At 36.6% G+C, this 57221-nt stretch carries 59 protein-coding genes and 1 tRNA gene (2 of these 60 running past the window's edge); 21 read left to right on the top strand and 39 right to left on the bottom strand.

Translation table 11 applies throughout. The annotated features are described in order from the left end of the window. From glnD to SOI76_RS10405, 5 genes are all read right to left on the bottom strand, one after another. Window positions 1-2581, bottom strand: the 5' portion of a protein-coding gene (glnD, locus tag SOI76_RS10425) for a [protein-PII] uridylyltransferase (protein ID WP_104079487.1). 83 nt of this gene lie to the left of the window's left edge; 2581 of the gene's 2664 nt are visible here — the first part of the coding sequence; its start codon is at window positions 2579-2581; the stop codon falls past the left edge of the window. A 27-nt stretch (window positions 2582-2608) separates the two neighbouring features. After that, window positions 2609-3826 carry a formate-dependent phosphoribosylglycinamide formyltransferase gene (gene purT / locus SOI76_RS10420; protein ID WP_104079488.1) on the bottom strand — a complete coding sequence of 406 codons (1218 nt, stop codon included), beginning with the start codon at window positions 3824-3826 and terminating at the stop codon, window positions 2609-2611. A gap of 101 nt (window positions 3827-3927) precedes the next feature. Next, window positions 3928-4317 (bottom strand): tautomerase family protein, encoded by a 390-nt coding sequence (locus SOI76_RS10415; RefSeq protein ID WP_104079489.1) that lies wholly within the window; start codon window positions 4315-4317, stop codon window positions 3928-3930. Window positions 4318-4448: 131 nt separating this feature from the next. After that, window positions 4449-4790 carry an L-valine transporter subunit YgaH gene (ygaH, locus tag SOI76_RS10410; RefSeq protein WP_032053721.1) on the bottom strand — a complete coding sequence of 114 codons (342 nt, stop codon included), beginning with the start codon at window positions 4788-4790 and terminating at the stop codon, window positions 4449-4451. 1 nt (window position 4791) lies between these two features. After that, a complete protein-coding gene (locus SOI76_RS10405; RefSeq protein WP_068938178.1) occupies window positions 4792-5514 on the bottom strand; it encodes an AzlC family ABC transporter permease in 723 nt (240 codons plus the stop codon). A gap of 121 nt (window positions 5515-5635) precedes the next feature. On the opposite strand from SOI76_RS10405, the gene SOI76_RS10400 reads away from it, so the two are divergent. Continuing rightward, complete coding sequence (locus tag SOI76_RS10400) at window positions 5636-6106, top strand: hypothetical protein (RefSeq protein ID WP_205668401.1); 471 nt, start codon at window positions 5636-5638, stop codon at window positions 6104-6106. A gap of 73 nt (window positions 6107-6179) precedes the next feature. Here the strand turns inward: SOI76_RS10400 and SOI76_RS10395 are convergent, their stop codons facing one another. Beyond that, window positions 6180-6515, bottom strand: a complete 336-nt coding sequence (locus tag SOI76_RS10395) for a hypothetical protein (RefSeq protein WP_104079491.1) — start codon at window positions 6513-6515, stop codon at window positions 6180-6182. A gap of 172 nt (window positions 6516-6687) precedes the next feature. Then, a complete protein-coding gene (ntcA, locus tag SOI76_RS10390) occupies window positions 6688-7395 on the bottom strand; it encodes a Crp/Fnr family transcriptional regulator (protein WP_104079492.1) in 708 nt (235 codons plus the stop codon). Window positions 7396-7487: 92 nt separating this feature from the next. Between ntcA and SOI76_RS10385 the strand changes: the two genes are divergently transcribed. Further along, window positions 7488-8009, top strand: coding sequence for a DUF962 domain-containing protein (locus tag SOI76_RS10385; protein ID WP_104079493.1), 522 nt, complete (start codon window positions 7488-7490; stop codon window positions 8007-8009). Window positions 8010-8056: 47 nt separating this feature from the next. Here the strand turns inward: SOI76_RS10385 and ychF are convergent, their stop codons facing one another. From ychF to SOI76_RS10345, 8 genes are all read right to left on the bottom strand, one after another. Continuing rightward, a complete protein-coding gene (ychF, locus tag SOI76_RS10380; protein ID WP_104079494.1) occupies window positions 8057-9148 on the bottom strand; it encodes a redox-regulated ATPase YchF in 1092 nt (363 codons plus the stop codon). A 93-nt stretch (window positions 9149-9241) separates the two neighbouring features. Continuing rightward, complete coding sequence (gene metI / locus SOI76_RS10375; protein ID WP_104079495.1) at window positions 9242-9901, bottom strand: methionine ABC transporter permease; 660 nt, start codon at window positions 9899-9901, stop codon at window positions 9242-9244. Next, entirely contained in the window at window positions 9882-10958 is a 1077-nt protein-coding gene (locus SOI76_RS10370) for a methionine ABC transporter ATP-binding protein (protein WP_104079496.1), read from the bottom strand. Before SOI76_RS10370 ends, metI begins: the two co-directional genes overlap by 20 nt. Before the next feature lie 5 nt (window positions 10959-10963). After that, window positions 10964-11797: a MetQ/NlpA family ABC transporter substrate-binding protein gene (gene metQ, locus SOI76_RS10365; protein WP_104079497.1), complete on the bottom strand. Its 834-nt coding sequence runs from the start codon at window positions 11795-11797 to the stop codon at window positions 10964-10966. 13 nt (window positions 11798-11810) lie between these two features. After that, window positions 11811-12641 (bottom strand): MetQ/NlpA family ABC transporter substrate-binding protein, encoded by an 831-nt coding sequence (locus SOI76_RS10360; RefSeq protein WP_104079498.1) that lies wholly within the window; start codon window positions 12639-12641, stop codon window positions 11811-11813. A gap of 14 nt (window positions 12642-12655) precedes the next feature. After that, a complete protein-coding gene (soxA, locus tag SOI76_RS10355; protein WP_104079499.1) occupies window positions 12656-14068 on the bottom strand; it encodes an LLM class flavin-dependent oxidoreductase in 1413 nt (470 codons plus the stop codon). Continuing rightward, window positions 14068-15291, bottom strand: coding sequence for an SfnB family sulfur acquisition oxidoreductase (locus SOI76_RS10350; RefSeq protein WP_104079500.1), 1224 nt, complete (start codon window positions 15289-15291; stop codon window positions 14068-14070). Before SOI76_RS10350 ends, soxA begins: the two co-directional genes overlap by 1 nt. Before the next feature lie 12 nt (window positions 15292-15303). Continuing rightward, window positions 15304-16539, bottom strand: coding sequence for an SfnB family sulfur acquisition oxidoreductase (locus SOI76_RS10345; RefSeq protein ID WP_104079501.1), 1236 nt, complete (start codon window positions 16537-16539; stop codon window positions 15304-15306). Window positions 16540-16884: 345 nt separating this feature from the next. Between SOI76_RS10345 and SOI76_RS10340 the strand changes: the two genes are divergently transcribed. The 5 genes from SOI76_RS10340 (at window position 16885) to gltL (ending at window position 21448) form a co-directional block, all read left to right on the top strand. Further along, complete coding sequence (locus tag SOI76_RS10340) at window positions 16885-17649, top strand: glutathione S-transferase family protein (protein ID WP_017386781.1); 765 nt, start codon at window positions 16885-16887, stop codon at window positions 17647-17649. A gap of 531 nt (window positions 17650-18180) precedes the next feature. Further along, entirely contained in the window at window positions 18181-19074 is an 894-nt protein-coding gene (gene gltI / locus SOI76_RS10335; RefSeq protein ID WP_104079502.1) for an amino acid ABC transporter substrate-binding protein, read from the top strand. A 94-nt stretch (window positions 19075-19168) separates the two neighbouring features. Continuing rightward, entirely contained in the window at window positions 19169-20011 is an 843-nt protein-coding gene (gene gltJ, locus SOI76_RS10330; RefSeq protein WP_002114400.1) for an amino acid ABC transporter permease, read from the top strand. 2 nt (window positions 20012-20013) lie between these two features. Further along, on the top strand, window positions 20014-20691 hold the full coding sequence (gene gltK, locus SOI76_RS10325; RefSeq protein WP_016145033.1) for an amino acid ABC transporter permease: 678 nt from the start codon (window positions 20014-20016) through the stop codon (window positions 20689-20691). 13 nt (window positions 20692-20704) lie between these two features. Next, window positions 20705-21448, top strand: coding sequence for an amino acid ABC transporter ATP-binding protein (gltL, locus tag SOI76_RS10320; protein WP_002114298.1), 744 nt, complete (start codon window positions 20705-20707; stop codon window positions 21446-21448). Between the two features lie 52 nt (window positions 21449-21500). Here gltL and SOI76_RS10315 read toward each other — a convergent pair whose 3' ends face one another. After that, the gene (locus tag SOI76_RS10315; RefSeq protein WP_205668402.1) at window positions 21501-22814 is read right to left on the bottom strand and encodes a DcaP family trimeric outer membrane transporter; all 1314 of its coding nucleotides are present in this window, start codon (window positions 22812-22814) and stop codon (window positions 21501-21503) included. 346 nt (window positions 22815-23160) lie between these two features. Between SOI76_RS10315 and SOI76_RS10310 the strand changes: the two genes are divergently transcribed. Then, on the top strand, window positions 23161-23631 hold the full coding sequence (locus SOI76_RS10310) for an Lrp/AsnC family transcriptional regulator (protein WP_002050132.1): 471 nt from the start codon (window positions 23161-23163) through the stop codon (window positions 23629-23631). Between the two features lie 45 nt (window positions 23632-23676). On the opposite strand, the gene SOI76_RS10305 is transcribed toward SOI76_RS10310, so the two are convergent. The 3 genes from SOI76_RS10305 to SOI76_RS10295 all read right to left on the bottom strand — a co-directional run bounded on the left by SOI76_RS10305 (window position 23677) and on the right by SOI76_RS10295 (window position 25893). Then, window positions 23677-24426: a YebC/PmpR family DNA-binding transcriptional regulator gene (locus tag SOI76_RS10305; RefSeq protein ID WP_086375770.1), complete on the bottom strand. Its 750-nt coding sequence runs from the start codon at window positions 24424-24426 to the stop codon at window positions 23677-23679. Window positions 24427-24587: 161 nt separating this feature from the next. Beyond that, on the bottom strand, window positions 24588-25133 hold the full coding sequence (locus SOI76_RS10300) for a 1-acyl-sn-glycerol-3-phosphate acyltransferase (protein WP_104079503.1): 546 nt from the start codon (window positions 25131-25133) through the stop codon (window positions 24588-24590). A gap of 187 nt (window positions 25134-25320) precedes the next feature. Then, window positions 25321-25893: a TetR/AcrR family transcriptional regulator gene (locus SOI76_RS10295; protein WP_104079504.1), complete on the bottom strand. Its 573-nt coding sequence runs from the start codon at window positions 25891-25893 to the stop codon at window positions 25321-25323. A 279-nt stretch (window positions 25894-26172) separates the two neighbouring features. On the opposite strand from SOI76_RS10295, the gene SOI76_RS10290 reads away from it, so the two are divergent. Beyond that, on the top strand, window positions 26173-27036 hold the full coding sequence (locus SOI76_RS10290; protein ID WP_205668403.1) for an iron-containing redox enzyme family protein: 864 nt from the start codon (window positions 26173-26175) through the stop codon (window positions 27034-27036). Window positions 27037-27218: 182 nt separating this feature from the next. Here the strand turns inward: SOI76_RS10290 and SOI76_RS10285 are convergent. Next, window positions 27219-27295, bottom strand: a tRNA-Ile gene (locus SOI76_RS10285). Window positions 27296-28434: 1139 nt separating this feature from the next. Then, complete coding sequence (locus tag SOI76_RS10280) at window positions 28435-29319, bottom strand: LysR family transcriptional regulator (RefSeq protein ID WP_032053743.1); 885 nt, start codon at window positions 29317-29319, stop codon at window positions 28435-28437. An 89-nt stretch (window positions 29320-29408) separates the two neighbouring features. Here SOI76_RS10280 and SOI76_RS10275 point away from each other — a divergent pair, with 89 nt between their 5' ends. Continuing rightward, window positions 29409-29846 (top strand): PACE efflux transporter, encoded by a 438-nt coding sequence (locus SOI76_RS10275; RefSeq protein WP_104079506.1) that lies wholly within the window; start codon window positions 29409-29411, stop codon window positions 29844-29846. Window positions 29847-29906: 60 nt separating this feature from the next. Here SOI76_RS10275 and SOI76_RS10270 read toward each other — a convergent pair whose 3' ends face one another. From SOI76_RS10270 to yyaM, 3 genes are all read right to left on the bottom strand, one after another. Next, entirely contained in the window at window positions 29907-31322 is a 1416-nt protein-coding gene (locus SOI76_RS10270) for a purine-cytosine permease family protein (RefSeq protein ID WP_104079507.1), read from the bottom strand. Between the two features lie 239 nt (window positions 31323-31561). Then, entirely contained in the window at window positions 31562-32026 is a 465-nt protein-coding gene (locus tag SOI76_RS10265; RefSeq protein WP_104079508.1) for a hypothetical protein, read from the bottom strand. A gap of 226 nt (window positions 32027-32252) precedes the next feature. Further along, complete coding sequence (yyaM, locus tag SOI76_RS10260; protein WP_205668404.1) at window positions 32253-33182, bottom strand: DMT family transporter; 930 nt, start codon at window positions 33180-33182, stop codon at window positions 32253-32255. Between the two features lie 94 nt (window positions 33183-33276). Here yyaM and hvrB point away from each other — a divergent pair, with 94 nt between their 5' ends. Next, the gene (hvrB, locus tag SOI76_RS10255) at window positions 33277-34128 is read left to right on the top strand and encodes a LysR family transcriptional regulator (protein ID WP_104079509.1); all 852 of its coding nucleotides are present in this window, start codon (window positions 33277-33279) and stop codon (window positions 34126-34128) included. Window positions 34129-34181: 53 nt separating this feature from the next. Here the strand turns inward: hvrB and SOI76_RS10250 are convergent, their stop codons facing one another. The 5 genes from SOI76_RS10250 to SOI76_RS10230 all read right to left on the bottom strand — a co-directional run bounded on the left by SOI76_RS10250 (window position 34182) and on the right by SOI76_RS10230 (window position 39933). Next, a complete protein-coding gene (locus SOI76_RS10250) occupies window positions 34182-34361 on the bottom strand; it encodes a hypothetical protein (RefSeq protein ID WP_104079510.1) in 180 nt (59 codons plus the stop codon). Window positions 34362-34928: 567 nt separating this feature from the next. Then, entirely contained in the window at window positions 34929-35948 is a 1020-nt protein-coding gene (gene papC, locus SOI76_RS10245; protein ID WP_104079511.1) for a fimbrial protein, read from the bottom strand. Next, window positions 35945-38401 (bottom strand): fimbria/pilus outer membrane usher protein, encoded by a 2457-nt coding sequence (mrkC, locus tag SOI76_RS10240; protein WP_104079669.1) that lies wholly within the window; start codon window positions 38399-38401, stop codon window positions 35945-35947. Before mrkC ends, papC begins: the two co-directional genes overlap by 4 nt. Before the next feature lie 140 nt (window positions 38402-38541). Beyond that, window positions 38542-39288 (bottom strand): molecular chaperone, encoded by a 747-nt coding sequence (gene mrkB, locus SOI76_RS10235; protein WP_104079512.1) that lies wholly within the window; start codon window positions 39286-39288, stop codon window positions 38542-38544. 72 nt (window positions 39289-39360) lie between these two features. Further along, a complete protein-coding gene (locus SOI76_RS10230; RefSeq protein WP_104079513.1) occupies window positions 39361-39933 on the bottom strand; it encodes a fimbrial protein in 573 nt (190 codons plus the stop codon). A gap of 409 nt (window positions 39934-40342) precedes the next feature. Between SOI76_RS10230 and SOI76_RS10225 the strand changes: the two genes are divergently transcribed. Together SOI76_RS10225 and SOI76_RS10220 are read left to right on the top strand one after the other, a co-directional pair. Beyond that, the gene (locus SOI76_RS10225; RefSeq protein WP_032053754.1) at window positions 40343-40693 is read left to right on the top strand and encodes a hypothetical protein; all 351 of its coding nucleotides are present in this window, start codon (window positions 40343-40345) and stop codon (window positions 40691-40693) included. Window positions 40694-40756: 63 nt separating this feature from the next. Further along, on the top strand, window positions 40757-40969 hold the full coding sequence (locus SOI76_RS10220; protein WP_002121471.1) for a hypothetical protein: 213 nt from the start codon (window positions 40757-40759) through the stop codon (window positions 40967-40969). Between the two features lie 48 nt (window positions 40970-41017). Here SOI76_RS10220 and bioB read toward each other — a convergent pair whose 3' ends face one another. Further along, window positions 41018-42007, bottom strand: coding sequence for a biotin synthase BioB (gene bioB / locus SOI76_RS10215; RefSeq protein WP_104079514.1), 990 nt, complete (start codon window positions 42005-42007; stop codon window positions 41018-41020). An 87-nt stretch (window positions 42008-42094) separates the two neighbouring features. Then, window positions 42095-43195 carry a tRNA epoxyqueuosine(34) reductase QueG gene (gene queG / locus SOI76_RS10210; protein ID WP_205668405.1) on the bottom strand — a complete coding sequence of 367 codons (1101 nt, stop codon included), beginning with the start codon at window positions 43193-43195 and terminating at the stop codon, window positions 42095-42097. A gap of 26 nt (window positions 43196-43221) precedes the next feature. On the opposite strand from queG, the gene SOI76_RS10205 reads away from it, so the two are divergent. Beyond that, the gene (locus SOI76_RS10205) at window positions 43222-44682 is read left to right on the top strand and encodes an NAD(P)H-hydrate dehydratase (protein ID WP_104079515.1); all 1461 of its coding nucleotides are present in this window, start codon (window positions 43222-43224) and stop codon (window positions 44680-44682) included. A gap of 4 nt (window positions 44683-44686) precedes the next feature. Here the strand turns inward: SOI76_RS10205 and ruvC are convergent, their stop codons facing one another. Continuing rightward, window positions 44687-45232 (bottom strand): crossover junction endodeoxyribonuclease RuvC, encoded by a 546-nt coding sequence (gene ruvC / locus SOI76_RS10200; protein WP_002121356.1) that lies wholly within the window; start codon window positions 45230-45232, stop codon window positions 44687-44689. A 197-nt stretch (window positions 45233-45429) separates the two neighbouring features. Here ruvC and SOI76_RS10195 point away from each other — a divergent pair, with 197 nt between their 5' ends. Then, window positions 45430-46023 (top strand): helix-turn-helix domain-containing protein, encoded by a 594-nt coding sequence (locus tag SOI76_RS10195; protein ID WP_104079516.1) that lies wholly within the window; start codon window positions 45430-45432, stop codon window positions 46021-46023. After that, window positions 46020-46565, top strand: coding sequence for a GNAT family N-acetyltransferase (gene yncA / locus SOI76_RS10190; protein ID WP_104079517.1), 546 nt, complete (start codon window positions 46020-46022; stop codon window positions 46563-46565). The genes SOI76_RS10195 and yncA overlap by 4 nt, the downstream gene beginning before the upstream one ends. 79 nt (window positions 46566-46644) lie before the next feature. Here yncA and blaOXA read toward each other — a convergent pair whose 3' ends face one another. Then, window positions 46645-47466: an OXA-213 family carbapenem-hydrolyzing class D beta-lactamase gene (blaOXA, locus tag SOI76_RS10185; protein ID WP_104079518.1), complete on the bottom strand. Its 822-nt coding sequence runs from the start codon at window positions 47464-47466 to the stop codon at window positions 46645-46647. A 393-nt stretch (window positions 47467-47859) separates the two neighbouring features. Between blaOXA and fxsA the strand changes: the two genes are divergently transcribed. Beyond that, window positions 47860-48426 carry an FxsA family protein gene (gene fxsA, locus SOI76_RS10180; RefSeq protein WP_104079519.1) on the top strand — a complete coding sequence of 189 codons (567 nt, stop codon included), beginning with the start codon at window positions 47860-47862 and terminating at the stop codon, window positions 48424-48426. Window positions 48427-48492: 66 nt separating this feature from the next. Here fxsA and SOI76_RS10175 read toward each other — a convergent pair whose 3' ends face one another. After that, entirely contained in the window at window positions 48493-48687 is a 195-nt protein-coding gene (locus SOI76_RS10175; RefSeq protein WP_057076111.1) for a hypothetical protein, read from the bottom strand. 259 nt (window positions 48688-48946) lie between these two features. On the opposite strand from SOI76_RS10175, the gene SOI76_RS10170 reads away from it, so the two are divergent. After that, entirely contained in the window at window positions 48947-49195 is a 249-nt protein-coding gene (locus SOI76_RS10170) for a hypothetical protein (protein WP_002121448.1), read from the top strand. Between the two features lie 124 nt (window positions 49196-49319). Here the strand turns inward: SOI76_RS10170 and metK are convergent, their stop codons facing one another. After that, entirely contained in the window at window positions 49320-50486 is a 1167-nt protein-coding gene (gene metK / locus SOI76_RS10165) for a methionine adenosyltransferase (protein WP_032053766.1), read from the bottom strand. Between the two features lie 536 nt (window positions 50487-51022). Here metK and tkt point away from each other — a divergent pair. Beyond that, window positions 51023-53011 (top strand): transketolase, encoded by a 1989-nt coding sequence (gene tkt, locus SOI76_RS10160; RefSeq protein WP_104079520.1) that lies wholly within the window; start codon window positions 51023-51025, stop codon window positions 53009-53011. 57 nt (window positions 53012-53068) lie between these two features. Here the strand turns inward: tkt and SOI76_RS10155 are convergent, their stop codons facing one another. Further along, a complete protein-coding gene (locus SOI76_RS10155; RefSeq protein ID WP_104079521.1) occupies window positions 53069-53476 on the bottom strand; it encodes an OsmC family protein in 408 nt (135 codons plus the stop codon). A 214-nt stretch (window positions 53477-53690) separates the two neighbouring features. Between SOI76_RS10155 and yceI the strand changes: the two genes are divergently transcribed. Beyond that, the gene (gene yceI, locus SOI76_RS10150) at window positions 53691-54281 is read left to right on the top strand and encodes a YceI family protein (protein WP_061875498.1); all 591 of its coding nucleotides are present in this window, start codon (window positions 53691-53693) and stop codon (window positions 54279-54281) included. A gap of 46 nt (window positions 54282-54327) precedes the next feature. Here yceI and SOI76_RS10145 read toward each other — a convergent pair whose 3' ends face one another. Continuing rightward, a complete protein-coding gene (locus SOI76_RS10145) occupies window positions 54328-54918 on the bottom strand; it encodes a lecithin retinol acyltransferase family protein (protein WP_104079522.1) in 591 nt (196 codons plus the stop codon). Between the two features lie 193 nt (window positions 54919-55111). Between SOI76_RS10145 and SOI76_RS10140 the strand changes: the two genes are divergently transcribed. Further along, window positions 55112-55858 (top strand): phosphodiester glycosidase family protein, encoded by a 747-nt coding sequence (locus tag SOI76_RS10140; protein WP_104079523.1) that lies wholly within the window; start codon window positions 55112-55114, stop codon window positions 55856-55858. Between the two features lie 35 nt (window positions 55859-55893). On the opposite strand, the gene SOI76_RS10135 is transcribed toward SOI76_RS10140, so the two are convergent. Together SOI76_RS10135 and trmA are read right to left on the bottom strand one after the other, a co-directional pair. Next, window positions 55894-56124: a hypothetical protein gene (locus SOI76_RS10135; RefSeq protein ID WP_000011679.1), complete on the bottom strand. Its 231-nt coding sequence runs from the start codon at window positions 56122-56124 to the stop codon at window positions 55894-55896. 248 nt (window positions 56125-56372) lie between these two features. Then, window positions 56373-57221, bottom strand: partial view of a tRNA (uridine(54)-C5)-methyltransferase TrmA gene (gene trmA, locus SOI76_RS10130; protein ID WP_104079524.1) — the 3' portion only. It continues 237 nt past the right edge of the window; only the last 849 of its 1086 coding nucleotides appear in the window; its start codon lies beyond the right edge, outside the window; the stop codon is at window positions 56373-56375.

Raw genomic sequence — 57221 nt, 5'->3', positions numbered from 1 at the left:
GCGGTTTACCATCTTTTTTGGTGACAAAGAAAATATCTTCGGCACGTTCACCTAAAGTTGCGATTCGGGCTGAATGGATGTCTAAACCTTGCATCATAAATAAACCACCCACGCGTGCAAGTAGGCCGGGGTGATCGAGTGTTGAAATTTCGACCATATTTTGCTGTAAGGCTTCATTTAATGTTACATCGACTGTATTTTCAATATCGAAGTGACGTAATTGACGCGGAATACGGCGTTGCATGAGTCCCGGATATTGGTCTGGTTGGCTAAGCGCCTTCACTAATGCATTTTTAACGGTTTCTTCACGCGCTGGGTCGGTAAGCAACGTACCGAAACGGTCAAGTACAACATAGGTGTCTAAGCTAAATGCTGTACTTGCCGTGATAATTTTTGCGTCCTGAACGTCTAAGTTCATTCGGTCTAAAACGGCAACAGTCGTGGCAAACAGGTTAGGTTGATCGCGTGTATAAATAAAGATTTGTACTGCATCTTGAGCTGCTTTACGGTGAGCACGCAAGAGCACTAATGGCTCCGGATTATCGCCGTGTTTTAAAATTGCTTGTGTATGCCATGCAATTTCGTCTGCTGACTCTTTGATGAAGTATTCATCACCAAGTTCTTGCCATACTTTTTCGACATCTGCCAATGCGAAGTTATTTACCAGTAATTCACTTGCTGCAAATTTGGTGTCTTCAATTAACATTTGGTAGTCAACAGGACGACCTAAACCTGTACGGATTACATCACGGGCATGCGTATAAAGCTGACGCATAAGCGATGCGCGCCATGTGTTCCAAAGTTTTGGATTTGTGGCGTTAATATCTGCAACTGTTAAAGTGTAGAGATAATCAAGATGCTCCATGTCGCCAAGTTTTTCTGCAAAATCTTTCACGACATCAGGATCAGAAATATCTTTTTTCTGAGCGGTCAAAGACATGAGCAAATGGTTTTGAATGAGCCATGCAATTAATTTGCATTCACGTTCTGTAAAACCGTGTGCACGTCCAAACTCAATTGCATCTTCTGCACCAAGTTCACTATGGTCACCACCGCGACCTTTTGCAATGTCATGGAATAAAGCAGCAATAAAGACAATATCTTGACGAGCAAGACGTTGGAAAACTGAACTTACTACAGGAAATTCTTTGGCAAATTCAGGTTCTCTAAAACGATTTAAATTACGCAGCAATAATAATGTATGAGCATCGACCGTATAGATATGGAATAGGTCATATTGCATAAGGCCCATAATTTGGCCAAAAGCAGGAATATAGTTTCCTAAAACCCCATAACGTTTCATCGCAACCAAGGTATCGTATAAACGATATGGTGAACGAATAATCGACATAAACAGTGCTTGATGCTCTGGATTATCGCGATAACTTTGGTTGATTCGTTTCGCAGCAAGAATAAGTAAGCGTAAAGTCCGAGCGCGGATTCCTTCAATATCTGGTCGATTGGCTAAAATATAGAACAACTCTAAAATCGCGCTTGGATGCTCTGCGAATATTTTGTGATGTTGTACGGCAAGTTTATTGTCGACAATCTTAAAGTGATCGTTAACGACTTCAATTTTGCGTTCATAGTTGGGCAGTCGAGGAGTAATCACTGACTCGCTAAAATACGCAAGCAACATTTCATTGAGTGTTGAAATTTGCTGCGCCGTACGGTAGTAGCGTTTCATGAACTGCTCAACCCCATAATTTACAGGTTGGCCTTCTTGACGCACATATCCAAATTTCGCGGCAATTTCTCTTTGGTGGTCAAAGAGTAAACGGTTTTCATCACGTTTAGCTAAACGGTGTAAATGATGTCGAATTTCCCAAAGAAAACTTTCTGCTTCTTCTAAAACTGCCAATTCAAACTCTGAAATGAAACCTAAATGCACTAAGTCATAAATACGGTTTACGCGAAAGTGACGTTTTGCAATCCAGCCAATTTGGTTAATGTCACGGATACCGCCTGGTGCATTTTTAATGTCGGGTTCTAAATTACTTTCAGTATTGTTGTGTTGGTGATAACGCTTGGCTTGTTCGGCCATTTTTGCGTCATAAAATGTTTTATCTGTCCATGTCTGCGAAACAATACGGCGAGGCCATTTCGCAAGCTGATTATTGCCAGTAATTAACCGCGCCTCAATTAAAGTTGTTGCAACGGTTAAATCGGTAGCGGCCTGTTCAACACAGCTTTGAATGGTGCGAACACTAATGCCGGGTTTGAAATTGCCAACGTCCCATAAAGAAGAAATAAATGTAGAGATACGTTTTTCGTTTTCTTCGTTAATTTCATGCTCCGATAAAATCATGATATCAACGTCAGAATAGGGCAACATCTCACGGCGCCCATAACCGCCTACAGCAAAAAGGCCCAGTTCTGTCTGATCGAGTTCAGCATGTTTCCATAAAAAGATCAGTGCTTCATCTACTAAATCTGAACGGGCTTTAATGATTTCACGAATAGATTGCCCATTTTCATATGAATCTTGCAACTGCTTTTCTACATCCGTTCGCCATTGATTAATGGCTTTAATATCATGATGACTTGAGACATAGTTCAACAATGGCGATATATTGATCATGAAAATGGGTCTACCAATAAGTAAAAATTATGAGTTTGTTTGAACGCTTACTTGATCAGCGGTTTCTTTCGCTAAAGTACGAGCAAGATCAGTATTTTCAGCACGAGCGGTTGCTACACCCATACGACGACGTTTGAAACCTTCTGGTTTGCCAAACAGGCGTAAATCGGTGTCTGGGTGTGTTAAAGCTACATTGAGATTGCTATAACTTAAATTGCTGGCATCAACTCCAGCATAAATTACCGCACTTGCTGCAACACTGTGGCGTGCTGTGTTTACAGGTAAACCTAAAATTGCACGTGCATGCAGTTCAAATTCACTTTGAAACTGAGATGCTAAAGTTACGAGTCCTGTATCGTGTGGGCGAGGTGAGACTTCACTAAACCAAACCTTGTCGCTTTTAATAAACAGTTCTACACCAAAAATACCACAGCCACCAAGTGCAGTTGTCACTTTATTTGCAATACGTTTTGCTTCTTCGAGTGCCGCCGCCGTCATTGGTTGAGGTTGCCAGCTTTCTACATAATCCCCGGCATCTTGGCGGTGACCAATTGGGTCACAGTAATGAGTTTCGATTTCACCAGTTTCAGGGTTTTTAGCGCGAACGGTAAGTAATGTAATTTCAAAATCAAAATCAATTTGAGATTCAATAATGACCGTGCCTTGGTTAACACGGCCACCTTGCATTGCATATTCCCAAGCAGCATCGACTTCATCGAAACTTTTTACACGAGACTGACCTTTACCAGACGAAGACATGACCGGTTTTACAAAGTTTGGATAACCAATGTCATCGCAAGCGGCGCGGAAGCTTTCGAGCGTATCAGCAAAACGATAAGCAGAAGTAGGTAGGCCAAGTTCTTCAGCCGCAAGACGTCGGATGCCTTCACGGTTCATAGTCAGGTTTACAGCTTTAGCAGAAGGGATGACAGTTGCTACTTTGCTCGCTTCAATCTCAAGTAAAACTTCAGTCGCAATTGCTTCAATTTCTGGAACAATTAAATTTGGTTTAATTTTCTCGATGAGTTGTTTTAATTGGGCAGGATCTGCCATGTTTAACACATAAGAAAAATGTGCAACTTGCATTGCTGGTGCGTGATCATAACGGTCGGCTGCATGTACTTCTACACCAAGGCGTTGTAAGGAAATTACAACTTCTTTGCCAAGCTCTCCTGAACCTAACAATAAAACTTTAAATGCAGAAGATTGAAGTGGGGTACCGAGTGTCACGCTCATGCGAATCATCCTGACAAAATTATTTTTTTAAGCATAGCAGAACTTATGGTGGAGTTAAGCCTTATCATGCATAAAAAAGTAATTTTGTCGGACAATTAAAAAAGTGGTTTTTAGATATTAACCTGATAGTTTAAAAGCAATTCATCCGCATTTTTACCACGGATGCCCCAATTTTCTTTAGGTGTTTCAAAAATAGTAATTTCAATGTCTTGTGGAGAAATTCTACATTGTTCTTGAATATTACGAAATAAGGTTTGGATAAGCTGCTTTTTAGTAGCTGCACTGCGGCCTGCAAACATTGAAAGTTCAATAATAATGTAATGCTGGCTTCTGTCAGAAGGGTAAATGAAATTTCCTGGTTTAAGGCTGATAAAACGTTGAAATCTTTTCTCAACAGGATATTTCAATTCTTCAATAACCGCCTGATGGATTGCATGAGAAAGTAATTCTCGGTACTGCATAATGGTTTGTTCATTTGCATAAATTTTAACTTGTGACATTTTTATCTCTATTAAGTAGCTAAGGTTATCTTTTTAATCAATTCAAAAATTAAATTTTCCAAGCCAGAAGTTTCAGTCTTAAACGCCTCTGGCCAGATTTTATTTTATATAAGGAAAATAAGTTTATCTATTTATAAAGGTAAATAAGTATAGATCAGACCATAAACAATTGCGGCAGTTAAAGTTGCTGGTACGATTTTCTTAAATTTAAAATAAAGACCAGCTAGAACTATAAAACCGATAACCATTGCTAAAATCTTATTTGGGGTTTCAAGGAGAGGTGGAAGAGTAGCAACTACAAGCATGGCACTAATTGCAGATATTCCAATACTTCCTAAGGCAATTTTGATCCAGATTGAGCCGCGTCTTTGTTGGTTGCCCTGTAGTTTTTGTATTACGAAAAAAGGTCCAAAGCGTGAAGCAAAATTGGCTATACCCACAATAATGCCGACCAGAATAATTTCTAGGTTCATATTAAGCCTCAACCTCATCATGTTGTTTCAGCACATAATATTTAAATAGACCAGCTAAAATGCCTGAAAAAATACCAATAAAAATAGCAGCTGATAAGTTAATCCAATAACAGGCCAAAGCTGAAACTACTAAAGATACAGCAACAACAAGGCTATGCTTTCGTTCAAATGCCGCTAATAAAAAACTTAAAAATAAAGCAGGTAATAAGAAGTCTAAAGCTGCTTGTAAAAACTTTGGTAAATGAGCAACTTGATCGGCAAATAATCCACCTAACAAAGAGCCACTTGCCCAAGCCATCCAACTAAATAGGCTTAAGCCAAGCATCCAAGACTCGGTCCATTGTTGTCTGCGTTGTGAAAGTTGGATCATTCCACTGGCAAAAACTTCATCCGTTAAGCCCCAAGCCCATACTGCCGTTTTCTTAAGATTTAATTTGTTTGGAATCAGGTTGTATAGAGCAGGTCCATACAGGACATGGCGAATATCTAGTGCAATGACTGTTAATGCTGTTAGCCAGATGGATGAACCGCTAGCCAAAAGAGCGACAACCAAAAATTGGCTAGCGCCAGCATACATTGAACAAGATAGAAAAAAAGCTTCCCATGGTGTAAAACCAAACTGAGATGCAGAAACGCCAAAGGCAAAAGAAACGGGTAAATAGGTGAGTACGATAGCTTGGCTATCTTTGGCGCCTTGCCAAAAAGTTGCTGTTTGGGCAGGCATCAATTGTTGTTCGGACACAATACACCTTGGCAATAAACCAAATGATAAAAATACTTGAAAGATTGAGTATTGTAGCCGAATTTAATAGCATAGTGCCGAAATGTTTAATCGGCAGTTTGATATGTTCAAGGCAAAGATTCGTTTAGTTTATATCGCCATGATAAGTGCAGGTATTTTTACATTGCAGGGCTGTGATAATGGTAATCAGGGTGCAGAAAAAAAAGTAGAAATTAAGCCAGCACCGAAACTAACCAATGATGCAACTGTTTATGCTCAAAAAGCATGGACATTGATTAACACGGTTGAGCATTTAGTTTATGAAAAACAACTCAGCCAAATTGATGACAAAGTTCGTAAACCTTTACGCCAATTGAGTACAGACTGGCGTATCAATGTGAAAATGACAGATTCGGTCACTGAAGGTAAATATGCGCTTTGCCGTAAAGCTTTAACGAGTCTAGATGTATGGGCGCGCGAAACGCTTGAAAATAATAGTTCGGTTGCTCAGAAACAGGCAGATTATGAGCGTGATAAACAACAGTGTAAGGAAGCGATTGAAAACCCGAATTTAGGAAACACATCTCCTAAATAAAGCCTATACATATAAAAAAGCGAGATGATCAATCTCGCTTTTTTGCTTTTAAACGATAATGAGTGAATGTGAATTACGGTTTTGTGGCAGCTTTAGCGGTGTTTGCAGTTTTCACAGCATCTTGTTTCATTTGATGAGTCATTTGCTGTGATTCATGTTGAGCATGAGTTGCACTAGTTATTGCATCATGTTTTTGAGTGCTTAAGTCTTTTTTAACATCCTGTTTAGTTTTAGTTACCTCTTTCTTGGCTTTTTGAGCGGTAGTTTTTCCATGTACAGCTACACATTTTCCACCTTTGTGATTTGGTCCTGTACCGCCTTGTAGTTGAGTTCCTTTAGGACATGCAAATGCCGAAACACTTAACATAGCCAATACGCCTGCTGTAAGAATTGTTGATAATTTTTTCATGTTAATCAGCGCCTTGTTGAGTATTATTGCTCAGCTTGAGTGTAGGATGAAAATATCTGCTTTAACACATTTATTTTGTGGAAATAGAGTTTGAACAATGTTTTGATTTGCAGTGTTATCTAATTTTTTAATTTAATTTTAAGTTTTTATTATTTAGCCTCCTGTGTAAAGATTAGGATTGTGCTTGAGCAACTACTTTCAATTTCTCAATATCTAAAATCTCAATTTTTCTAAAAGCAATTTTAATGATTTTCTGTTTTTCGAGCAGGCTGAGTTCATGATTGATCGTCTGCCTAGATGTGGTCAGCATATTTGCCAACTGTTCTTGAGAAATATGGATGTGATGATCTTGAATAAGAATATGATTCCCATAACCTTCTAAAATGAATAGAAGACGCTGAGCCAGCCTTTGAGAAATACTGCGTGTTTGTATTGCAATCTGTTCTAAGAAAACATACCTGAGTTTTTGGCTCGTTAAACGTGCAAAATAATACCAATAATATGGATTGTCTTTGAGTAGATCATTTAATGGTTTTGCAGGAATATGTAGAACTGTACTTTTTTTCAAAGCAATAGCATCGTGCGAGCGTGGTTCATGATCAATTAAAGATATTTCACCAAACCACATAATCGGCTCAGCAATTGCAGAGAGTGCTTCATTACCATTTACGTCCACATAACCCAAACTAATTGAGCCTTCAAGTACAGTATAAATGCCATCAAATATATCTTGAGCATGGAAAACATAGCTATTTTTTTCAAAGGTGATTTGTTTGCCATGTTCTAAAATAAAATTTTGGAATGTTTCTGGAAGCACACTAAACCAAGTGTTCTCTTTTAGTCGGTTAATATAAATTAGGTCCAATATTCGGTCATCCATGAAAAAATTCATTACTTTGTCAAATAGCTGACAACTTTAAGTTTTCCTTATTCGTACAGTATGACTATATGTAAGTGAATAAGGAATAACTCATGTCAAATCTGGAGCAACAGCTTAGCAAATATGCGGCTTATCATTTAAATCATAAAAATATTTTGACGCACTTTATCGGTATTCCGCTCATCGTGTTTTCAATTTTGTGTTTAACCGCAAGAGCTGGAATCGATATTGGTAGTTTTAAACTGACTTTAGCCATAGTCCTGATTGCAGCTAATACGATCTATTATTTTATTTTAGATAAAGTATTTGGCTTACTCATGCTCGTTCTTTTAGCTGCTGTGTATCCACTAGCGAGCCAAATTGCTCAATTGTCTTTAGGAGAATGGTTAGCAGCAAGTATTGGCTTCTTTGTTGTCGGTTGGGTCTTTCAGTTTGTAGGACATTATTTTGAAAAGAAAAAACCGGCTTTTGTTGATGATGTGATTGGACTTGCGATAGGGCCGTTATTTGTATTGGCAGAATTTATATTTATGCTAGGTTTTAGAAAGCCTTTGCATGCGCGTATTTTACAAGAGGCACGCAGTAAACGAGAGGCGATGGATATTAGTCATTAAATGTAAAAAAAAGCCCCAACATATTGGGGCTTTTTTTGAGCTTTAACTTATACGTTAAAACGGAAGTGCATTACATCGCCGTCTTGAACAACGTAAGTTTTACCTTCTAAACGCCATTTACCAGCTTCTTTAGCGCCGTTTTCACCGTTGTATTGTACAAAGTCATCATATGCAACAACTTCAGCACGGATAAAACCTTTTTCGAAGTCAGTATGAATCACACCAGCTGCTTGAGGAGCGGTTGCGCCAACTTTTACTGTCCATGCACGAACTTCTTGTTCACCAGCAGTGAAATAAGTCTGTAAACCTAAAAGCGCATAACCTGCACGAATAACCACATTTAAGCCTGGTTCTTCCATCCCCATTGCTTCTAAGAACTCAGCACGATCTTCATCTTCTAATAATGAAATTTCAGCTTCGATCTGGTTGCAAAGAGGAACAACAATTGCGTTTTCTTCAGCCGCAAGTTTTTTTACTGCATCTAAATGCGGGTTATTTTCAAAACCATCTTCTGCAACGTTTGCAATATACATGGTTGGTTTTAAAGTCATTAAACCAAAACCACGAACTAATTTACGTTCGTCATCAGACAAATCGGCTGCACGAGCTGGTTTACCTTCGTCAAGTAAAGGTTGGATTTTTTCTAAAACTGCTTTAGTTGCTACAGCCTCTTTGTCGCCGCCTTTAGCAACTTTAGTTAAGCGTAAAATTGCTTTAGCAACAGTTTCAAGATCGGCAAGTGCAAGTTCAGTATTGATGGTTGCGATATCGTCTAACGGATCAATTTTACCATTTACGTGAATTACGTTTTCGTCTTCGAAACAACGTACAACGTGTGCAATTGCATCAGTTTCACGGATGTTAGCAAGGAATTGGTTACCTAAGCCTTCACCTTTTGATGCACCAGCAACAAGACCTGCAATGTCCACAAATTCCATTGTGGTTGGCAAAATACGCTGTGGTTTAACAATCGCAGCAAGTTTGTCTAAACGTGGATCTGGTACAGGAACAATACCTGTGTTTGGTTCAATGGTACAGAAAGGGAAGTTTTCCGCTGCAATCGCTGCTTTCGTTAATGCATTGAAAAGGGTAGATTTCCCTACGTTTGGCAGACCAACAATACCGCAATTAAAACCCATGAAAACCACTCACAAATGTGTAAATTAAAAATTGTCGCTGATTTTACATGAAAGCCATGACAAAGTCATGGCTAGAGCGGGGTTGTATTGCTTTTAAACTTTACGTTTATCAAGTTGCTGGGCTAATGCATCGCCACTTGCTTGTACTAACATGACTAAAACAATGAGCACAAAAATTACAGCCAACATAATTTGCATATCAAAACGTTGATAGCCATAACGATAAGCAATGTCTCCTAAGCCACCTGCACCAATAGCACCAGCAATCGCAGAGGAATTAATCATTGTCACAATAGTCACGGTAAAGCCTGCCACAATACCCGGTAAAGCCTCGGGTAAAAGTACATGCCAAATAATTTGTTTACGGTTACAACCCATGGCCTGTGCAGCTTCAATTAAACCTTGATCGACTTCGCGTAAGCTGACTTCTGCAATACGCGCAAAGAAAGGAATTGCAGCAATAGTCAGCGGAACAACCGCCGCCCATACGCCGTAACTCGTGCCGACAATCCAGCGAGTAAGCGGAATAAGCGCAACCATTAAAATAAGGAAGGGTACAGAGCGAGCGATATTGATGACCCAACCCAAAGCTTGATTAATCTTTTGTGACGGATGAATGCCGTGCTCAGAAGTACTGACTAAAACAACAGCAATCGGTAAGCCAATTAAAAAAGCAATAAATGCAGATGCACCTACCATGAGTAAGGTATCTACAGTTCCAGTAATTAATAAATCAATGAGCTGGTCGTGCATAGCCAAGTACCTCAAATTGTGCAATTGCAGTTGATGCATCTTGTCGTATAGATGAAATATCAATTTCTACGTTAGGAATACCGACTAAAAGTGAACCAATAATATGCCCTTGAATGGTATCGACCTGACTTTGATATAAATTGACGGGCGCTTTAAATTTGGCAAGTAATTCTTGAATATCAGGGACCTGATGTGCTTCAGCCTCATATTTCAGTTTTACAATAATATGAGTCGAATCTTCATCGGGTAGAGGACTGATTTTAAAAGGCAGGGTAATTTGCTCAAGGTTTAACAATTCTTGAGTAATTTGTTGTTCTGGTCGTGAAAATACAGACCAGACTTGTCCAGCCTCTACTATCTCACCTTGATCAATCACCACCACTTGATCACAAATTTCTCGAATGACCTGCATTTCGTGAGTAATTAATACAATAGTAAGACCCAGCTCCTGATTAATCTTTTTAAGTAAAGCCAGAATAGTGGCGGTACTTTCAGGGTCAAGTGCAGAGGTTGCTTCGTCACAGAGTAAAATTTCTGGATGGTGAACAAGTGCACGTGCAATACCGACACGTTGCTTTTGTCCGCCTGAAAGTTGCGATGGATAGTAGCCAGACTTATCAGCAAGGCCTACGAGTGCCAGAACTTCATTTACACGCTCATCGATATCTGCTTTGTTGTAATTGGAAACTTTTAAGGGCAATGCCACATTTTCCCAAACCGTTTTTGCAGACATTAAATTGAAATGTTGAAAAATCATTCCAATTCGTTGACGGGTTTGAATGAGTTCAGCATGACTCAATTCAGCAATGTTTTGTTGATGAATATGAATGCTGCCAGTATTTACTAGTTCTAGGCCATTTAACGTGCGAAGTAAGGAAGATTTTCCTGCACCACTTTTACCAATAATGCCTAAAATCTTACCTTGAGGAATATCAAGGTTAATCTCTTTTAAAGCATGCAGTTTTTGACCTTGTGATTGGTAAAACTTATTTAAACCACGAATTTTGATATGAGGTAGAGAAAAATCAACTTGTGATCCAAAACTCACCATTGCCATTCTCCTTATTTCCAGCCTTGAAACCACATACCTTTACCAAAGTCTTTATCCAGAATGTCTTGTGCTTGTTTTGAGTTCTGGAATGCTTTAACAAAGGTTGCAAGTTTTTGGTTTTTATCTTGGTAATCGCGACGGGTCACAAACAAAATTGCATATTTTTTATCGATTGGATCTAAAAATAATGCGCTATGTGGGTCGGTTACCTTTGCCATTTTTAAGTAGTGAGAGAAGCCGAAAATTAAATCGACATCGTTATATGCATGTGCTGTCTGTGGTCCTTCAACTTCAACGAAGCTCAGCTGTTTAGGATTAGCAATAATGTCTTGAGTGGTTGAAAGCTCATTATTAATGTCTTTAAGCTGAATTAAACCTGCACGATGTAATAAAATTAAAGCACGGGCTAAATTGACTGGATCGTTTGGAATAGCAACACGTGCATTTGAAGGTAAGTCGTCAAGTGATTTATATTTTTTCGAATATAAACCTACATGACTTCCTGAACCCACACCAAATGCATGTAAGTCATAACCCGTTTCTTTTACAGCATTACGTAGAAATACGCTTTGCTGGAAAAAGTTTGCATCAATATCACCGTTTTGTACGGCAACATTGGGTGCTCGCCAATCAGAAAATTCAACGAGTTTGACATGAACGCCTTGCTTTTCTACTTCATTGGCTACGCTTTGTAATAGCTCAGCATAAGGTGGGCTAATCCCAATCGTTAAAACATCATCGGCTTGTTTATTTTTAATATAACGGTAACCGACGAGGCCCAGAACTACGATTAAAACCGTAATTCCGAGTAACCAAGGCTTATGCTGTTTGAACTGAATCGCCATAATCTTTCCGTTATTACTTCCAGCCAGGGAACCAAAGTGTTGGCCCAATCTCGGCATCTAACACAGCTTTAACTTTTGGTGAGTTTTGATAGATCTCAACAAATTTCTTTAATTTGTCGCCCTTATCTTGGTAGTCATCACGCACTACAAACAAAATTGCATAACGTTTATTGGTATTGTCATCAAGTAAAAGTGCACTTTCAGGGGCAGCTGTTTTTGCTAAGCGTAAGTAATGCGGATAGCCAAAAGCCAAGTCAACATCATCAATTGCACGAGCAGTTTGTGGTCCTTCAACCTCTACGAATTGCAAATTTTTAGGGTTTGAAACTACATCTTTAAGTGCAGATAAATGATTATTTGAATCTTTAAGCGTAATTAATTTAGCTTGCTGTAAGAGTAGTAGGGCACGACCTTGATTCACTGGATCATTTGGAATGACTACACGTGCGTTTTGCGGCAATTCATCAAGGCTTTTGTACTTCTTTGAATAAAGTCCCACATGTGATGCTGCACCCACTGCAAATGCCTTTAATTTAAAGCCAGTTTCTTTAATTGCATTATCTAAGAAAGGTTGATGCTGGAAAAAGTTCGCATCAATATCCCCATGATTTAAAGTAATGTTTGGTGTGTTCCAGTCAGAAAATTCGACCAGTTTTACATTTAACCCCTGTTTCTTTGCTTCATCGGCAGCAGCTTGTAAAGTTTTTGCAAATGGGGGACTAATGCCAATCACAAGTTCATTTGAGCCACTTTGACGATGTTTATTCCATAAGAATAAAGCAACAAAAAGGACTACAACGACTAAGCCTACGCCTAGCCATTTTTTTGAGGCTGTTTGAGCCATGTCTATCTCCAAATTTAAGCGGTTATTTCTTCAATTGTTGTTAAGTTTTTGCTGTTGTTATTGGGACTACATCGGAACGCTTGAACAGGGTGTTGTTTTGGTAATTGATCACCCCGATTAAAAATTTTGTTCCGCAGTGAACCCGTTTTATATGCAGTTTTATAGCGACCACGTTGTTGTAGCTCAGGAATGACCAAGCGGATAAAGTCGTGGTGAGACTCAGGTGCAACAGTACGTGTTAAATTAAAGCCATCAATATCTGTCTCATCTAAAAGATGAATTAAGTATTCAGCAACTTCTTCGCCACTACCCACGATGAGGGGATAACGGCCACCTAAAACATGCTGAGCTTTTAAGTCATTTTTTGTGATTTGTTGCTCTTTAAATTTTTCGGTAATCGAAACAATACTGTTACTTTTTTGGTAAGGAATCGCTTCATCGTCGGCAAATTTACTTAAGTCGATACCAGTTGAACTCGCGTAATGCGCTAAGCCTGCTTCAGGACTTGCATACTGACGATATTCATTCAGTTTCTGTACGGCCAGATCATGTGTGTCGGCAACAACAACTGTTATACCGACAAACACTTTAATATCATTCGCTGAGCGTCCTTGCTGTTCGGCAAGAGTACGAATCTTTTTCACTTGTTCGCGAATTTTTTCGGGTTTGTCACCGCCAATAAATACACATTCAGCATGACGTGTTGCAAACTGCATACCTTTAGGTGAAGCACCTGCTTGAAATAGGGTTGGAGTGCGTTGCACAGAAGGAGATACCTGAAACACACCTTCACTCTGGTAATACTTTCCATGGTGGTGAATGGTATGCACCTTAGATGGATCTGTAAAAACACGCCGTGCTTTATCTTTTTTAACTGCGTCGTTTTCCCAAGAACCTTCCCAATATTTGTAGCAAAGTTCTAAAAACTCTTCGGCTTGTTCATAGCGGGCATCGTGGTCTTTTAAACCTTTTTGACCAATTAAGCGTTCGGCACTATCTAGATAACCTGTCACGATATTCCAGCCAATACGACCTTGAGTTAAATGGTCGAGACTCGCAAAGCGGCGTGCAAACTGATATGGATGTTCATAGCTCAAATTCACAGTGACCCCAAAACTTAAGTTTTGAGTGACTGCCGCCATAGCTGAAATGAGTGTAGATGGGTCATGGCTCGGAAGCTGAATGGACTCTTTTAAAGTCAGATCAATACCGTTTTGATAGACGTCATACACACCTGTAATGTCCGCAATAAATAAACTATCAAATAAACCACTTTCTAAGGTCTTGGCTTGTTCTGTCCAATAGCTCAATTCGTTAAAACGATGTGATTCATCACGTGGATGTGTCCATAAGCCATGATTAATATGACCAACGCAGTTCATATCAAAGGCGTTTAATAAAATTTCTTTCGCTTTAAAATCTGTCATTACAATGTCCCCCGACGAGGTGGTAAAACACCGTTAAGAACATAGTTCCCAATAAAGTAATATTTCCATCGCGCAGCATCATGCAATGTATGAACGCGCGCATTACGCCAGAAGCGATCTAGACCATCTTGTGACTGACTACCACGGCTTCCTGCAAGTTCGATCAGCTTAGAAGATGCTTTGAGTGCTGTATTGCTACTATGAGCACGTACTTTGGCAACATCGATGGATGCTTTTGCAATACTTTCAGGTGTGGTTTCAATTTTTGCGGCATCAATTGATTGAGCTGCCTGTTTTAATAACACTTCACTTGCCCGTACATCGACAGCAATACGCCCTAATTCATAAATCGTTAAAGGATCTTGGTTTGCAGTTTCTACATTTGAATCAATCCATGGGCGCGCTTGATGCACTCTTTGCAAGCTTTCTTCAAAGGCTGCACGTGCAATGCCTACCTCAATCGATGCATGCATAATTTGCGCAAAAGGACCGACTAAGGTTGGTTGTAAAAATGCAGTATCAAAAGGAATGACATCATCTGCATCGACAAAAACCTGATCAAACTTGACCGTGCCGCTGCCTGTCGTTTTCTGTCCAAAGCCAGACCAGTCATCAACAAGTTTTAATCCTTGTGAACCACTTTTTACAAAGGCTAGATACTCTCGACCCGCATCGTCTAAAACTAAGGTTGGAATACGGTGAGCAAATAAACTTCCTGTGCAGTAAAACTTTTCACCTTGAATCAAATACCCATTTTCATGCGGACGAATATTGGTTTGTTTGTGAGTTGAAGTTTTAGTTTTAAACTCGGCAAGTGCATTACCAAAACGAGTGCCATTTAACACTTCGCCGTATAAACGTTGTTTCTGAGTTTCTGTACCTGTATTGCGTAACACTTCTAATGCATAGAAGTGGTTTTGTGGAATTTGCCCGATTGAACCATCTGCACCGCTTAAAAGCGCAATTACTTTGGCAACTGTATGGCTTGAAACTTCGGCACCACCATATTGCTTTGGTACTGTAATTGCCCAAAGCCCAGACTGGCTCAATGCATCAATTTCGGTATACGGTAAAATTCGCTTAGCGTCTCGCTCAACTGCGGTTTTTTTAAATTGTTCGGCAAATTGTTCGGCAATTTCTAATGCTTCAGCATCATTTTGAATAATGTGCGCTTGGCCAGATGCCGATGTTTGTTTAGTTTGAACCGATTGATATGAAGTCATGACAATTTCTCCTTAAATCCAAGCATGGCGGGCAGGGAAATGACCATTAAGGTAATAATTGCCAATGGCATGTAATTTCCAGCGAACAGGGTCATGTAAGGTATGTACACGGGCATTTCGCCAATGTTGATCTAAATTATGTTGGCTTAAGCTTGAACGACTACCGCCCAGCTCTAGTAGTTTTTCAGAGATTTGTAGAGCCGCATCATTGGCATAGACTTTCGCTTCGGCCACCAAGATCGAAGCTTTAGCTACTTGTTCATCAGTCACAGTTTGAAGTTGGTCGAGTTCATCTAAATATTCAGCAGCTTCATCAAGCAGTAAAATTGCAGCGTCCAGCAAAATATTTAACTTACCTACCTCTTGCAGGGTGTAATGTTCAAAGCTGGCTTTTTCAACGTTTGCATCAATAATTGGACGCGCTTTGTGTATAGTCGATAAAGTATCTTCAAAAGCGGCTTCTGCAATACCGACATCAATGGCTACTTGTAATAACTGAGAATAAGCACCGCGATAAGTAGGGACCTGTGTTAATAAGCGCTCATCAAAAATAAGTTCTGGATTAACTTCAACTTGATTTAATTTAACTGTACCGCTCGCTGTAGTACGTTGACCAAATCCATTCCAGTCATTAATGACTTCAATGCCTTGGACATCTCGGCTAACAATGACTAAAACCACATGGCCTTCAGGATGAACCGCTTTAATTGCGAGCCAATGTGCAAAACTTGTACCTGTAGAATAAAACTTTTCACCGTTTAAAATATATTTACCATTTTCAATGGTGAGTGTAGTTTTTAAGGTTTTTGAATCATGGGTATTACGTTCTGGCCCACCGTTGGCAAGACGTTTACCTGCTAATATTTCTGAAAAGATAAATTGTTTTTGTTGTTCTGTGCCCATGATTTCGATCAGGTTTAACAGACTAATCTGATTTTGTGGAATCTGACCAACATTTGCATCACCTTTACTTAAAATACGGAAAACTTGTGCCAGTGTTTTATTGGAAACAAAAGCACCACGGTATTTTTTTGAAATGCGAATTCCGCCTAAACCTTTTTGGCTAAAGCTTTCAATTTGCTCATGGGGTAGTAAGCGTTGTTGATCACGTGTATTACGGCCCTCTAAAGCAAAATCAGCTACTTGATAAGCAGCATTAATTGCTTGTTGATCATTTTGAATGATTTGGACGTATGCCGTCGTTTTAGATAGAGAATTAGACATAATGACACCTTGTATTGCTGTCATTACCTTACAAAAGAAATATTTTTCCACTAAACGAGGACTTATGCTCAGCTTATGAATAAAAATGCAAAGCAGTTTTTTTGATTTTTAATAGATAAATAAAGATATAGAAATATATTAAAAATCAATAAATTATAATTTTTATCTGTAAAATGAATAACTAAAAATTTTTTAATATGAAAAAGAGCTATAAGTACGGTAAAAAAAGATATAAAAAATATAGACCTAACTGTCAGTGAAAAATGAGCACAATATCCATTGTTTTCATTAAAAATAGCTTCTAAAGTATCTACTTACCATCGACCATTTTTGTACAAATAGTCAAATAAAAATAAACGTGGAGATTTTATGCGGGTTTTGTATCAGTTTCCTTTGTCCCATTATTGTGAAAAAGCTCGCTGGTTGTTAGACCATAAAGAACTTGATTATGTGGCTCATAACTTAATTCCAGGATTTCATCGTGCTTTTGCACAACTCAAAACAGGCCAAAATTTACTGCCTATTTTGAAAGATGATCATCAATGGATTGCTGAATCGACTAAAATTGCACTTTATCTGGATGATACTTATCCAGAGCATTCACTGTTACGTCGTGATGAACAATTAAGGCAGCAAACATTAAAAATAGATAGCTTGGCTGATGAGCTGGGTATTCATGTCCGTCGTTGGGCTCTAGCTCACACGTTGGCGCAAGGAGACCATGCTTTAGAAATTATGATGGGTGAACAAGGCTATTTACGTCAGTTTGAAAAAATATCGAAACCCTTTCTTAAAACATTGGTAAAGAAGAACTATAAACTTGAAGAAGAGCTAGTCAACCAGTCAAAAGAGCGTATGGATGAACTCATAAATGAACTAAATAACTGCTTAATCGAAAATCAGGCACGTTATATGGTGGGTGATCGCTTAAGTCTTGCTGATATTTCTGTATGTTCTATGCTTGCTCCTTTATTGGAAATAAAGGGTACGCCGTGGGAGCGTGAAGAGGCTGAAGGTGTTTCGGAAGAATGGAATAATTATCAGCAAAATTTACTCGATTTACCCCTCGGTCAGTATGTTTTAAGAATATATCAAACTGAGCGTAATGCACGAGTAGATTGGCGCGGAATTTAAAGTCATAAAATGCCCTGAGAAAATCGGGGTTTTTTTATCTCTGCTAGTTGTTTTATTAATGTAGACATTACTATCAATTTTCTAAATGATTTTTATTAAGCCATTTGTTTATATTATTTTGATGCCAAAATTACTTTTTACAATATAAATTCCATTTTATCTAAATGACTAATAACTTTAATTTTTATAATTTTTTGGAAAATACAATTTTTCTAAATACTATTTTTAGCCAAAGTTAAGCCACTTTATTGTGCATGTGTTTACAATGTAATCAATAATTGCCACATTTAAGTGTAAATAGATGAGCTTAATAATAGACAGAAGATTAAAACATAGATTAAAGTAGAAACATGTGAGCAGTTTTAAAGGTATTAATTCTGCAAAACAGATTGAATAGAATAAGTGAAGCAAATGGATGGGTCCAACTTGGAAAAGTTGGCTCGATAATTGCAATTTAATAAAAAATCACTCTATTGCTCTATATGAATGATTCTATAGATAAATAGAGAGAATGATCATCAAGGAGTTCTTATGAAACGTTCTGCAACCTCTCTCATTATTTCAACAGTTATACTTTGTACGGTTGGCGCTACTTCTCAAATTCAAGCAGCAGATACATTAGCTAAAATTAAAAGTACCGGAAAAATCGTAATTGGTCATCGAGAATCCTCAGATCCAATTTCATATGTTGTTGCAGGTAAACCAGTAGGTTATGCAGTCGATATCTGTAACCAGTTTGCAAATGACATTAAAAAAGAATTGAAAATGCCTGGCTTAAAAGTTGAGTACAAGGCAGTAACTTCATCAACACGTATTCCTGAGCTTTTGGCAGGCAATATCGATATGGAATGTGGTACCACTACAAACTCTAAACAACGTCAGCAACAAGTCGGTTTCTCAACTAACTACTATGCAACAGAAGTGCGCATGGCTGTTAAAGCAAACTCTGGCATTAAGAGTTTGGCGGACTTAAATGGTAAAGCAGTTGTTACTACTCAGGGCACTACATCTGACAAATACATCAAGATGAATGAAAAAGGTCAGGCTGTTAATGTTCAAAATATTTATGGTAAAGATCATGCTGACTCTTTTGCCATGATGGCATCTGGCCGTGCTGCTGCATTTGTAATGGATGATAATATTTTAGCAGGCTTGATTGCTAAGTCTTCTACACCTAAAGCTTTCGCAATTGTAGGTCCGGTACTTTCATCTGAACCTTATGGAATTATGCTTGCTAAAGATGATCCAAAATTTAAAGCGGTTGCAGACCGTACTGTAAATAACTTGTGGAAAACTGGTAAAATGGACGCTTTATATAAGAAGTGGTTCTTATCTCCAATTCCACCAAAAAACACGAATTTGAACATGCAACAAAGTTCATCTTATAAGAAATTAAAAGCTAACCCAACAGATGCAGGAATCTAACTGGATCTTTTTGTCCTAAATTTACTTGTGTAAGTGTAAAGATTCATTTGCACAAGTGGTCTATTTTCTAAAGATATTAATTTAAGGGGCAAACATGTCAGTCGGCTCGCTAAACTGGACTATATTCTGTGCGGAGTCTAATGAATATGGTGTCGATAAAGCCGCATGGGCAGAATCAGTTTGTAAAGCTATTGGTAGCTCAAGCTACAATGCTTATGCTGAGGCACCCACATGGTTACAAATGTTAGGTTCAGGCGTGTTCACTATGGTTTGGACAGCTATTATAGCCTTTCTTATCGCATTTTTATTAGGTTCTCTCCTAGGGGTAATTCGTACATTACCCAACAAACCTCTCGCATTTATCGGCAATTGTTACGTTGAAATTTTCCGTAATATTCCACTTATTGTGCAACTATTCTTCTGGGCTTTTGTTTTTCCCGAGTTTTTACCGGACAGCTTAAGTGCAGGTAGTGGGGATGTAGTTGCTGGTGGTTGGTGGAAAAATATTTTAAATCAGCAACCTGCGGTTATTGGTGTTTTTGCATTAGGTCTCTACACGGCTGCCCGTGTATCTGAGCACATACGTGCCGGAATTAATACCGTGTCTCGTGGACAGAAGTTCGCAGCTTCCGCTATGGGTTTTACTACTGCACAAAGCTATCGTTATGTCATTTTACCGGTTGCATATCGTACCGTATGGCCAACGATTACATCTGAAGCAATGAACGTTTTTAAAAACTCAGCTGTTTTATATGCGTTGAGTGTATTGAATTTCTTTGCTTACACGAAAACCATGCGTGAAGAAACTTCTCAGGACATTATCATTCTTATTCTCTCTACACCTGTTTATTTGATTATCACTTATAGCATTAAGTTTGTGATGGCATGGATTGAGAAACGAATGGCTGTACCTGGCTTAGGTTCAGGAGGGAAGTAATCATGGATTTTTCTTTATTACAAAACCCTGATGTGATCGCGGCACTCAAAGAAGGTTTCATTTTTACGCTTACCGTAACGGTATTAGCAATGATGGGCGGTATCCTAATTGGAACCCCATTGGCAATGATGCGTTTATCTAGCAATGCCATCGCAAGTAATTTTGCAAAATTTTATGTTGATCTGTTTCGTGGTATTCCACTGATTCAGGTGATCTTTATCTTCTACTTTTTGTTGCCGAAAATATTTGAGTTCCAATCTGATACCTATTGGGGTCCGTTGTTTTCGAGCGTTGTAACTTTTGCCATTTTTGAAGCAGCTTTTTTCTCGGAAATTGTACGTTCTGGAATTCAGTCTATTTCAAAAGGTCAGGTACATGCAGGCTATGCGCTAGGTTTTACCTACGGTCAATCAATGCGCTATGTGGTATTACCTCAAGCCTTCCGTAACATGCTCCCAGTATTGTTAACTCAAACAATCATTCTATTTCAGGACATCTCATTAGTTTATGTGATTAGTGCACCAGACTTTTTAGGCCGTGCAGATACATTGGCTAATACATATGGACCTGAAACAAAAGCAACATTCTATTTAATCGTCGCTGTAGTGTATTTCTGTAGCTCGTTTGTGCTGTCGCATTTAGTCAAACGCTTACAGCAAAAAATTGCCATCATTCGCTAATTGGAGATTTTAAATGCCAATGATAGACATCCAACATATCTCTAAATGGTATGGTGATTTTCAGGTTTTAACAGATTGCACGACGAGTATTGAAAAAGGTGATGTCGTTGTTGTTTGCGGACCATCTGGTTCAGGAAAATCAACACTCATCAAAACAGTAAATGCTTTAGAACCATTTCAACAAGGTGACATTATTGTTGATGGAATTTCGCTTAAAGATCCAAAAACAGATCTCGCTAAATTTCGTTCACGAGTGGGAATGGTCTTTCAGCACTTTGAGCTTTTTCCGCACATGACTGTTTTGGAAAATTTGACGATTGCTCAAGTTAAAGTGTTAAAGCGTTCAGTTGCAGATGCTCGTGCAAAAGGTCTGAAATATTTAGAGCGTGTAGGCTTACTTGCTCATAAAGATAAATTTCCGGGGCAGTTGTCGGGTGGTCAGCAGCAACGTGTAGCGATTGCACGTGGTTTGTCTATGGACCCAATCTGTATGTTGTTTGATGAGCCAACTTCTGCACTTGATCCTGAAATGGTCGGTGAGGTTCTTGAAGTTATGGTACAGCTCGCACATGAAGGCATGACCATGATGTGTGTTACGCATGAAATGGGCTTTGCTAAAAGAGTATCTAACCGTTTAATTTTTATGGATGAAGGTAAGATTTTAGAAGACTGCCCAACCCATGAATTCTTTGATAATTTAGAAGCTCGTCATGAGCGTGCTAAACTTTTCTTAGAAAAAATTCAGGCGATGCACTAATAACCCTAATAAAAAAAAGAGCCATTAAAGGCTCTTTTTTTATATCTAATTTTTAGAAGCTATACTTTGCTAGTAGGTTGATACGTGAATAATCACCCTTGTCACCTGCAAAAGTTTCACGTTGACCGTAAGTATATTCTGCTCCTAAATCAATATTTTTAACTGGGTTCCAGATTAAATTGACTAAAGCGTTATAAATTTCTTTGTTATAGCTGGTATTGGTTAAATTGCTATTTGCATAGACGTTATCATCTTTGTATTGAATACCACCTACAGCAAAAGTAGAACGCAGAGTAGGGCTCCATTTACGTTGATATCCAATTACTGCGCTATCGAATTCTCCTAAATTAATATCTTGTGTTGTTGTGTCATAGTTATAAGCCGAATTGCTATAAAGTAAATAACGGCCATCGCCTTTAACATGATAGTAGTTAGCAACTACGCTATCTTGAGGCGTTAAATCATATTTACCACCAACGCCTACACCCCAGCCAAATTTCTCTTCAGAAGTACTATCTTTTGGAGCTACACGGTTTTCATGGGCAAGACCATGTAACTGTAATAGGCCTTTGTTATCCGTAGTTTTGAAATCATATCGTGCTGTTAAAGCAGGAAAACGGCTTCCACCGGCAGCATTACCAGCTTTTTCAACATCGCCACCCTCTAAGGCAACTAATATTTTTTGTTGTGCATTAATTGGTTGGGTGTAACGGACCTGTACTGTACGTGTAGTACCTGTACCGATAGCGCCATTAAAATCTACTGTTTCTGGTGATGTATCTGTGTTTACAAAAGGTGAGGTCGTTTGACCAGCTAACCATTTTCCTAAAGACATATAGGCATGACGAACACGGAAAGTACCATGGCCATTATCTCCATTGCCACCCATGAAATCGGCTTCAATTTTACCTGTTAAATCTCCATATTGAGTTGGACGAGTAATATCTAAGCCAATTCGTGAAGTTGCTGCAGATACATTGAGTGAGTCTTGTTTTGGATCATCTTTATTCAGTGGATAATTGGCACCATTTGAAATACTGCCATTTGAACCTTTAAAGTCATAGGTTGCATCTGCGCGAACACTACCATAAAGCTTGACTTGAGTTTGCCCATCGGCCATAGCCATCCAACCTGGTTTTGATGCAGGGGGTGTAGGGGTGGCAGGTACTGCGGGAATTGTTGCTGGAGCAGTGACAGTTAAAGCTGTTTTTTGTTGATCAGATAGTTTCTGAACGAGTAGTTTTAACTCCTTTACCTCATCACGTAAGGCGTTAACTTCAGCATCTGTAGCGGCATGCACAGACATCGTCACGCTCATTGCACCTAAAGAACTCATTGCTAACACTAGTGTTTTGATTTTATTCACAGGAACTCCCCCGACATGGATAAAAATTTTCCTGCAAATACATAACAAAAATGATGCCAACTTTGCGAAGATTAAAAAATAGTCAAATTTTGATGATTAATTCCTTTTTAGCCTCAAATGGTAGTGAGAATAAGGATTCTGAATAGATAAACCAGATTTAAGCATAAAACTGACTCTCTAAAATGAACCGCCTCTGACACTACTTGCACGTTTAAAAGGCATAATCGAAATAAACTCTATAAAAGAAATAGAGTTTTGCTGTCCATAAACCTTTGTATTTTCAATGCAGAGGTGATGGTATAGGGTTATACTGTCTTTACTGTGAAATTCTGGTTGGAGATTAAGAGTGGAGTTAGATCGTTTTGATAAACAAATTCTAGAAATTTTGTCTCATGAAGACTTAAATTTGAATGAACTTTCAGAACGGATCAATCTGTCAGTCAGTTCTGTGCATCGCCGTATTAAGCACCTGATTGAAGCCAACATTATGGGACAGCTCAAAAGGGAAATTAATTTTAGTAAGCTTGGTTTTACTTTACATATTTTATTGCAAGTTTCACTGAGTAAACATGATAGTGAAACATTTGATAAGTTTCTGTCTGAAATAGAAGCAATTCCAGAAGTAACTAATGCATTCTTGGTAACGGGTCAGAGTGCTGATTTTATTTTAGAGCTTGTAGCACGCAACATGGATGACTACAGTGAAATTTTATTAAGACGTATTGGAAAAATCGACAATGTAGTTGCTTTGCATTCTAGCTTTGTCATTAAAGAATATAATGTGTTTAATTGCTATAACTTGCTCAACAAACTATAAAAAAACGCACCATTTGGTGCGTTTTCTTTGATTCAAATGTTTGATTTAAGCATCAAGTTGAGCCAAAACCTCATCCGAGAATTCAACGTTAGTATAAACGTTTTGTACATCGTCAAGATCTTCAAACATATCAATCATTTTAAGAATTTGTTTTGCTTGGTCAACATCTGTAATTTCAGCTTTTGTAGATGGACTCATCACAACTTCTGCGTTATCAGATTTTAAACCAGCAGCAGTAAGGGCATCTTGTACTTCACCAAAAGTTTCTGGTGAAGTGATTACCAAAATTTCGTCTTCTGAAACTTCAATATCTTCAGCGCCAGCTTCTAAAGCAACTTCCATGATTTTATCTTCTAAAGAAACATCTTCAAAAGTAATCTCACCACGTTTAGTAAATAGATAAGATACAGAACCCGCAGTTCCTAAGTTACCATTTGTTTTACTAAAACAGTGACGTACGTCTGGTACTGTACGGTTTAAGTTATCTGTCATTGTTTCAACAAGAACAGCAACCCCGCCAACCCCATAACCTTCATAAGTTACTTCTTTTAAATCATCATTATCTTCACCACCAGCACCACGTTGGATAGCACGGTTAATGGTGTCACGTGTCATATTAACTGAGAGAGCTTTTTCAACTACTGCACGCAGACGAGGGTTGCTAGCAGCATCTCCACCACCAAGTTTGGCAGCAGTCACAATTTCACGAATATATTTAGTAAAAACCTTACCGCGACTTGCATCTTGTTTAGCTTTACGATGCTTAATATTGGCCCATTTAGAATGACCCGCCATGGACGTGAACTCCAAAAAAAGAAAATGCAAAAGTGCTGGAATATTAGCATAGGCTTGGTTTTGTTGAAAACTGTTGCCCTGCGTTTTGTTAGCCAATTGAATAAGAACAATAAGCTTAAGACCTAATGAGTGAGATTAGGTCAGATCAAGTCCAATTTGATTTAGTTAATTTTTACATCTATGTCAAATTGAGTATATAACTCTTTAATTGTTTCCAAATCTTTTTGTAAATCTGTTGGATAAATTTTACCTAAAATCCCACCTTGTTTACTTCGAGCATTGGCATACATTAAAACGATTGGAACATTGGCTGCTTTAGCAATATGCCAAAAACCGGTACGGATTGGTTTGCGTTCCGAACCATCTTTAGCACGAGTAGCTTCAGGAGCAATCACTAAGTTAAAAGTTTCATGCGTTTGAAATTGTTCAACCATCTGAGAAACAATATCTTTACTCGCTTTTCGATCAACTGGAATACCTCCTAGCTTTTCTAAAAGTGGTTTAAGCGGGCCTTTAAACAGTTCCTTTTTTATTAAAGTATGAATTTTAATATCTAAAATTTGGAAGAGGGCAATCGATAACACTGCATCTAGATTTGAGGTATGTTCAAAGCCAATAATAACTTGTTTTTTCTCAAGAATTTGAGGGTCTACATTGTAGGTCCAACCAACGGCTTTAAAGATAGAATTACCTAGAAATTTTTTCATAGATCAGTGCAAGGTGATAAATTTTCAGGATTCTAATATGAGTTTGTAGAAAAGCCTAGAGAAATTATGAAAGCTAAAGTACGGCACTAAAATTAAGGATTAAGTAAGCTATAAATTGTTTGAAAATTTATTTTTTATTTTTCTCTCAAACTTTTTATGAAAATAATAAACCTAAGGAATATTAAAACTATGAGGCTTGCTGAGGAATCTCCTCATTAATTAAATATTCAATATATTTCCAGATTTTTTCAGGATTAATAAGAGTTTTATCTGTTGTACCATCAATAATCATCCCATCAATAATCGAGATAATGATCTGAACGAGGGGAGTCGGGTTTTTTATACCTAATTGAGAAAGCTTTTCATGCAATAAGTTAGTTAGCCATTTGGTATATTCATAAAATGGTTCACGAATTGAAGTGTACTGTTTAGATACTTCAATGAATGCTTTTTTAAACAAACATCCATTAAATGTTTCGCTGTTGATCCATTCAATATACCAATTGAAAATAATATGAATTTTTTCAAGAGGACTAGCATCTTGATGTAAACTTAATTGCTCATTGATTGAGTTTTGAATATTTATATTCCGATGTTGCAAACACTCCATAATTAAATTTTCCTTTGAAGGAAAATATTTATAAAAAGTCATTTTTGCAACATTTGATTCAGCAATAATACGGTCAACACCAGTAGCATTGTACCCGATCTGATTAAATAAATTTAAAGCAGTATTTATAATATCTTCTTTTTTTGACATTACTATTCCATATAGTTAAAACTAATTATAACTTAATCTAAAATATTAAATTTTTAATACAAATTATGATAATAAAAAACTGAAATTGATTCAAGTTTATATTGTGATAATGATTATCATTTAATTAGATTTTTTTTAAATTTTCTATTTGATTTCGTATGATTTTACTTCTAATATTAATTAATAATGGAACATGTTTAAATATTGATTTAAGTCATTGTTTTTATAATAAAATATGTAAAAATCGGACCGACTTTAATAAATTTAATGAGAGTGGATATGCCTAAGAAATTTGAGAATTTTAATAATCCTAGAAAGAAAGCACTCGCAGGGATGAAGCAAAGTATTTCAGCCGAATTGTGGGAAAAAAATTCAAACTTTTTGATCCGCTTGAGGGCAAAAATTGCTGAACATCCTGTATCTCATCATTCTGCAATTGATATTTTAAATAATGGAAAAATTAATAAAGAAGATTTAAAAAAAATTCATTTAGAGTACCGTCACGCAATTGTTCAAACTTTCACCGATGCTTTGCTCATGGCACAATTTCAAACAAAACAATTAGAGCCAAGATTACATGCAGGTGCAAAAATGTATCCGCGCTTTCTTTTGAGTTTAAATATTTTTGATGAGTTTGGATTTCGTCCAGGTTTAGATAAAGACGGTTACTATCAGGGTAATCCTGAATATGCTCACTATCCGCTATTTGAAGATATATTGAATGATTTTGGTATTACAGAACAAGATCGTCTAACGTATCAACCTACTGAAATTGCAAAGCAAGTTAGAGTATTTTTAGAAAATGCTTATGATGACTATAAGGCTGTTTCAGCGTTACTAGCAGTTGCAGAGGAAGAAGTTATTCTTTATAGCCCTCCGTTACGTAAAGCGACTAAAGCAGTAGGCCTGGACGTGGATGGTGGGGGGTATTACCATGTACATGGGATATCTGATGATGAAAGTGCAGAAGCTGCAGATGATGACCATGAAGAAGACTTATGGTATGTCTTGATGCAAGCTTGTACAGAAGAAGATTATAACTATATTGAAAAGTTATGCTTAGAGTATTGTGATTTGTGGGAAAAGTTTTGGGATGCTCAATTAGAACATATAGAGCTTATGCGGAAGCAAATTTTAGCTTAATAGGAGAAATAGGCATATTCAATTTAGACGAAAGGTATTTAAAAGCAATTAAAATTTTAAGATAAAATAAATTTTACAATTTGATAATTAAGTTTTGAATATTGTTTATAACGTCAAAAACCATTCTATTTAGATAATTATTAAAAAACCCCATAAACTTTTTAGTTTATGAGGTTCGAATTTGGTGGGCCCACACAGACTTGAACTGTGGACCAACGGATTATGAGTCCGCTGCTCTAACCAACTGAGCTATAGGCCCTATAAGTCAGAAAAGCTTTTAATCTCAAGGCTTTTCAGTGCGTGCAATACTAATCAATTTTTTAATTAAACACAAGTCATTTTCTGAAGTAGACGTAAACTAAACTCAAAAAATATTGTGATTTATTGGTTAAATATTACAAGCGTTAGCGATTCTAGCGTATGTTTACTTCATGAGTAAAGTGAACTTAGTTATTTATCGATCAATTAGAACTTATTTCAGCAGTTTGTCATGTTAGTGATATAAATATTCTTTCAATTTGCATGATTAACTTATATAGAATGTTTTTGTTTAAAAAGTGACCATTTTTGTAATTTATTTGTTTGTAATAAAGAATGATATTTTAGATAAACTTAGTTAAAAAAGCTAAATATAAAAAATATAAATTTTATGTGTATTAAAATTAAATTCTAAAATATAAAAAGTATTATTTTAAAAATCATATTTATTGAAAAGTATTGCCTATAACTTTAATTTATAGAATTCTAATGAAGTAGTTGCAAATGAATAATATTAAAAAATTATTCGGTTAAAATAACTTAAATGAGGTTTTAGTACTAATTTTTAGAGAAAATATAAAATTAGTACTTTAGAATAAATTCATGTTAAATTATATTGTTAAAAAGTTTAATCGAGGTAGTAAGACAATTACTTTGAAATATAGAAGTAATGAGTAAACGTATTTACAATATTTTAGATATAAGGATTTAGTTAATTTAAAAATATAATATTTATTCTTTATTTTTCGATCGTTTTTTACTAAAAACGGATAAGCTTTTAAGAGAAGAGAATGGAAGTTTTTATCATTGAAATAACCTTCTTTTTTCTAAAATATTTTCCATAACAGACTTCAAGAACGGTTGTCATGACACCAATGTAATTCTTTGTATCTTATCAATTTTATTCTTGACTAAAACACTTGGGTTTAATAAAGTATAATTGTATTTTTTACAAAATAAAATATTATTGCTTAATCCTGAAATACAGTAAGCAGCCTACTTTTTGAGTAGGCTTTTTGCTTTTAACAATAGTGGTAAAAATAGTACACAGCAATAAATTCAAACTTTAAAGAAAATAGATTTAGCAAGAATTGATATCATAAAAATATCTATAAGTTTTTATGATTAATATATAAAAATTTATAAATTTTCTTGAATAATTTGAATTAGCTCGCGAGCTGCTTTAGGTAAAGGGCGATCTTGAAGCCAAATTAAATAGATTGATAGGGGTAAATGATTTTTTGTATTTTTGAAATCTAAAAGTACTAAATGACCTTGATCAATTTTTTCTTGTACTAAAGATAAAGGAAAATTTCCCCAGCCAAGTCCTGCTTCAACCATATTAATTGCTGTTTGTAGACTATTCGTTTTCCAATACATTGCACCAATAATTGAACGGGGATCTGTCATTTCATGCTCACTACTCGCCACAACAATTTGTCTAATATTGATTAACTCTTCAATAGAAAATTGCTTTGATTTTTCTTGTAGAAGAGTATGGCTAGACGAAATAGTAGCCACTACTGTTTCAGTCATTACCAATTGTAGATTCTCACGCATTTTTATATTGAGGTCTGAACCTGCTAAGCAAAGACTAATTTGCTCTGTATAAAGTAAATTAACAATGTCGTCTTGGGGAGCAGTAATAACTTCTATGTTCAGTAAGGGGAATTTATCGGCTAATTTCTTTATTGAATGGAATAATAATTTTGTATTTACATCTGAGACCACACCAATCCGCAATTTACTTTCAAGTCCTAAAGAAAGTTCATGGGCATGGGTACTAAATAGCCTAAGTTGTTCAGAAATAATCCGTGCTTGAGGTTCCAAAGCTAGTGCTGTGGCGGTTGGAATGACCTTGCGAGGAGTACGCTCAAATAAGGTGTAACCCAATTCTGCCTCTAAATTAGCTACGGCCATACTTACTGCTGAGGGTACCCGATTTAGTTTACGGGCGGCTGCAGAGAAAGAACCTGTATCGAGTACGGTGATGAATAGTTCAATATTTTCACTATTAAAATTCATTTTGATATCAATTGAACTGAAAGCTATTAACTTTATATATGATTTTGACTGAAATTAAAATATAAAAAATTAAGCAGAGTTTGTGGGTTATGCAAGGTATAAAACGTCGAATTGTATATGTATCTTCTTACGAAATAATCGGAATGATTATTTCATCAGTAGGGTTAGCGATTTTGGCAGGTGATAGTGTTGAACATACAGGGCCACTATCTGTCATGATTACAACCATCGCTGTGACTTGGAATTTTATCTACAATATTTTATATGAGAAATGGGAAGCTAAACAAACCAGTAATGTCCGTACAGTTAAGCGTAGAGTGGGGCATGCTATTGGTTTCCAACTTACCTTAGTCTTGTTTTTGATTCCTCTTATTTCGTGGTGGATGGATATTTCTCTGGTTGCTGCTTTTTGGTTAGATGTGGCCTTTATTATCATTATTCCTATCTATACTTTTATATTCAATTGGAGCTTTGATAAGTTATTTGGATTGCCTATTTCGGCACAGGCTAAAGCTCTACAAGAATAGTCACCAAATCATATTAATAAGCTATCAAGGTGATCAACTTTGATAGCTTATTAAGTTCAATTATTTGATTTGATCAATCACTAATTGTTTTGAAAACTTGAGTTGAGCTTTCTTGGCGAAAATATAGTAAATCAATGCTGTAGAGATAAGGCCTACAAGCCACGATAAATCGATTCCTCCTAACATTGCTGAAATTTGACCTGTATAGAATTTACTATCAATAAATGGTAGTTGAATCAAAATACCTAGAAAGTAGCAGGTAATTCCAATTCGATTCCAACGACCATACTTGCCATTGGGATCATAGAGTGCATCTACATCACATTCTTCTTTAGAGATGAAGTAGTAATCAACAAGATTAATGGCACTCCATGGAATAAAAAAGGTAAGTAAAAACAAAATAAATGCTTTAAAAGCACTTAAAAAAGTATGCTCACCTATAATTGCAATAAAGGTTGAGACTACAACCATTGCAAGGACAATCAATAATCTTGTTATTTTTGAGATTTGATTTGTCGATTTGAAACTATTCCAAATCGTAGCAATACACATAAAACTACCATAGGCGTTTAAAGTCGTCAGAGTAACTTTTCCAAAAGCGATACTAAAATATAGAAAGGTTACGACAAGGGCAATTGGGTTCATACCAACAACATATTGAACTTCATTTCCAACAAAATTGCCGTTTGCAACCTGAGCGATTAAAACGCCTAAGGTCATAGAAATTTGTGAGCCAATTAAAGAACCTAAGCCGACTGCCCAAAAAACACGAGATGAAGATGTTTTAGTTGGAAGATATCGAGAATAATCTGCAACATATGGTCCGAAAGAGATTTGCCAAGAAGCAGAAAGGGAAACTGCTAACAAGAATGAAGACCAGCTGAAATGACGTATTGCTAAGAGTTCAGAAAAATCAGAAAGTGCTAAGATCTGAGTCAAAATAATCACAAAAGCAATCAAACCAATAATACTGGCTACTTTGCCTACCAAATGGATTAAACGGTATCCAATCGTTGCGAATAAAATGATTAAACTTGCATAAATTAAGATACCAGTTGTATTGCTGACATGTGCCAAATGTGCAATTGCTTTACCCGCTAATACCTCTCCAGTTGCGGTAAAACCAATATACATAAGGCAAACGAGTATGATTGGAATACAAGCGCCATAAACCCCAAATTGCACACGGCTTGAAATCATTTGAGGGAGACCAAGTTTAGGACCTTGGGCAGCATGCAGTGCCATGACGGCAGCACCAAAACATTGTCCTACTAATAAGCCGATAATAGACCAAAAAACATCTCCACCTAACACAACTGCTAGCGCGCCTGTCACAATGGCTGTGATTTGTAAGTTGGCACCGAACCAAAGGGTGAATTGAGCAAACACACCTCCGTGTCTTTCATTTTCAGGAATAAAATCAATGCTTCGGTTTTCTATAAAACTACTATTAGGTTTCCCAGCCGATGAGTCCATTTCACTCTCCTTATCCTTTAAGAGCCATCCTATTCTTATTTATTCATATTTGTATAATCAAATATGAACATGTATATACAAGTAATTTTAAGAAGAATCAAATATTTTTGAAGTACTGGACGTTAAACTTGAGTTAAATAATTCATAAATAAATAGAAAAAGTATTTGACTGATTTTATTTTTAAAAGTTAAATGATAAAAAATAATATATGAAAAAGCCCTCTGCAGAGGGCTCGATTTTATGCATTTGCGTCTAAAACAAGTTGGAAATAAGTGGGAAGTTCAGAAAATTGTACCAGTTGGGTCTTATCCTCTTGCTTAAAATAATACTGATAATTTGGAGTGTCTAAATGGTTATCTAGATATTGGGTTGCATCTGTAAACTGTGCTTTTGCAATCGGCTTATCTTTCTTGCATTTAATAATAACAGGATTTACGGAGTTTAATTTTACAGGAACGCCATTTTCAAATTTAGCAGTTTCAATCAATAAGGAAATTTTGAAATCACCGAAGGTTACACAGAAGTGGCCTCCATTTTCTGTCTTAATTTCTCTGTCAGAGAAAAGATCTTTAAATAAATTCTTAAGGGATTCTCTGTGTTTATCTAAAGCAACTTGAAATTCATGGTCTCGTTGCTCAATCTTTTCTTGCTCTTCTTGTAGCAATCTGGCTTGCTTTTCAATTGTTGTAAAATCCAGCTTCATTTTAATATCTCCTTTGGTTGTTTTAAAACTATATATGGCAATCATTTATTAAATTTTAAAGAAACATACAGTATTTGTTACAACGGAATAATTAAGATGAGCTTTTGTATAAACCATCACAAATGTAAAAAATTTTTTTGAAAATATAAGAATTTAAAGAAATAATTTATATATTTGAAATGCTGCTACATATTAAGCATAGATTTTTAATGTAGCAGCATATTTCTTATTTTGTACAATGTTTTGCCATAAGTGGAGTGCTTTTAATTTTAAAAAATCCTCCGCTACTCATTACACCAAGCATCACTAAAACTGTTCCTACTAACTGCCAGATATTGAGGGTTTGTCCAGTAAGTAGAGCAATTATCATACTGAACACTGGCACAAAGTTAAAAAAGACAGAAGCACGACCAGCACCTAACTTTTGTATGCCATTAAACCAGAATAGATAAGCAATCATGGTAGAGCAGATAACAACATATCCCATGGCTAAGTGCGCATTAATCGGGGCAGATGTAATCGCTGTAAGAGGATCTTCAAATATCACACTCAACAAACCAAGTGTTATTGCCCCGAACAGCATAGAAAAAGTTGTTGTTTCTAAGGGAGTAGCATTTTTTACATAACGGCGAGACAGTACATTTGCAAGACAAAATCCAAATGCGCCCAATAATATAAATAGATCTCCAATGTCTATTTTGAGGTGCAGCAAAGTCGTTATATGTCCCTGACTAATCACCAGTAACACACCACTTAAGCCAAATAAAACGCCTAAGAATTTATTAGTGGTAAGTTTTTCACCATCTAAAAGGATTGTCATTAATAGAGTCATTAATGGCGTGGTTGCCATAATTAAAGCACCGTTAACAGCTGATGTGGTTTGAAGTCCATAAAAACAGCCGATGTTGAATCCCGCAATTCCGATAATACCAATAATCAGATAGATAGCTAGATTCTGTCTTAAGGCTGTCCATCTAAGCTGGCCTGTTATTGAAAAGATTAAGAGTAAGCCTAGACTTGCAATAAAAAAACGTTCAGACGCAGCAGATAACGGGGGCATATGTTGAATAATATAAGACATTGCATTAAATGCTGATCCCCAAAAAAACATCGTTAAGACAACACCAGCATAGGCATAAGCCACCGTTCTGTTCATGGACAGGCTCCCATTAAGAAAGGTTTTATTCTCGACAAATCTATAAAGGTGTACAATTCCATATTAATACACTTCTAATGTGAAAATTTGCACAATGATTGATTGGGAAAATTTGCATTACTTTTCAGTTTTTACAGAAGAAAAGTCACTTTCTGCTGCTGCCAGAAAATTGGGTGTAGACCATGCAACAGTATCTAGAAGAATTGCTCAGCTAGAACAAAACTTAAAACTTAAATTAGTTGATCGTAGGCCACGCACATACATTCTAACTCCTGATGGGGAACGTCTTGCACAAGTAGTTGCTCGTATGATGGAAGAAACTTTTTCTATCGAGCGTTTAACTCAAGCAGGTCAGCAAGAAGTAATGGGAAGTGTCTCTATTAGTATGCCTCCCTTAACTGCTGCACATCTCATCATGCCTCATTTGGGTAAATTTTATCGCCATTATCCGCAGTTAAAATTACGGGTGCTCGGTGATGTTCATTATGTTTCTTTACAGCATAGTGAGGCTGATATAGCGGTAAGGTTTGGACGTCCTAAAGATGAAAATTTAGTTGCACGCAAAGTAGGTGAAATACCTTTTGGAATATATGCGGGTCCAAATTATTTGGCTTCAACAAAGCCTGAAAATTATGAATGGATTAGTGTAGAAGTAGGAGGAGTACATGGTCAAAAACAGCAGAAGCTAAAGGAAAGATTAAACTATAAAGATCCAATAATGGTTACTAATCATCCTGAGCTGCAGTGGAGAGCTGCATGCGGAGAAATTGGTTTAGCGGTCTTACCAGATTTTTTAGGTGCATTTAGCAATTTGGTTAGATTAGAAGATGACTATCCAATGAGTGCTGAAATCTGGTTAGTTACACACGAAGATTTACGACATAGTCCTGCTATACGAGTGGTGATGGACTTTCTTGTAAGCTGCTTCGAACCTTTCAAAATATAAATTTTCTTTAATAAACACGGTAGATATAGATAGTAACAGCAAAGTGGTTTTATCTAGTTATCAGAAAAAAAGCCTGCATCTTCCCATGCTTGTTTTAAAGCTAATATAAAAGATAACAATAAAAGTAGACCTATTAAAAATAGAAAAAAATCAATTTTACTAATTGCACACCCTATGCTGAAGGCTCCTAGACTTAATAAAATAATACATAATATTTTCCAAAAAATGAGCATGTTACGTTCTAGTGAAAAGCCTAAGATCTTGTTTGTAATTGAAGGGGATTTCTAAATTTATTTATGTTTTTTTTCTTATAAATTATGTAATTCTTTATAATTGTTATAATCATTAATTTTTAATATTTAGATTTAAGTTTTTGAAATTACATTAAATATTTTTAATCCACTTAAAAGCGGTCCTTTTAGATTTTCTTAAAATTAAGTTTTTATTAATTAATAGAATGATAATTCTTTAGAAACGCTATAGAATAGTTGTTTTGAAATTAAATATACTTTTTAAATTTATTTAAAACAATGACTTACTTTATTTTTTTAACTTTTTAATAAAAAAAAGACTTGATTTTCGAGTTAGATTTTGGAATTATAGTCAAGCAAATTGTGATCTATTTCCCACAATTTGTATTTCAGGTTAAGTGGTTATCACTAATGCTCATTTGCTATTTTCGCTTATGAGCATTTTTTTATGGAATTTTTTAATATAACTACAAAGTTTAAAAAAGTTCAAAATTTAAGTTTTTAGCAACATCTAATTTTTTATTTTTAATAAATGGTACAGGGGATGAATTAATCATATTGAATAGTCACCGTTGCTGTTGCGGTAACTATACCTGCGCTTACATTAGTTGCTGTTTGATAGTAGCGAGCAGTTAAGGGAATATCATATTCTATAATTTGGTTGGAATTGATTGTACCTATATTTTGTTTGGCTGTTTTTTGAATGGGGCTGTTAGCGCCATTCATATTCCATAGCAGTTCTACACCAACACCATTGGCTTTGTTTGAATTTGCAGCACTATTATTAATGACCTGATTATTGGTGGGGTCAGAGTTATAATCAAAACTTAAGCTGATCGTGTTGCTCGTAGCTATACCAGAGTTATTCTCGCCGCCATTACATACAATCGATAGGTTAAAACTCTGTTCACCTTGTGTTGAACCAATCGCTTTAAAACCTGACTTCATAACATTAGGAAGTTGCACAGGAGTATCTATTCCATTTTGAATTTCACATGATGAGGACGCGATTAGAATAGGGGCATTACTTAATACGGTAGTGGTTAGAAATGGGCGATTCTGTTGCCCTGATACATAATAAGTACTATAACGGCCTGCTACTAAGGCGCCTGAACCTGTTGTCATCGCAGTTTTAATCACTTCCATAACAAAATACCCTGAAGAAAGCGTATAGGCTGTATTGGGCGTTAATGTACGTCTATATGGATAATATCCAGAAAAATCTGAAGCATCTGCAGCTTCACGATAAAGACGAATACCAATACCGGGAATATTGGTTGCATAGACATTATTACCTATTGGACTAATTGGATAGTTTAAGGGAAGAGCTGCAATAATTTGATCACTCGCACGGCTACATGTTGCACTTGAGTTATTTGGAGAGATCGAAAAAGTATTCCTTTGTAATATGGTTCCTATAGGATCTGTCGGTTTTACAACGATTTTACCAATATTCATTGGAATATCGACAGTGGTAAATCCTTTACTTAAAGTACAGTTTGCATTTGTATGGTTATAAGCAAATAGACTTACACCTAAAAATCCAATTTTTTTAAAAATATTATTCATTTACAGACTGCCTTTGTCATAATAATTGGTTGGTTGTTATGCTTTATTTGATCGGTTATATCGTATTCTAGTTCGCATTTTTCTGTACTCTTATCTCCCCATTTCACATATAAACGGTCATGGCTTAAGGGTGTTCTTAAATAAATACGACTGCCTTGCGCAACAATACCTATGACCTCGTTATTTAGGTTGTACACTTGCGCTGCAAAAGGTAAATGTGAGCCATCTAAACTGGTTGTATTAATAAAAAGTGCATAACCTTTTTTTGTTGTGAATTGAACTTTAGTGATTGAACCTGCATAGGGTGCGATACGTAAGCTACTTTCAGCTAGCTCAACTTGCGTAGACATATTTTGCGGGTCAAGGCTAATATCATTCATACGGTAGGGTGTAACATACGGAATCACGGCATACCCCTTTTTGTTAATGCTTAGCCCTGGCGTATTCCCGACTTGTGCTCCTGTCGCATCTGGCGCGTAAACTAATACCATTGTTTGAGCTTGGTCTGGACCAAATAGAAGTCCTTGGGAGTGTGCAACGATATTGCCACTTAAGTTAAGCATTTCTTGTTGATAGGAATCGGCATAACTTATTGAAGCGCCAATGGTTGTGTAGTTTGTTTTATAGTTACTATTAATATTGAGGTTAGTTTGACCCTGACCTTGATTAGAAATTGATGCGCCGTAGTTCAAACGACTTCCTGTAAACCCGCTTAAGCTTAAAATTTGGCTATCTTTACTTAGAATACTATTCAAATTTAAAGAAGTTTTCTTAAAATCTAATGGAAAGGATAGAGAGGCTAGGTATTGAGTATCTTGGCCAGCCCGCCCATCAGCTTGGGTAATTTCACTATTAATTGCAGATAAACTATAAGTTAAATCTTTAAATTGATTGCTATAACCTAATTGGAACTGCTTATTAGGAGTAGTTTGATTCCAATAGTTTGTCCACGAGCCTACTAAATAGAAATTTCCCCACTGGTTTGGGAGGGCTTGATTTAAAGTAAGTTGGAATTCACTTTTTTGTTTGCCTACTGAAAAACTATCAATATTTTGTTGTTGTAAGTCTCGAATTAAAATTGCATCACGCAATTTGAGATAGTTTTCTGTTGAATAACGATAAGTTGCTAATGTTAAATTGGTATGCGTTGGAGAAAATAGCTTACTGTAACTTAAACGATAACTTTGCCCTGCCATTTTAGGCTGTTGAGCAAATTCGGCATTTGAGTGAGTGACATCAAAAGAAATAGCTCCAATTGGTGTTGAAAAAGCTGTACCTAATAATACAGAGAAATATTGTTGCGTCCCTTGAGCTGCACTATAAGTCGTGAGGTAATTATTAATTCCTCGTTGATATTTACCTTGGATTAACCATGGAGTTAATTTAACATTTGAATCGCGGAATTGTCCTAAAGTGAGTGAATATCGACTCATTTGTGGGCGCAGCATTTCAATGACAGAAGCATAGGGAATAGAGAATTTTTGAATTGCTCCATTAGATTCAATTACTGAAACTTGTAATTCACCTCCAAATCCCGTTGGATAGAGGTCATTAATTTCAAAGTTTCCAGGTGGTACGGTGGTCTGATAGATTAAATTACCTTGTTGTCTCACCTCGACTTTTGCATTGGTTTTGGCATAACCTCGGACTCTTGGAGCATAACCCACCATACTATTTGGAAGCATTCGGTCATCACTTGAAATGTTTACGCCGCGATAGGGTAAAGAATCGATAAAATCGCTATTAGTAAAATAATCTCCTAAGGTCACAACACCATGAATCTGGGGAAAGGCCTTTTGTACATATGTATTTGTTGAGGTATAAGAAGAATTATTGGATTGATAGCCAGACTGGCTTTGCCATTTCCATTGTCCATTATGGCGAAACTGCCAACTTGCTAAATTTGCTCCGAGATTGGTTCCCATAAAAGCATATGTATTTTCATGCTGTTCATTCACTATTCGATATGCCGTTGCGTTATAGGTTAAAAAAGCCGCATTAATACCGCGATCCCACAAATGTGGATCGATATAGCCCTGCGCATTTTTTTCTAAGACGACTTGTGGAATTGAAATATCAATTCTTAAACGGGAACTATCAAATACATAAAAAGCATTATCTATCCATGAAGCGAGAGCTTTACATGAAAGAGATGAAGTAGAGTCATGTTGACTTAGAACATCAGCTTTTACACCATATTCAAGCAACATGGCTTCTGTAAAACATGTTTCAGCATTTGTGTTGGGAATTAGGGCATTAAATTGCATGCGCCGCTTACCTAGCCATTGACCATTCACATAGACATCTAAGCTATATTCACCAGGTAAGATCGGGTTTCCATATTTGAATCGAGCTATATCAATTTTTTGTGCGTTACCGACTAAGAAATTACTATCAAATTCGGCTCTTGAGAAATGTGAAACATCAGTATTATTTTTAGCATATGCAGCCACAGACATGAATAGCGTAATACTTGATACGACGTAACAAGTAAAAGGGCTTTTTAAACATATATAAGGTATAAACCATTTAGACATAGTTTTAGAGCCTATTCATGATAGGTAGTTAAATTTTCTTAAGTAATACAGTGAGGTTAGAACTTTATTAGATGCTCAACTCGTCCACCGTAATCATTGATATATACAAAGCTCATATCTGCTAAGTTTTTATTTTTTAGTTTTATTTTATCCTCTGAAAAAGGGGCAATCATTAGACCTTGCTGTAATAAGTCTGTTTTATGACCTTCACTTGTTTGAAAAATTGAAGTAATAGTGAGGAAAAACGGCGTAGGATTTTTTATTGCTATATATTGATCATTTATCTTCCATTCGACTTTGTCACTGAGTTGACCAACATTTTCTTTTAGGTCTGTAGGGCGATAAAAGAATTTAATTCTTGAGCGAACAGCGAGTTGCAAAAAATTATTAGAGGTAGAAGTGACTTGGTCTTTTTGTTGAGTTTTCCCTTCTGGTTTAGGAGGTATATCTAAAACATTAAGCCAAAAAATCGATTCTTGTTGCTGGCTAAGTTGAGATGAGGTTGGTAAAGCTGTAATTCTTAAGGTTTGTCCCTTAGTTGCCTCTACCCGCGAAATCGGTGGTGTAATAATGAAGGGGACGTTTGCTTCATCTGGTGTTGACTTAGCATTTCCATCATCAATCCACGCTTGCACAAGAGACGGGGCAGTACCGTTATTACTCAGTTGTAATGTGATTTCACGTGCATTTGAAGGATAAATGACACGTGTACCGTGTAAAACAATTTCAGCATGACCCGTAGCAGTTAGTACTGCCTGTAGGCAAACTAATCCCCAAAAAAATTTACGACCACGAAAAAGCATGAGTCATATTCTCAATAATAAATAATAGTAGGAGATAGCTTCTATTCATGAATAGAAGCTTCAATTTTAATTTTATTGATAAATAATCGTGTATTTTACTTGCGATGTTACCGTACCGGCAGTAGAAGCGCCTGTAGCATAATATTCAGCATAATAGTTAAGGTCAGCACTACCACCTGCTGAAACATTTACCCATTGTGAATTCGTTTGAGTTTCATTGGTGCTTGTAGCAAGTACAGGAATTACAGTGTTATTGCTGCCAAGTAATTGAATATTCACATTTGTTGCTGCACCAGAAGTGGCTTGGTTTAATAAACGGCCCGTATTAAAGTCAACGGTAGCACCTGGTTCAAAATAAGTTGCAACTTTACCAGCAGCGGCACAGTTCGTTAAGTTAATTTGAAAAGGCGTACGACCAGCCACATCACCTGCATTCTTTAAGGTTTGAGATGAAACTGTAGGTAAATTGATTGTTAAATTTTTATCTCCAGTATCAATAGTACAAGTATTATCCGTGACAAGACCATTAATAGTAATTGTGCCATCTGCAGCTTGTGCATTTGCTATATTTAAGAGAGAAACAGCCGCCATAAAAATAAATTTTTTCATAAAATCCCCAGAATAGCCTTTTAAAATAAAATCCATTACTTTTCAGTAAGTTTATTCTGATTAAGTAAGGCGATGGAAATATATCACTTTTCAAACAAAAAACAAGAAAAACATTATATTTATATATATTTTGATCAATTTATTTTTATTAAGAATGAGTGGGCAAGATATTTTTTATCATTTGGTAAAATAATTAACTATTATGTCATTAAAATAAAATTAAAAACTTAAAATATTTAAGTGTTTGTATTTTATTAAATTAATTTAAATTTAAAATAGTTTTTATTATAAAATTGTTGAATATGGCATTAAGTTGTTGTTTTATAATATTAAATGTGTTTTTCATTTAACTTGTGAAATAATTTATTTTTTTAAGAATTTTTTAAGATTCAATTCCTACTGTTTTAGTTGTAATTTAATAAAAGATAATCTGGAGTTCAGTTCCATGAATAGTATGAAGTATAGCTATAAACCTAATTACTTTTTCTTTGCTCATAAATTAGTTTTATTTTTAAAGGATTATCTCATTAAGCATCCGACGGAACAGCAAACAACCTTTAACTTGCAAACTATTTATGACATCTTTAGCCATGATCTTGCTTCGAGTACGACAAATCTTGAAGGTATCTTAAATATTGCAGATGAATATGTCTTTGAAACAGAAGATGGCTTACTTCCATTAATTAGTAAGCATTCAGTCAATCTCAAAAACCATGTACTTTCTTTAGAATTTACACCTCAAGCCTTGGCAAGTCTATTGTCAGGTCGTTCGTTGGTAAATCCTAAAGCAGCTTAGATTTTCTTTTAAGGTAGAATGAACTCATATAAAATTCATAAAATTTATTTTTAAGAGTTATTTATGAGTAAAGACTTTAAGGCCTTAACTTATATTGCGGATGAGAATGTAGCAGATACAGTGACTTGGCTTTTACACCATCAAGATGTTTTTGATTCTTTTAATTTTGATGTGTTGAGCCAAGAGTTCACAGTAACGCATGCAGCAGGTAAGGATATTATTCGAGTCGGAACCTTTCTAAATGCCACTTACGGAATATTAGTAACTTCTATATAAATGAAAAAAGCCCTGAATAATCAGGGCTTTTAAATTTTTGAACTTGAGTTAAGCACTCATTGCATCTACTGATAAATCAGAAACTGTTGGCTTTGGTTTTTCAGCCGTTAAACCTAGTTTATTAAATAAAGCTTGGTCTTTACCTTCACCGGCATTTGGTGTGGTCAGTAATTTATCGCCAGAGAATAATGAGTTTGCACCTGCCATAAATGCTAAGGCTTGATCTGAATCACTTAATGATTCGCGACCAGCAGATAAACGAATATAGCTATGCGGCATGATAATACGCGCCACAGCAATAGTACGAATCCACTCAATTACATCAAGCTTTTCAACATCAGCTAAAGGTGTTCCTTCAATAGGAACAAGCATATTGATTGGCACAGATTCAGGATGAATTGGTAGGGTAGCTAGTTCATGTAATAAACCAATTCGGTCTTCACGACTTTCGCCTAAACCCACAATACCGCCACTACAAACTTTCATACCAGCTTGACGAACATAATCAAGTGTATTTAAACGGTCATCAAAAGTACGAGTACTAATGATGTGAGAATAATACTCACGAGATGTATCTAAATTGTGGTTGTAGTAATCTAAACCAGCAACTTTTAGGCGTTCTGCTTGAGATTGGTTAAGCATGCCTAAAGTCATACAGGTTTCCATACCTAATGCTTTAACTTCACGTACCATTTCTAAAACATAAGGCATATCGCGCTCATGTGGGTTACGCCAAGCAGCACCCATACAAAAACGTGAAGAACCTGAATCTTTTGCAGCTTTCGCTTCACTAATCACTTTTTCAACAGCAATACGTTTTTCTGCTTCTAGTTTTGATTCGTAATGTGCCGATTGTGAGCAGTATTTGCAATCTTCAGGACATTTACCCGTTTTAATAGATAAAAGGGTACTGACCTGAATCGAATTGGCAGTGAAGTGCTCACGATGTACTTGCTGAGCCTTGAAAACTAAATCCAAAAAAGGTTGTTCATATAAAGCTTGGATTTCTTCACGATTCCAATCATTACGTAGAGTCATTGTCATATCCATGATGATGGCATTAATTCACTACACATAATCATACAGAATTCGCATTAAAGCTATAGGGCAAAAAACATCATTTTTTTAATTTGATGACTGAAGTTGATTAAGTTGCTGTTCAATTGCCCAATCAATATGCACATTGACGATTTCGTCATGTAAATTTTTGCCATTTTGTAGTTGATCTACAATTTCTTTTGAATAAGGTGCGTTGCCTAAACCGATGGCAATATTACGTTTAAATGATTGATAACCTGTCCGGCGAATAGGGCTACCTTCTGTATTGGCTAAAAAAGTGGCTTCATCCCACTGCCAGATATCAAGCAGACTAATATTATCTAATCCATGCCTAGGGTTGAAATCGGTAATAGAAGCTTTTTTTGCAAAGCTGTTCCATGGACAGATTAACTGACAGTCATCACAACCAAAAATTCGATTACCAATACCTGCACGTAATTCTTCAGCAATAATTCCTTTATATTCGATAGTTAAATAAGCAATACAACGTCTTGCATCTAACATATAAGGCTCGACAATTGCTTGCGTCGGACAAATATCAATACAAGCGCTACAAGAACCACAATGTGCTGTTGCAGGCTCGTCGAAAGGTAGGTCGAGTGATGTAAATAGCTCACCTAAAACAAAAAAAGAACCTGATTTTTTATGAATGAGCAAAGTATGTTTGCCTGTCCAACCCATTCCAGCACTTTCTGCTAATGATTTTTCAAAAATAGGTGCCGAATCTGCAAAAGGACGAGATTCAAAGTCACCAACTTTTTCACGAATTCGTGTTGCTAAGGTTTTCAATCTACCACGCATGACTTTATGGTAGTCACGGCCACGTGCATAACGGGCGATAATGGCAGAGTTTGGTTCGAAAGGTACATATCTGGGTTTTGGAGATTCCACAAGATAATTCATACGGACACAAATAATACTTTTGGTGCCAGGAACTAATAATGTTGGATTAGCTCGCTTTTCTAGATTTTCTTCTAAATAGGTCATGTCCGCATGATAACCACGTTCTAGATACTCTAAAAAACGTGGCATTTGCTCTTGAGCATCTGGTTTTGCAATGACACAATCAGCAAAACCCAAGTCTAATGCTTGAGCTTTGATCCATGCTTTTAATTCATGTGGATCAATTTGTTGCACTGCAATGCGTGATGTGTCGGAAGATGTCATAAACCAAAATGCAAGAGGATAATAATATGCAGGCAGTAGTTTACCATAGCGATGATATTCGAGCATGGGAGCGGCGCTGGTTTGCTGCGCAAAACTCCTCGTTAGGTTTAATGCAGCAAGCGGCTTGGTCAATTGTCCAGCAACTTATTGAGCTTTTTAAAGATCGGGCTGTCAAGAATATTGCTGTTTGGTGCGGACAGGGGAATAACGCAGGTGATGGTTACTTTATAGCAGGTTACCTGAAACAAGCTGGATTTCAGATTGAAATATTTGCGGCTCAATTGGGCGAGTCAAATGATTTACATTGTGCAGCGCAATTCGCTAAAGAAATGAAACTCCAAATTCATTCAAATTTCGATATTAAAAGAACATTTGATTGTCATATTGATGCTTTATTTGGCATAGGCTTAAATCGTGAATTAAATACTAATTGGCAACAGCCTATTCAACAATTTAATGAACAATCTGGTCTAAAAATTTCGATTGATATACCGAGTGGCTTGCATGCAAATACAGGTTGTGTTTTACCTTGTGCAATACGAGCTGATCATACCTTTACTGTTTTAGGACTTAAAGCTGGATTATTTACAGGACAAGGAAAAGAATATGCGGGACAAATTCATTTAGTTAATTTAATTCCAATAGATGAAGAGCTGAAATCATTAGCTTATTTGTCACCCACAAATATTAAACTTCCTCAGCGTATGGCATTTGGGCATAAGGGAAGCTACGGGCATGTTTTAGTGGTGGGTGGGCATGAACAAATGGGTGGAGCAGTCATTATGGCTGCTGAAGCTGCTTTTCATGCAGGTGCAGGTAAAGTGACGGTGGTTTGTCATCGTAATCATCATCAAGCTATTTTGTCGCGGGCACCTAATATTATGCTCCGTGATATTAATGCTTTAGATGAAGAAAATATTAGAGTGATTTTATCTCAAGTTGATGCAGTATGTTTTGGAATGGGGCTAGGGCGTGATGAGTGGGCTAAGCAAATCTATCAGCAATGGTTTAATTTATTAAATCAGAGTACCCACCTAGAAACTGTTTTAGATGCAGATGCTTTATGGTTTTTAGCAAAGCAACCTGAAAAATTGGGTACACATATTTATGCGACGCCTCATCCGGGAGAAGCTGCTACCTTACTTGGTTCTTCTACAGCGCAAATTGAAAATGACCGAATTGCTGCAATTTATGCATTACAACAAAAATATGAAGGCCAGTGGGTACTTAAAGGAGCGGGTAGCTTAATTTTAGAGAAAAACTTGTATATTTGTACACAAGGTAATGCTGGAATGGGAACGGGTGGAATGGGTGATGTGTTAGCAGGAATGATTGCAAGCTTGAAAGCCCAATTCCACAAAGATATTGCGTTACATGAGATTGTTACCCTTCATGCACAAGCAGGAGACCTTTTAGCTAAAAATGGTATGCGTGGCTTGCAGGCTTTTGAGATGAATCAGGCAATTACTCGAGTCGTAAATCAATAAATTTTTAACGTCTGCGACTGCTAGAGCGACTTCGCCCACGTGCCATACCACCTAAAGCATTTAAAACAGACAGTTTGCTCATGCTTCCCGATGCATGAGCATGGCAAATGGCAGCAGCAAGAGCATCGGCTGCATCGGATTGAGGCTTAATCGTCAAATTAAGTAATCGCATGACCATCATTTGAACTTGTTCTTTATCGGCAGCGCCATAACCAACCACAGATTGTTTAATTTGACGGGCAGTATATTCTGCAACTTGTAAATCTAAATTAACTAATGCGGCTATGGCAGCACCACGGGCTTGCCCCAGTTTTAAGGCAGAGTCTGGGTTTTGAGCCATAAAGACTTGCTCAACTGCAGCTTCAGTAGGGCCATGAAATTTCACTATGCGCTCAACGCCAGCAAAAATACGTTTTAAGCGCTCTGGCATTTCCTGAGTTTCAGTTCGGATTGTACCGGCATCAACAAAACGCAGTTTGCTACCATCTTTTTCAATGATTCCATAACCTGTTAAGCGTGAACCTGGGTCAATTCCAATAATCAATGCCATGTGAAGACTTATATAAGTAATTTAGAGAGTATTGTTACATAGCCAAAACGGTTATGCATGAGTAATTTAAAGAAAGCCGTGACGAATGGTTATTTTTCGGTTTTTATCTTACCCATCGATATTGTTTAAAATCATTTGATGTAATTCTATTTTAATGGAATACTTATCTATAATTTTGGAATTTACGTCTGTAGCAGATGGAAGATATTAATATACGCATTGCGCAGCAAGTACGTGAACTACGTCTATCACGTGGATATACTCTAGATGTTCTTGCTAGTCGATGTCAGGTAAGCCGTTCTGCAATTTCACTCATTGAAAGAGGTGAGGCAAGTCCAACGGCGGTTGTCCTTGAAAAGCTGGCAAATGGTTTAGGGGTTCCTTTAACTCAACTATTCGCCACTTCACAAAATAATCAATCACCACAACCTATAGTTCGACGTATTCAACAATCCGAATGGAAAGACCCTGAAACAGGATATATTCGCCGTCAAGTCTCTCCTCCAAATTGGAAGTCTCCATTTCAAATTGTTGAAATTGAATTTCCGGCTCATGCTCGAATTACTTATGAAATTAATGAAACCTCTAATGTTGTACAGCAACAACTTTGGGTAGTTGAAGGGCAAATTGATATTCAATTAGGTGAAGCTTGTTATGCTTTAAGCAAAGGAGATTGCTTAGCAATGCAACTCAACCAACCTGTTATATACACTAATAATTCAGCTCAAGTCGCTCGCTATATCTTAGTCGTCTCTAGTCAACTCGTATCTGCCGTTAAGGAATCGTTATGATCTATTCCCTCAATTCTAATTTTCGCTTAATTGATTGTAATGAAGCAGAACATGCAGCGGCTATATTAGAGATACTGAATGAGGCAATTATTAATTCTACAGCACTGTATGATTATGTACCGCGCTCAATTGATTCAATGAAAACATGGTTTTCAGTCAAAAGAGAACAAGGTTTTCCAGTGATTGGTATTGTGGATGAGACAAACAAATTATTGGGTTTTGCGAGCTGGGGAACCTTTAGGGCTTTTCCTGCCTATAAATATACGGTCGAACATAGTATTTATATTCATCATGAACATCGTGGCAGTGGATTAAGCAAAATTCTAATGCAAGAATTGATTAAGCGCGCTCAAGAGGCAGATCTACATGTATTGATAGGTTGTATCGATGCAACCAACCAAGCGAGTATCGGTTTACATGAAAAAATGGGCTTTATCCATGCAGGTACTTTTAAGCAAGTTGGTTTTAAGTTTGGGCAATGGTTAGATGCTGCTTTCTATCAGTTAAATTTAAATACGCCACAGCAGCCAGTTGACGGATAAATAATAAGGTTTTCAAATTTCAAGTTTTAAAATAACCCAGTTTATAAGGATGAATATAAGCTGGGCTATAAAGTTCAAATTATAAAATACCTAGCTGCTCTAATCCTTTATAAGCAATTTCTTTTCGAATAGAACTAGGTGTTCCTTTTTTCATTTCTAAATTGAGCGAGAATGCCACAATTTCACCTTGTGGTTGAACGACCCAGCCTGTTAACCAGCCTACTTGAGGATCCACATCCCATCCCCAACCGCTTTTAGCGTAAATTTTACGTCCGTTTTTTTCTTCTACGAACACCATAGATTGAACTTGTTCTTGTACATTTTTGCTAAAGGGAAGAGTTTTATGTGCTAATTCATAAGCAAATTGGGTTTCTTGCTGAGGTGTAATTTTAAGGGGACCGACAAGCCAAAAATTATCTACTTTTGAACCAATATCAGCATTACCGAAACTAATACGCTTGACCTCTTTGGACATAAGATCAAGGCCAATTCTTCGCGCTAGTTCTTGATAGACAGGAATAGCAGAAGCTTTCATGGCCTCACCCAGAGTCATATCCTTTTCCCAATCAGGAAATAAACGCTTTTGTCCATCCCATTTGAACATTTCAGTTGTCGTTGCTTTATGATGTTCAAGTCCAATTAAAGCATTTAGCATTTTAAATGTAGAGGCGGGAACATATTCGGTTGATGCTCTTTTAAGATCATTGCCATAAATTTCTACGGTTTGCCCACGCTTAATCACTAAAACTCCCGTGGTCTGTGCCTGATCAAACAGTGATTTAATTTCTTCTGAATTTTTATGAGTAGAAATAGCGTGTATTTGGTGCTGTTGTACTGTATTGAAAGAACATGCTGACAAAAATATGGTACTAATAGCAAAGAAAAGAGCTTTTTTAGTCATAAGGCTATGTAGGTTTAAAAATATTATTCTTTAATTTAACTTGAATAGCTGTGCTTTTAGATAGAGAAAATGTAAGCTATTTGCGTGAGCCGTCACTTAAATATCATTTTTTAATCCTTTAAAAGCCATACATATTCAAAAAAGTTAAGACTTTTTATTTGACTAAAAACTGCTGGTGAGAGAGCTATACTGTCTAAATAGAGTAAAAAAATTAAAATCTGATAAAAGTCGCACTTGATAAACCAGATAGAGCACTCATTAATAATAAAGCATGTTTGTTTTTATCGAGTTAAAATCAAATGTACTCTAGTATTGCAGACTCTGGCTGATTCGATAGGGTTGGGGCAAATAAAACTGCAATGAATTTTCTTTTTGAGATAGATAAAGTTTTACATGAATTTACTTCTTATTGTAGTTCTGGGCGCGATTGTTGAAATTGCCGTATGGATTGGCGTAGCACAGTTCATCAGTGGATGGTATGTGTTCTTTTGGTTCATTTTTGCTTTCTTTATTGGTTTGGGGCTTATTCGCAGAAGTACTGCTGGTATTATGCCTCAATTACAACAAATGCAGATGACAGGTCAGCTTGGTAATGATCCGGCAGTAACTAAAAAACTTGCTTACGCTTTTGCCGGTTTCTTATTAATGTTGCCAGGTCTTGTTTCTGATGTGTTAGCTGTTTTAATTCTGATCCCTGGTGTTCAAACTGCTTTCCGTAATATAGCAATGAAAACTCTTGCAAAGCGCCAACAAGCTATGATGGAAAAAATGATGGGTGGTATGGGCGGTAATATGGGCGGACAAAACCCATTTGCTGATTTAATGCGCCAAATGCAAGATATGCAGAATCAACAAGGTGGCAATAGTCAAGATCAATACCGTGATTCAAGCATTATTGATGGTGAAGCTAGAGAAGTTACTCCAGATCATAAGAAAATTGAACATAAAAATAAGGATTAATAGTTACCTTATTTAAAGGCCTAAACCTCCAGAGTTTAGGCCTTTTTTATTTTAAATAGATATACCTTATTTAGTTAGAGATTCTTCAGTATCAGTCAGATCTTTTTGAGCCAATTCAGTTTGGTCTTCTTGTGGTTTTGTTTGAGGTTGATATTTGTTGGAAGGTAAGGCAGTTTGCTTATTTTCAGATTGTTGATAACCTCGGCTTCGGTTGGCTCTTTCGCGAAAGCCACCTTTATTAATGAGCTTTGTATGTGACATGCATTTGCCTCAAATGTGAGATTATTCGCTTATTTTAACAAATTAGACAAAATATCAAAATAAGAAAAATAGTCCTATAAAAATAATATTTAACTTATGTTTTTGTTTTTAGAGAATATTTTTTAATTGACTCAATTGTTCATCTAGATTGAATTATCTTTTCATTTCACATAGGATAAATATAAAGGATGTATAAATTAAAAAATGTAGCAAACCTATTAAAACAACAACGGTTGAAATGAGGGAAGGAGGGTTACCTATGCTATATCAATACCATTGTGCGTGTTGCGACAAAGTTGTGGCATCAACAGATAAATCATGCCCATACTGTGGCTCACAACATATTCGAAGTCCTTATGGCTTATGGATGTTTTGTGTGATGGCTTGTCTAGCGGTTGTCGTTGTATTTAAAGTTGTCCATATCTATATCCAGAACCATCAAGATACTCCTACGCAGTCAACATTACTTGATGTATTAAATCAGGATGATAAAACGACAAGACAATAGACTTTGATTACAGCTATAAATGATATGGCGTCAAGGATGATTGCTAGAAGACTAAACCCTACATACCATAGAGTTTTAAGTATAAAAAAGCCCGCTCAATCGCGGGCTTTTTTATGACAGCATATTAGAGGCCAGCAGCATCTTTAAGGGCATCAACTTTATCAGTTTTTTCCCAAGTAAATGCAGAGTCTGAACCTTCACGACCAAAGTGGCCATAAGCCGCAGTTTGTTTGTACATTGGTTGAATAAGGTCCAACATACGAGTAATACCAAATGGTCTTAAATCGAAGTGGTCACGTACAAGTTGAATAATCAACTCATCAGAAACTTTTGCTGTACCAAAGGTATTAATTGAAATTGAAGTAGGTTCTGCTACACCAATGGCATAACTCACTTGAATCTCACATTTGTCAGCAAGACCGGCAGCTACAATATTTTTTGCAACATAACGACCTGCATAAGCAGCAGAACGGTCAACTTTAGATGGGTCTTTACCAGAGAAAGCACCACCGCCGTGACGAGCCATACCGCCGTATGTATCAACAATAATTTTACGACCTGTTAAACCACAGTCACCTACAGGTCCGCCAATTACGAACATACCTGTTGGGTTAATATGGAATTTAGTAGCTGCATGGAACATTTCAGCAGGGATGATCGGTTTGATAATTTCTTCAATAACTGCTTCTTTAAGCTGGCTTTGAGTAATTTCAGGATCGTGCTGAGTAGATAAAACAACAGCATCTAAACGTACAGGCTTACCATTTTCATATGCAAAAGTAACTTGGCTTTTTGCATCTGGGCGTAACCATGGAAGGGCACCTGAACGACGAAGTTCAGCTTGACGCTCCATTAAGCGATGAGCATAAGAAATCGGCGCAGGCATAAGCACGTCTGTTTCACGACTTGCATAACCGAACATTAGACCTTGGTCACCAGCACCTTGATCTTCTGGTTTTTGACGATCTACACCTTGAGCAATTTCAGGTGATTGTTTACCGATCATATTGATTACAGCACACGTTGATCCATCAAAGCCAAGATCAGAGTGGTGGTAACCAATACCGTTAACAGTATTACGAACAACAGCTTCAACATCAATATTAGCAGTCGTTGTTACTTCACCAGCAAGTACAACAGCGCCTGTTTTTACCAGTGTTTCACAAGCAACACGTGCGTATGGGTCTTCTTTTAAGATTGCATCCAAAATAGCGTCGCTAATTTGGTCGGCCATTTTATCGGGATGACCTTCGCTTACAGATTCCGAGGTAAAAACAGCGTACTCGCGCATGAAAGTCCTATCTTGGTTATTTCAAAAGACATAATATGTTACATCGACTTGAGCTTGAGGACCAGTTCATACTGACTAAAAAGCATGAATTTATTTCATTTATAGTGTGTTTTAATTGATAAGTGTATTAGTAAAATTGATATAGAGAGTTATAATTTAAAGTATTTATATTTTAACAACTTGTTGCTCGTGTGTTTTTTAGACATATAAACTAATAAAAAGATTTTATCTAAAAATTTGGACTTTAAAGAAAACTAATACGATCAGCTTATGCAAGATGAGGGAAATATTTTAACTATATATCAAAAACTAACAGGGGAAATACTTTGAAATTTGAGCAGTCTGCAGAGAAATAAGCATTGTTTTATATAACTTAAAGATTCAAATGTTTTTTGTGTAACCAAGAAATGGTTAAAAATAAAGAAATATACCGTGTTGGGGTTTACCCTCAGCCTTTTTTTTAAGACAATATAGCGGCATTGAATGGTTATTCATCTTCTTCTTTTCATCAATCTATTAAAATTGGATTCTGATCTATGACGACCCCTTTAAACGAACGTCGTATTGCAAATGCAATTCGTGTATTGGCAATGGATGCTGTGCAACAGGCAAACTCAGGGCATCCAGGTGCTCCAATGGGGATGGCAGATATTGCTGACGTCGTCTGGCGTGAGTTTTTAAATCACAACCCAACAAATCCACAATGGGCAAACCGTGACCGTTTCGTTTTATCAAATGGCCATGGATCAATGTTGCAATACGCTTTGCTTCATTTAACAGGTTATGATCTTTCAATTGAAGATTTAAAACAGTTCCGTCAATTGCATTCTAGAACTCCTGGTCACCCTGAATATGGCTATGCACCGGGTGTAGAGACGACAACTGGTCCTTTAGGTCAAGGTATTGCTAATGCTGTTGGTTTTGCTTTAGCAGAAAAAACATTAGCTGCTCAATTTAATAAAGATGATTTAAAAGTTGTTGACCATTTCACTTACTGTTTCTTAGGTGATGGCTGTTTAATGGAAGGTATTTCTCATGAAGTATGTTCTTTAGCTGGCACATTACAACTTGGTAAATTGATTGCTTATTATGATGATAATGGTATTTCAATTGATGGTGAAGTAGAAGGCTGGTTCAGTGATGATACAGAAGAGCGTTTCAAAGCCTATGGTTGGCAAGTTCTTCGTGTAGATGGTCATGACGCTGATGCGATTCGTCAAGCGACAATCGAAGCAAAAGCTGAAACTCAAAAACCAACAATCATTATGTGTAAAACGATTATTGGTTTAGGTTCACCAAATAAGCAGGGTAAAGAAGACTGTCATGGTGCGCCATTAGGTAAAGATGAGATTACTTTAACTCGTGAAGCATTAGGCTGGAACGAAGAAGCATTTGTTATTCCTGCTGATGTATATGCTGCATGGGATGCAAAAGCAAAAGGTAGTGAGTCTGAAGCAGCTTGGAATGCGGTATTTGCACAATATCAAGCAAAATATCCAACTGAAGCAGCTGAGTTACTTCGTCGTATTAGTGGTGATTTACCAGCAGAATTTGCAGCACAAGCAGATGCTTTCATTCGTGAAACAAATGCGAAAGGCGAGACAATTGCAACACGTAAAGCAAGCCAAAATACATTACAAGCATTTGGTCCTTTATTACCTGAATTGTTAGGTGGTTCTGCTGACTTAGCGGGTTCTAACCTAACACTTTGGAAAGGTTGCCAAGGTATTCAAGAAAACCCAGCGGGTAACTATGTATACTATGGCGTACGTGAATTTGGTATGACTGCAATCGCTAATGGCGTTGCATTGCATGGCGGTTTCGTTCCTTACGTTGCAACATTCTTAATGTTTATGGAATATGCACGTAATGCAGTACGTATGTCTGCATTAATGAAACAACGTGTAATTCATGTTTATACACATGACTCAATTGGTCTAGGTGAAGATGGTCCAACTCACCAACCGATTGAACAAATTGCTTCATTACGTGGTACACCTAACTTAAATACATGGCGTCCTGCAGATACTGTAGAAACTGCAATTGCTTGGAAATCTGCTTTAGAACGCAAAGACGGTCCTACAGCTCTTATTTTCTCTCGTCAAAACTTACCATTCCAAACACGTTCTGAAGAGCAAATTCAAAACGCTGCAAAAGGTGGTTATGTTCTTGCTCAAGAAAAAGGCGAATTAAAAGCAATTATTATTGCAACTGGTTCTGAAATTTCTTTAGCAATGGAAGCTTATGCACAACTTGAAGGTGTACGTGTAGTTTCTATGCCATGTGCAGAAGAATTTATGAAGCAAGATGCTGTATATAGAGAAGCAGTTTTACCAGCTCATATTCGTGCACGTGTGGCAGTTGAAGCAGCTCATGTTGACTACTGGTGGAAGTTTGTTGGTCTTGATGGCAAAGTAATTGGTATGACAACTTATGGTGAGTCTGCACCAGCAAAAGATTTGTTCCAATTCTTTGGTATTACGACTGAAGCTGTTGTTGCAGCAGTAAAAGAATTAACTGCTTAAATATTAAAGTAGTGTAAAAAAAGCGCTCCTAGTGGAGCGCTTTTTTTATTTAAAATTTTAAATGCTAAGTTCTGTTTGGATACTAATCTGAGAGGTCAATAACTTATGAATAGGGCAGTTCTCGGCAACTTTTAATAAACGCTTGTGTTGGTCTTCAGTAAACTCGCCTTTGAGTGTGATTTTCCGTTCAATATTATTTTGGCCTTTCTCAGGTTCGCCGTTGGGGTTTAATGCTAAATCCACTTGAACATGCTCAAGCTTAATACCTTTAAGATTCGCATACATTTCTAAAGTAATGGTGGTACAAGCTCCTAAAGCGGATAATAAAAGCTGAACCGGGTTCGGAGCTGTATCTTGTCCACCTTTATCAGTCGGTTCATCTGCAAACCATTGATGACCTGAAGGATCGGTAAGAGTTACTCGATATGGGGTAGAAGTACTTTGTGCTTGGGCTGTATTAACCATGTTTTACCTTGTTATTCATCAATAAATTTGAAGTAAAAACGAAATCTTAGAATTCGGACACGGATGATAGTACCGATACTTTATAATATGGGTTTTAAATAATAACTGTAACGCTTTTATTGTTGCATGGATGAAACATATCGTTTTATAAAGAATGGTGAATTAAATTACTTGATGTATACACTAACGACTATATCAATAAAGGATACGAAAAATGCATCTTAAAACATTAAGCTTCGGTTTGGCAGTAGCATTGGCTAGTTCAGTTACTTTAGCTGCGCCAGTAGACTACAAAATTGACCCAACACATACAGCTACTGTTTTCTCATGGAATCACTTTGGTTTTTCTACTCCAAGCGCTAACTTCTCGGATATCCAAGGCGTAATTAAAGTTGATAATGCTAAACCAGCAAACTCATCTGTCAATGTGACGATTCCTCTAAGCAGCGTAAATACAAATGTACCTGCTTTAGATAAAGAGTTCCAAGAAGAAGCTTGGTTTAATGCTGCTAAATATCCAAATATTACGTTTAAAAGTACTAAAGTTGAAACCAAAGACAAAAAGCACTTTAAAATTACTGGTGACTTAACTGTCAAAGGTGTAACTAAACCTGTTGTACTTGACGCTGTTTTAAACAAGCAAGGCGAGCATCCAATGGCTAAAGTGCCAGCGATTGGTTTTAATGCTACAACTTCATTCAAGCGTTCTGACTTTGGTTTAGGTAACTATGTGCCGAACGTTGGTGATAAGATCACTGTAAACATTACGACTGAAGCAACTGCCGCTAATGCAGCTAAAAAATAAGTTATAAGCTTTCTAAAAAAGTCCTCAAAAATGAGGGCTTTTTTATTTAGACAGGCTCTTTTTTATCTGGATCTATAAATACTAGAGGTGCTGAAGGATCGATATTTCTTTTCTGAGATTTTTCTCTTAGGAACTGGTAAGTAGGGACTTTTCTTTTGGCCTGATCGCGCAGTTTCTTTTTAATATAAAGAACCAGAGCAAAACATGTGGTTGCAACAGTGAGCATCATACCATTCATATAGCTCATGATTGAGCTTAGATAACCAATGGTCGTTAAGCGGTGCATCATACGTTCAACTTGGGTGCTACTTTCAATACCAGTAATTGCCCAACTACATAGATGTTCGCAATTATTAATAATCAAATGATAGTGATTTTCATGCATACGTGAGCGCATTCGGCGAACGACAATCTTTCCTTTATAACGAGGTCTGTCATAAGAACGAACGTGTATTTTTTTTCCATGTGAGAACGCATCTATTGAGGTGATTTCAATCGGGCGTTTTTTGACGAAATGAGCTAAGCCGGAATAATGGATAACTCGACCTCTCCCTGCATATATACCATGATGGCTATAGCCGAGATGCTTTACGATGAGGTGAGCCCCTAAAGGGTAGTGTTTATTCGGTTGTTGCATGCTTACGCTGATCCAATAAAGTATAAATGGCTTTTATTGAAAAGCTGCTAAACATTATAACCAATATCAGCAATTTGGAGTGTATTGATTACGTCGGATGAATGAGTTTGATGCATATCCAATCTATTCATATTTCTTGTATATAATTTAAGAATTTAAAATGAAGGAAAAATGTCATGTCAGGTGATATTCAATGAAATGGGTTTTCGGGTGCTTAGCTTTGTATTGGTTTTTGTTCCAGTCTGCATATGCTATAGAACATCAGCAAGTTAAAACAGTAGAAGGTGATCAATACGATGTGGTCTCTATTAGCGATTTTAAAGCATTGCGCCTGTTTTTAAGAAATCCTCATAATCAACAATATTACAAAAGTTTTAACAATGTTCAGGAGCAATTAAAGCAGTGCGAGCAACTTAACTTTGCAATGAATGCAGGGATATTTCATATAGGATTTTCTCCCGTAGGGCTATATGTTGAAAAGGCTAAGATAATTCAACCCTTAAATGAGCATAAAGGATTGGGAAATTTCTTTTTACAGCCGAATGGTGTATTAGCTTGGAATAAAAAACAGGCCTTTGTTTTAACTACGCAACAATATAGCCGACAAAATTTGAAAGTTGATTATGCAACCCAATCTGGGCCAATGTTAGTTATTGATGGAAAGATAAATTCCCTTTTTTTACCAGACTCTCAATCAAAGAAAATTCGTAATGGAGTTGGTATTCGAGATAATAAACTTTACTTTGTAATATCGAAAAATAGGGTGAATTTCTATAATTTTGCCGAGTTTTTTCAAAGAAACCTTAAAGTAGAGCAAGCTTTATATCTCGATGGTTCTATTTCTAGTTTATATCTGCAAAAGAACAGACGGAATGATCAGCAATTTCAAATTGGACCAATGGTCGGTTGGGTAGGCGAGTCCAGTTGTGCATTAAAGTGAAATATAAAAAAGCCAGTACAAGACTGGCTTTTTAATTAATGAATAGATGGTTTTTGAGTGAGTTCATTTAACTCTTTTCGGCTATAACCACGGGAAATAAGAACTTTTTTAATTCCCTTAATGACATCTTCATCTGTTGCTTGTGCAAGTGCACTTAGAAGTTGTTCATTAGTTTTACATGAGCAGTCATTTTCAACACAAGCAGTTTGGTTTTTATGCTCGTTATGCTGTTGATCTGCCAAGAACAGCTTTTGCCAAAAACTCATAGAGCCTTCATATACAACCTAACATAGCTCGAAATATAGCCAATTTAAAATAAAATACAAGACTCTATAAGTGATAAATCCACCAATTGAACTCGAGAATTTTCGATGGGAATGCTTGAGTTAAACGAAATTATGACGAATAGATGACTTGATATTTTTTGAAAATTTAAATACTTAACTAATAAAACGTTAAAAAATAAGGAGGTATGTAGCCTCCTTATTTAAAACTTTACAATGAAAGATTTTGTTTAAATCTTCTCAAGTAAAACACCAGACTCGACATGATGCGTATAAGGGAACTGATCAAATAAGGCGAATTTAGTCACTCGATGAGTTTGACTGAGCGTTTTTAAATTTTCATATAACGTGTCAGGGTTACATGAAATGTAGATAATACGTTCAAAACCTTGTAAAAGTTTTAAAGTCTCATCATCAATTCCTGCACGTGGTGGATCTACAAATACCGTATCAAAGTCATAACTGTGAATATCAATATTTGCTTCTTGTAGACGACGGAATTCTCGTTCACCTTGATAAGCCTGAGTAAACTCTTCAGCCGATAAACGTGCTACTTGAATATTATCAATTTGGTTTTGTTCTATGTTCCATTGAGCTGCATAAACAGATGATTTTGCAAGCTCGGTAGCCAATACTCGTTCGAACTTTAAAGAGAGTGGAAGTGTAAAATTACCATTACCACAATAAAGTTCTAATAAGTGTTTCTTTGATCCTTCTGCCGCATCACATGCCCATTGCAGCATTTTTTTGCAAACTTGTGCATTAGGTTGGGTAAAGCTACTTTCGATTTGCTTGTATTTAAATGAACGATTTAAAAGTTCGAATTCTTCAATGACGAAATCATCGCCAATAACAATTTTCTGGCCACGACTACGGCCCATAATCTTAATATCTAATTTATCGGCAAGCGCTTTAGCGGCTTGTTCCCATTCTTGATCCAGTTTACGATGATAAATTAGGGTAACCAATATTTCTCCGCTAAGTGTTGCGAGGAAATCAGCTTCAAATAAACGATTAGAAAGCTTGGGTTCCGCTTTGAGTTCTTCCAAAAGTTTTGGCATTAAATCATTGATGCTTTG

It is taken from the genome of Acinetobacter pittii (genome assembly GCF_034064985.1).
Taxonomy (GTDB): Bacteria; Pseudomonadota; Gammaproteobacteria; order Pseudomonadales; family Moraxellaceae; genus Acinetobacter; species Acinetobacter pittii_H.
The sequence above is the reverse complement of the archived record's forward strand: the minus strand, read 5'-3'. Positions and strand labels throughout refer to the sequence as shown.

What these genes read in the sequence shown, in the direction of transcription:
- purT (WP_104079488.1), bottom strand. Translation starts at nt 3,826, where the DNA reads ATGATTCGCATGAGCGTGACACTCGGTACCCCACTTCAATCTTCTGCA.
- SOI76_RS10415 (WP_104079489.1), bottom strand. Translation starts at nt 4,317, where the DNA reads ATGTCACAAGTTAAAATTTATGCAAATGAACAAACCATTATGCAGTAC.
- ygaH (WP_032053721.1), bottom strand. Translation starts at nt 4,790, where the DNA reads ATGAACCTAGAAATTATTCTGGTCGGCATTATTGTGGGTATAGCCAAT.
- SOI76_RS10405 (WP_068938178.1), bottom strand. Translation starts at nt 5,514, where the DNA reads ATGCCTGCCCAAACAGCAACTTTTTGGCAAGGCGCCAAAGATAGCCAA.
- SOI76_RS10400 (WP_205668401.1), top strand. Translation starts at nt 5,636, where the DNA reads ATGTTCAAGGCAAAGATTCGTTTAGTTTATATCGCCATGATAAGTGCA.
- SOI76_RS10395 (WP_104079491.1), bottom strand. Translation starts at nt 6,515, where the DNA reads ATGAAAAAATTATCAACAATTCTTACAGCAGGCGTATTGGCTATGTTA.
- ntcA (WP_104079492.1), bottom strand. Translation starts at nt 7,395, where the DNA reads ATGGATGACCGAATATTGGACCTAATTTATATTAACCGACTAAAAGAG.
- SOI76_RS10385 (WP_104079493.1), top strand. Translation starts at nt 7,488, where the DNA reads ATGTCAAATCTGGAGCAACAGCTTAGCAAATATGCGGCTTATCATTTA.
- ychF (WP_104079494.1), bottom strand. Translation starts at nt 9,148, where the DNA reads ATGGGTTTTAATTGCGGTATTGTTGGTCTGCCAAACGTAGGGAAATCT.
- metI (WP_104079495.1), bottom strand. Translation starts at nt 9,901, where the DNA reads ATGCACGACCAGCTCATTGATTTATTAATTACTGGAACTGTAGATACC.
- SOI76_RS10370 (WP_104079496.1), bottom strand. Translation starts at nt 10,958, where the DNA reads ATGGCAATGGTGAGTTTTGGATCACAAGTTGATTTTTCTCTACCTCAT.
- metQ (WP_104079497.1), bottom strand. Translation starts at nt 11,797, where the DNA reads ATGGCGATTCAGTTCAAACAGCATAAGCCTTGGTTACTCGGAATTACG.
- SOI76_RS10360 (WP_104079498.1), bottom strand. Translation starts at nt 12,641, where the DNA reads ATGGCTCAAACAGCCTCAAAAAAATGGCTAGGCGTAGGCTTAGTCGTT.
- soxA (WP_104079499.1), bottom strand. Translation starts at nt 14,068, where the DNA reads ATGACAGATTTTAAAGCGAAAGAAATTTTATTAAACGCCTTTGATATG.
- SOI76_RS10350 (WP_104079500.1), bottom strand. Translation starts at nt 15,291, where the DNA reads ATGACTTCATATCAATCGGTTCAAACTAAACAAACATCGGCATCTGGC.
- SOI76_RS10345 (WP_104079501.1), bottom strand. Translation starts at nt 16,539, where the DNA reads ATGACAGCAATACAAGGTGTCATTATGTCTAATTCTCTATCTAAAACG.
- SOI76_RS10340 (WP_017386781.1), top strand. Translation starts at nt 16,885, where the DNA reads ATGCGGGTTTTGTATCAGTTTCCTTTGTCCCATTATTGTGAAAAAGCT.
- gltI (WP_104079502.1), top strand. Translation starts at nt 18,181, where the DNA reads ATGAAACGTTCTGCAACCTCTCTCATTATTTCAACAGTTATACTTTGT.
- gltJ (WP_002114400.1), top strand. Translation starts at nt 19,169, where the DNA reads ATGTCAGTCGGCTCGCTAAACTGGACTATATTCTGTGCGGAGTCTAAT.
- gltK (WP_016145033.1), top strand. Translation starts at nt 20,014, where the DNA reads ATGGATTTTTCTTTATTACAAAACCCTGATGTGATCGCGGCACTCAAA.
- gltL (WP_002114298.1), top strand. Translation starts at nt 20,705, where the DNA reads ATGCCAATGATAGACATCCAACATATCTCTAAATGGTATGGTGATTTT.
- SOI76_RS10305 (WP_086375770.1), bottom strand. Translation starts at nt 24,426, where the DNA reads ATGGCGGGTCATTCTAAATGGGCCAATATTAAGCATCGTAAAGCTAAA.
- SOI76_RS10300 (WP_104079503.1), bottom strand. Translation starts at nt 25,133, where the DNA reads ATGAAAAAATTTCTAGGTAATTCTATCTTTAAAGCCGTTGGTTGGACC.
- SOI76_RS10295 (WP_104079504.1), bottom strand. Translation starts at nt 25,893, where the DNA reads ATGTCAAAAAAAGAAGATATTATAAATACTGCTTTAAATTTATTTAAT.
- SOI76_RS10290 (WP_205668403.1), top strand. Translation starts at nt 26,173, where the DNA reads ATGCCTAAGAAATTTGAGAATTTTAATAATCCTAGAAAGAAAGCACTC.
- SOI76_RS10280 (WP_032053743.1), bottom strand. Translation starts at nt 29,319, where the DNA reads ATGAATTTTAATAGTGAAAATATTGAACTATTCATCACCGTACTCGAT.
- SOI76_RS10275 (WP_104079506.1), top strand. Translation starts at nt 29,409, where the DNA reads ATGCAAGGTATAAAACGTCGAATTGTATATGTATCTTCTTACGAAATA.
- SOI76_RS10270 (WP_104079507.1), bottom strand. Translation starts at nt 31,322, where the DNA reads ATGGACTCATCGGCTGGGAAACCTAATAGTAGTTTTATAGAAAACCGA.
- SOI76_RS10265 (WP_104079508.1), bottom strand. Translation starts at nt 32,026, where the DNA reads ATGAAGCTGGATTTTACAACAATTGAAAAGCAAGCCAGATTGCTACAA.
- yyaM (WP_205668404.1), bottom strand. Translation starts at nt 33,182, where the DNA reads ATGAACAGAACGGTGGCTTATGCCTATGCTGGTGTTGTCTTAACGATG.
- hvrB (WP_104079509.1), top strand. Translation starts at nt 33,277, where the DNA reads ATGATTGATTGGGAAAATTTGCATTACTTTTCAGTTTTTACAGAAGAA.
- SOI76_RS10250 (WP_104079510.1), bottom strand. Translation starts at nt 34,361, where the DNA reads ATGCTCATTTTTTGGAAAATATTATGTATTATTTTATTAAGTCTAGGA.
- papC (WP_104079511.1), bottom strand. Translation starts at nt 35,948, where the DNA reads ATGAATAATATTTTTAAAAAAATTGGATTTTTAGGTGTAAGTCTATTT.
- mrkB (WP_104079512.1), bottom strand. Translation starts at nt 39,288, where the DNA reads ATGCTTTTTCGTGGTCGTAAATTTTTTTGGGGATTAGTTTGCCTACAG.
- SOI76_RS10230 (WP_104079513.1), bottom strand. Translation starts at nt 39,933, where the DNA reads ATGGATTTTATTTTAAAAGGCTATTCTGGGGATTTTATGAAAAAATTT.
- SOI76_RS10225 (WP_032053754.1), top strand. Translation starts at nt 40,343, where the DNA reads ATGAATAGTATGAAGTATAGCTATAAACCTAATTACTTTTTCTTTGCT.
- SOI76_RS10220 (WP_002121471.1), top strand. Translation starts at nt 40,757, where the DNA reads ATGAGTAAAGACTTTAAGGCCTTAACTTATATTGCGGATGAGAATGTA.
- bioB (WP_104079514.1), bottom strand. Translation starts at nt 42,007, where the DNA reads ATGACTCTACGTAATGATTGGAATCGTGAAGAAATCCAAGCTTTATAT.
- queG (WP_205668405.1), bottom strand. Translation starts at nt 43,195, where the DNA reads ATGACATCTTCCGACACATCACGCATTGCAGTGCAACAAATTGATCCA.
- SOI76_RS10205 (WP_104079515.1), top strand. Translation starts at nt 43,222, where the DNA reads ATGCAGGCAGTAGTTTACCATAGCGATGATATTCGAGCATGGGAGCGG.
- ruvC (WP_002121356.1), bottom strand. Translation starts at nt 45,232, where the DNA reads ATGGCATTGATTATTGGAATTGACCCAGGTTCACGCTTAACAGGTTAT.
- SOI76_RS10195 (WP_104079516.1), top strand. Translation starts at nt 45,430, where the DNA reads ATGGAAGATATTAATATACGCATTGCGCAGCAAGTACGTGAACTACGT.
- yncA (WP_104079517.1), top strand. Translation starts at nt 46,020, where the DNA reads ATGATCTATTCCCTCAATTCTAATTTTCGCTTAATTGATTGTAATGAA.
- blaOXA (WP_104079518.1), bottom strand. Translation starts at nt 47,466, where the DNA reads ATGACTAAAAAAGCTCTTTTCTTTGCTATTAGTACCATATTTTTGTCA.
- fxsA (WP_104079519.1), top strand. Translation starts at nt 47,860, where the DNA reads ATGAATTTACTTCTTATTGTAGTTCTGGGCGCGATTGTTGAAATTGCC.
- SOI76_RS10175 (WP_057076111.1), bottom strand. Translation starts at nt 48,687, where the DNA reads ATGTCACATACAAAGCTCATTAATAAAGGTGGCTTTCGCGAAAGAGCC.
- SOI76_RS10170 (WP_002121448.1), top strand. Translation starts at nt 48,947, where the DNA reads ATGCTATATCAATACCATTGTGCGTGTTGCGACAAAGTTGTGGCATCA.
- metK (WP_032053766.1), bottom strand. Translation starts at nt 50,486, where the DNA reads ATGCGCGAGTACGCTGTTTTTACCTCGGAATCTGTAAGCGAAGGTCAT.
- tkt (WP_104079520.1), top strand. Translation starts at nt 51,023, where the DNA reads ATGACGACCCCTTTAAACGAACGTCGTATTGCAAATGCAATTCGTGTA.
- SOI76_RS10155 (WP_104079521.1), bottom strand. Translation starts at nt 53,476, where the DNA reads ATGGTTAATACAGCCCAAGCACAAAGTACTTCTACCCCATATCGAGTA.
- yceI (WP_061875498.1), top strand. Translation starts at nt 53,691, where the DNA reads ATGCATCTTAAAACATTAAGCTTCGGTTTGGCAGTAGCATTGGCTAGT.
- SOI76_RS10145 (WP_104079522.1), bottom strand. Translation starts at nt 54,918, where the DNA reads ATGCAACAACCGAATAAACACTACCCTTTAGGGGCTCACCTCATCGTA.
- SOI76_RS10140 (WP_104079523.1), top strand. Translation starts at nt 55,112, where the DNA reads ATGAAATGGGTTTTCGGGTGCTTAGCTTTGTATTGGTTTTTGTTCCAG.
- SOI76_RS10135 (WP_000011679.1), bottom strand. Translation starts at nt 56,124, where the DNA reads ATGAGTTTTTGGCAAAAGCTGTTCTTGGCAGATCAACAGCATAACGAG.